The 54,519-nt window shown below is 61.6% G+C and carries 52 protein-coding genes, 4 tRNA genes, 8 rRNA genes and 2 riboswitches (1 of these 66 only partly in view); of the genes, 44 read left to right on the forward strand and 20 right to left on the reverse strand.

Annotated elements, in window-relative coordinates:
• The 12 genes from C1O66_RS00005 to rrf (C1O66_RS00060) form a co-directional block, all read left to right on the forward strand.
• Window positions 1-1,046: ribosomal RNA gene (locus C1O66_RS00005) — 23S ribosomal RNA — on the forward strand; the annotation flags it as partial.
• Window positions 1,047-1,281: 235 nt separating this feature from the next.
• A 5S ribosomal RNA gene (rrf, locus tag C1O66_RS00010) occupies window positions 1,282-1,395 on the forward strand.
• Between the two features lie 480 nt (window positions 1,396-1,875).
• Window positions 1,876-3,396, forward strand: a 16S ribosomal RNA gene (locus C1O66_RS00015).
• Window positions 3,397-3,578: 182 nt separating this feature from the next.
• A tRNA-Ile gene (locus C1O66_RS00020) sits at window positions 3,579-3,655 on the forward strand.
• Window positions 3,656-3,673: 18 nt separating this feature from the next.
• Window positions 3,674-3,749, forward strand: a tRNA-Ala gene (locus C1O66_RS00025).
• Window positions 3,750-4,092: 343 nt separating this feature from the next.
• Window positions 4,093-6,973, forward strand: a 23S ribosomal RNA gene (locus tag C1O66_RS00030).
• A 239-nt stretch (window positions 6,974-7,212) separates the two neighbouring features.
• A 5S ribosomal RNA gene (rrf, locus tag C1O66_RS00035) occupies window positions 7,213-7,325 on the forward strand.
• Between the two features lie 485 nt (window positions 7,326-7,810).
• Window positions 7,811-9,334, forward strand: a 16S ribosomal RNA gene (locus C1O66_RS00040).
• 182 nt (window positions 9,335-9,516) lie between these two features.
• Window positions 9,517-9,593 (forward strand) — tRNA-Ile (locus tag C1O66_RS00045).
• Window positions 9,594-9,611: 18 nt separating this feature from the next.
• Window positions 9,612-9,687: transfer RNA gene (locus tag C1O66_RS00050), tRNA-Ala, on the forward strand.
• A 343-nt stretch (window positions 9,688-10,030) separates the two neighbouring features.
• Window positions 10,031-12,912 (forward strand): 23S ribosomal RNA (locus C1O66_RS00055).
• A 239-nt stretch (window positions 12,913-13,151) separates the two neighbouring features.
• Window positions 13,152-13,264: ribosomal RNA gene (gene rrf, locus C1O66_RS00060) — 5S ribosomal RNA — on the forward strand.
• Between the two features lie 139 nt (window positions 13,265-13,403).
• On the opposite strand, the gene C1O66_RS00065 is transcribed toward rrf (C1O66_RS00060), so the two are convergent.
• On the reverse strand, window positions 13,404-14,150 hold the full coding sequence (locus C1O66_RS00065; protein WP_165794403.1) for an FFLEELY motif protein: 747 nt from the start codon (window positions 14,148-14,150) through the stop codon (window positions 13,404-13,406).
• A gap of 58 nt (window positions 14,151-14,208) precedes the next feature.
• On the opposite strand from C1O66_RS00065, the gene C1O66_RS00070 reads away from it, so the two are divergent.
• On the forward strand, window positions 14,209-15,129 hold the full coding sequence (locus tag C1O66_RS00070) for an esterase/lipase family protein (RefSeq protein ID WP_102765990.1): 921 nt from the start codon (window positions 14,209-14,211) through the stop codon (window positions 15,127-15,129).
• 105 nt (window positions 15,130-15,234) lie between these two features.
• Here the strand turns inward: C1O66_RS00070 and hppD are convergent, their stop codons facing one another.
• Window positions 15,235-16,359 carry a 4-hydroxyphenylpyruvate dioxygenase gene (gene hppD / locus C1O66_RS00075; RefSeq protein ID WP_102765991.1) on the reverse strand — a complete coding sequence of 375 codons (1,125 nt, stop codon included), beginning with the start codon at window positions 16,357-16,359 and terminating at the stop codon, window positions 15,235-15,237.
• 122 nt (window positions 16,360-16,481) lie between these two features.
• Here hppD and C1O66_RS00080 point away from each other — a divergent pair, with 122 nt between their 5' ends.
• On the forward strand, window positions 16,482-16,964 hold the full coding sequence (locus C1O66_RS00080) for an Lrp/AsnC family transcriptional regulator (protein WP_102765992.1): 483 nt from the start codon (window positions 16,482-16,484) through the stop codon (window positions 16,962-16,964).
• Between the two features lie 28 nt (window positions 16,965-16,992).
• Here C1O66_RS00080 and C1O66_RS00085 read toward each other — a convergent pair whose 3' ends face one another.
• The 4 genes from C1O66_RS00085 to C1O66_RS23460 all read right to left on the reverse strand — a co-directional run bounded on the left by C1O66_RS00085 (window position 16,993) and on the right by C1O66_RS23460 (window position 19,190).
• Entirely contained in the window at window positions 16,993-17,631 is a 639-nt protein-coding gene (locus C1O66_RS00085; protein WP_102765993.1) for a methyltransferase domain-containing protein, read from the reverse strand.
• Window positions 17,618-18,460: an HDOD domain-containing protein gene (locus C1O66_RS00090; protein WP_102765994.1), complete on the reverse strand. Its 843-nt coding sequence runs from the start codon at window positions 18,458-18,460 to the stop codon at window positions 17,618-17,620. The genes C1O66_RS00085 and C1O66_RS00090 overlap by 14 nt, the downstream gene beginning before the upstream one ends.
• 232 nt (window positions 18,461-18,692) lie before the next feature.
• A complete protein-coding gene (locus C1O66_RS00095) occupies window positions 18,693-18,959 on the reverse strand; it encodes a hypothetical protein (protein ID WP_243392644.1) in 267 nt (88 codons plus the stop codon).
• A gap of 36 nt (window positions 18,960-18,995) precedes the next feature.
• Window positions 18,996-19,190, reverse strand: a complete 195-nt coding sequence (locus C1O66_RS23460; RefSeq protein WP_133155050.1) for a hypothetical protein — start codon at window positions 19,188-19,190, stop codon at window positions 18,996-18,998.
• Here C1O66_RS23460 and C1O66_RS23465 point away from each other — a divergent pair.
• Window positions 19,189-19,425 carry a hypothetical protein gene (locus C1O66_RS23465; RefSeq protein ID WP_133155051.1) on the forward strand — a complete coding sequence of 79 codons (237 nt, stop codon included), beginning with the start codon at window positions 19,189-19,191 and terminating at the stop codon, window positions 19,423-19,425. The two genes, C1O66_RS23460 and C1O66_RS23465, sit on opposite strands and share 2 nt — an antisense overlap.
• Before the next feature lie 494 nt (window positions 19,426-19,919).
• On the opposite strand, the gene C1O66_RS00105 is transcribed toward C1O66_RS23465, so the two are convergent.
• From C1O66_RS00105 to C1O66_RS00140, 8 genes are all read right to left on the reverse strand, one after another.
• Window positions 19,920-20,534 (reverse strand): hypothetical protein, encoded by a 615-nt coding sequence (locus C1O66_RS00105; RefSeq protein WP_102765996.1) that lies wholly within the window; start codon window positions 20,532-20,534, stop codon window positions 19,920-19,922.
• A gap of 130 nt (window positions 20,535-20,664) precedes the next feature.
• Window positions 20,665-22,770, reverse strand: coding sequence for an elongation factor G (fusA, locus tag C1O66_RS00110; protein ID WP_102765997.1), 2,106 nt, complete (start codon window positions 22,768-22,770; stop codon window positions 20,665-20,667).
• A 169-nt stretch (window positions 22,771-22,939) separates the two neighbouring features.
• Entirely contained in the window at window positions 22,940-24,247 is a 1,308-nt protein-coding gene (locus tag C1O66_RS00115; RefSeq protein WP_102765998.1) for a D-amino acid dehydrogenase, read from the reverse strand.
• A gap of 172 nt (window positions 24,248-24,419) precedes the next feature.
• Window positions 24,420-24,538, reverse strand: a riboswitch (glycine riboswitch).
• 1 nt (window position 24,539) lies between these two features.
• Window positions 24,540-24,633, reverse strand: a riboswitch (glycine riboswitch).
• 59 nt (window positions 24,634-24,692) lie between these two features.
• The gene (locus C1O66_RS00120; RefSeq protein WP_102765999.1) at window positions 24,693-26,471 is read right to left on the reverse strand and encodes a diguanylate cyclase; all 1,779 of its coding nucleotides are present in this window, start codon (window positions 26,469-26,471) and stop codon (window positions 24,693-24,695) included.
• Window positions 26,472-26,514: 43 nt separating this feature from the next.
• A complete protein-coding gene (locus C1O66_RS00125) occupies window positions 26,515-26,979 on the reverse strand; it encodes a CreA family protein (protein WP_207795888.1) in 465 nt (154 codons plus the stop codon).
• A gap of 100 nt (window positions 26,980-27,079) precedes the next feature.
• On the reverse strand, window positions 27,080-27,535 hold the full coding sequence (locus C1O66_RS00130) for a bleomycin resistance protein (RefSeq protein WP_243392645.1): 456 nt from the start codon (window positions 27,533-27,535) through the stop codon (window positions 27,080-27,082).
• Window positions 27,532-27,963 carry an antibiotic biosynthesis monooxygenase family protein gene (locus tag C1O66_RS00135; protein ID WP_102766001.1) on the reverse strand — a complete coding sequence of 144 codons (432 nt, stop codon included), beginning with the start codon at window positions 27,961-27,963 and terminating at the stop codon, window positions 27,532-27,534. The genes C1O66_RS00130 and C1O66_RS00135 overlap by 4 nt, the downstream gene beginning before the upstream one ends.
• The gene (locus tag C1O66_RS00140) at window positions 27,960-29,027 is read right to left on the reverse strand and encodes a cytochrome P450 family protein (protein ID WP_102766002.1); all 1,068 of its coding nucleotides are present in this window, start codon (window positions 29,025-29,027) and stop codon (window positions 27,960-27,962) included. The genes C1O66_RS00135 and C1O66_RS00140 overlap by 4 nt, the downstream gene beginning before the upstream one ends.
• Before the next feature lie 149 nt (window positions 29,028-29,176).
• Between C1O66_RS00140 and C1O66_RS00145 the strand changes: the two genes are divergently transcribed.
• Entirely contained in the window at window positions 29,177-29,908 is a 732-nt protein-coding gene (locus tag C1O66_RS00145; RefSeq protein WP_102766003.1) for a helix-turn-helix domain-containing protein, read from the forward strand.
• 33 nt (window positions 29,909-29,941) lie between these two features.
• Here the strand turns inward: C1O66_RS00145 and C1O66_RS24155 are convergent, their stop codons facing one another.
• The 4 genes from C1O66_RS24155 to C1O66_RS00165 form a co-directional block, all read right to left on the reverse strand.
• Window positions 29,942-32,695 (reverse strand): HD domain-containing phosphohydrolase, encoded by a 2,754-nt coding sequence (locus tag C1O66_RS24155; protein WP_243392646.1) that lies wholly within the window; start codon window positions 32,693-32,695, stop codon window positions 29,942-29,944.
• 152 nt (window positions 32,696-32,847) lie between these two features.
• The gene (locus C1O66_RS00155) at window positions 32,848-33,597 is read right to left on the reverse strand and encodes an ABC transporter ATP-binding protein (protein WP_102766004.1); all 750 of its coding nucleotides are present in this window, start codon (window positions 33,595-33,597) and stop codon (window positions 32,848-32,850) included.
• Window positions 33,598-33,622: 25 nt separating this feature from the next.
• Window positions 33,623-35,407, reverse strand: coding sequence for a branched-chain amino acid ABC transporter ATP-binding protein/permease (locus tag C1O66_RS00160; protein WP_102766005.1), 1,785 nt, complete (start codon window positions 35,405-35,407; stop codon window positions 33,623-33,625).
• Between the two features lie 9 nt (window positions 35,408-35,416).
• The gene (locus tag C1O66_RS00165; RefSeq protein ID WP_102766006.1) at window positions 35,417-36,454 is read right to left on the reverse strand and encodes a branched-chain amino acid ABC transporter permease; all 1,038 of its coding nucleotides are present in this window, start codon (window positions 36,452-36,454) and stop codon (window positions 35,417-35,419) included.
• Between the two features lie 144 nt (window positions 36,455-36,598).
• Between C1O66_RS00165 and C1O66_RS00170 the strand changes: the two genes are divergently transcribed.
• The gene (locus tag C1O66_RS00170; RefSeq protein ID WP_102766007.1) at window positions 36,599-37,357 is read left to right on the forward strand and encodes an enoyl-CoA hydratase/isomerase family protein; all 759 of its coding nucleotides are present in this window, start codon (window positions 36,599-36,601) and stop codon (window positions 37,355-37,357) included.
• Window positions 37,358-37,590: 233 nt separating this feature from the next.
• On the forward strand, window positions 37,591-37,827 hold the full coding sequence (locus C1O66_RS00175; RefSeq protein WP_102766008.1) for a hypothetical protein: 237 nt from the start codon (window positions 37,591-37,593) through the stop codon (window positions 37,825-37,827).
• 69 nt (window positions 37,828-37,896) lie between these two features.
• Here C1O66_RS00175 and C1O66_RS00180 read toward each other — a convergent pair whose 3' ends face one another.
• Complete coding sequence (locus C1O66_RS00180; RefSeq protein ID WP_102766560.1) at window positions 37,897-38,460, reverse strand: thymidine kinase; 564 nt, start codon at window positions 38,458-38,460, stop codon at window positions 37,897-37,899.
• 250 nt (window positions 38,461-38,710) lie between these two features.
• Here C1O66_RS00180 and C1O66_RS00185 point away from each other — a divergent pair, with 250 nt between their 5' ends.
• Window positions 38,711-38,923, forward strand: a complete 213-nt coding sequence (locus C1O66_RS00185) for a hypothetical protein (protein WP_102766009.1) — start codon at window positions 38,711-38,713, stop codon at window positions 38,921-38,923.
• A gap of 34 nt (window positions 38,924-38,957) precedes the next feature.
• On the opposite strand, the gene C1O66_RS00190 is transcribed toward C1O66_RS00185, so the two are convergent.
• Complete coding sequence (locus tag C1O66_RS00190) at window positions 38,958-39,431, reverse strand: putative toxin-antitoxin system toxin component, PIN family (RefSeq protein ID WP_102766010.1); 474 nt, start codon at window positions 39,429-39,431, stop codon at window positions 38,958-38,960.
• Window positions 39,432-39,835: 404 nt separating this feature from the next.
• Here C1O66_RS00190 and rpsL point away from each other — a divergent pair, with 404 nt between their 5' ends.
• The 25 genes from rpsL to rpmD all read left to right on the forward strand — a co-directional run.
• On the forward strand, window positions 39,836-40,210 hold the full coding sequence (rpsL, locus tag C1O66_RS00195; RefSeq protein ID WP_102766011.1) for a 30S ribosomal protein S12: 375 nt from the start codon (window positions 39,836-39,838) through the stop codon (window positions 40,208-40,210).
• Between the two features lie 166 nt (window positions 40,211-40,376).
• A complete protein-coding gene (rpsG, locus tag C1O66_RS00200; protein WP_102766012.1) occupies window positions 40,377-40,847 on the forward strand; it encodes a 30S ribosomal protein S7 in 471 nt (156 codons plus the stop codon).
• 70 nt (window positions 40,848-40,917) lie between these two features.
• Window positions 40,918-43,020, forward strand: coding sequence for an elongation factor G (fusA, locus tag C1O66_RS00205; RefSeq protein WP_102766013.1), 2,103 nt, complete (start codon window positions 40,918-40,920; stop codon window positions 43,018-43,020).
• Window positions 43,021-43,182: 162 nt separating this feature from the next.
• A complete protein-coding gene (gene tuf / locus C1O66_RS00210; RefSeq protein WP_102766014.1) occupies window positions 43,183-44,373 on the forward strand; it encodes an elongation factor Tu in 1,191 nt (396 codons plus the stop codon).
• 107 nt (window positions 44,374-44,480) lie between these two features.
• Window positions 44,481-44,792 carry a 30S ribosomal protein S10 gene (gene rpsJ / locus C1O66_RS00215; RefSeq protein WP_102766015.1) on the forward strand — a complete coding sequence of 104 codons (312 nt, stop codon included), beginning with the start codon at window positions 44,481-44,483 and terminating at the stop codon, window positions 44,790-44,792.
• A gap of 317 nt (window positions 44,793-45,109) precedes the next feature.
• A complete protein-coding gene (gene rplC / locus C1O66_RS00220; protein WP_102766016.1) occupies window positions 45,110-45,781 on the forward strand; it encodes a 50S ribosomal protein L3 in 672 nt (223 codons plus the stop codon).
• The gene (rplD, locus tag C1O66_RS00225; RefSeq protein ID WP_102766017.1) at window positions 45,781-46,401 is read left to right on the forward strand and encodes a 50S ribosomal protein L4; all 621 of its coding nucleotides are present in this window, start codon (window positions 45,781-45,783) and stop codon (window positions 46,399-46,401) included. Before rplC ends, rplD begins: the two co-directional genes overlap by 1 nt.
• Window positions 46,398-46,712, forward strand: coding sequence for a 50S ribosomal protein L23 (gene rplW / locus C1O66_RS00230; protein ID WP_102766018.1), 315 nt, complete (start codon window positions 46,398-46,400; stop codon window positions 46,710-46,712). Before rplD ends, rplW begins: the two co-directional genes overlap by 4 nt.
• A complete protein-coding gene (gene rplB, locus C1O66_RS00235) occupies window positions 46,712-47,536 on the forward strand; it encodes a 50S ribosomal protein L2 (RefSeq protein WP_102766019.1) in 825 nt (274 codons plus the stop codon). The genes rplW and rplB overlap by 1 nt, the downstream gene beginning before the upstream one ends.
• 10 nt (window positions 47,537-47,546) lie before the next feature.
• Complete coding sequence (gene rpsS / locus C1O66_RS00240; RefSeq protein WP_102766020.1) at window positions 47,547-47,825, forward strand: 30S ribosomal protein S19; 279 nt, start codon at window positions 47,547-47,549, stop codon at window positions 47,823-47,825.
• Between the two features lie 11 nt (window positions 47,826-47,836).
• Window positions 47,837-48,166 carry a 50S ribosomal protein L22 gene (rplV, locus tag C1O66_RS00245; protein WP_102766021.1) on the forward strand — a complete coding sequence of 110 codons (330 nt, stop codon included), beginning with the start codon at window positions 47,837-47,839 and terminating at the stop codon, window positions 48,164-48,166.
• A gap of 16 nt (window positions 48,167-48,182) precedes the next feature.
• Window positions 48,183-49,037, forward strand: coding sequence for a 30S ribosomal protein S3 (rpsC, locus tag C1O66_RS00250; RefSeq protein WP_102766022.1), 855 nt, complete (start codon window positions 48,183-48,185; stop codon window positions 49,035-49,037).
• A 2-nt stretch (window positions 49,038-49,039) separates the two neighbouring features.
• A complete protein-coding gene (rplP, locus tag C1O66_RS00255; RefSeq protein ID WP_058721910.1) occupies window positions 49,040-49,456 on the forward strand; it encodes a 50S ribosomal protein L16 in 417 nt (138 codons plus the stop codon).
• 13 nt (window positions 49,457-49,469) lie between these two features.
• Complete coding sequence (gene rpmC, locus C1O66_RS00260) at window positions 49,470-49,670, forward strand: 50S ribosomal protein L29 (RefSeq protein ID WP_102766023.1); 201 nt, start codon at window positions 49,470-49,472, stop codon at window positions 49,668-49,670.
• Entirely contained in the window at window positions 49,667-49,936 is a 270-nt protein-coding gene (gene rpsQ, locus C1O66_RS00265; protein ID WP_102766024.1) for a 30S ribosomal protein S17, read from the forward strand. The genes rpmC and rpsQ overlap by 4 nt, the downstream gene beginning before the upstream one ends.
• 180 nt (window positions 49,937-50,116) lie before the next feature.
• Window positions 50,117-50,626 (forward strand): peroxiredoxin, encoded by a 510-nt coding sequence (locus C1O66_RS00270; RefSeq protein ID WP_102766025.1) that lies wholly within the window; start codon window positions 50,117-50,119, stop codon window positions 50,624-50,626.
• A 322-nt stretch (window positions 50,627-50,948) separates the two neighbouring features.
• Window positions 50,949-51,317: a 50S ribosomal protein L14 gene (gene rplN, locus C1O66_RS00275; RefSeq protein WP_058721914.1), complete on the forward strand. Its 369-nt coding sequence runs from the start codon at window positions 50,949-50,951 to the stop codon at window positions 51,315-51,317.
• A gap of 26 nt (window positions 51,318-51,343) precedes the next feature.
• On the forward strand, window positions 51,344-51,661 hold the full coding sequence (gene rplX, locus C1O66_RS00280; RefSeq protein WP_102766026.1) for a 50S ribosomal protein L24: 318 nt from the start codon (window positions 51,344-51,346) through the stop codon (window positions 51,659-51,661).
• Window positions 51,662-51,671: 10 nt separating this feature from the next.
• Window positions 51,672-52,211, forward strand: a complete 540-nt coding sequence (gene rplE, locus C1O66_RS00285) for a 50S ribosomal protein L5 (RefSeq protein ID WP_102766027.1) — start codon at window positions 51,672-51,674, stop codon at window positions 52,209-52,211.
• Window positions 52,212-52,219: 8 nt separating this feature from the next.
• The gene (gene rpsN, locus C1O66_RS00290; RefSeq protein WP_102766028.1) at window positions 52,220-52,525 is read left to right on the forward strand and encodes a 30S ribosomal protein S14; all 306 of its coding nucleotides are present in this window, start codon (window positions 52,220-52,222) and stop codon (window positions 52,523-52,525) included.
• A gap of 25 nt (window positions 52,526-52,550) precedes the next feature.
• On the forward strand, window positions 52,551-52,946 hold the full coding sequence (gene rpsH / locus C1O66_RS00295; protein ID WP_102766029.1) for a 30S ribosomal protein S8: 396 nt from the start codon (window positions 52,551-52,553) through the stop codon (window positions 52,944-52,946).
• 19 nt (window positions 52,947-52,965) lie between these two features.
• Entirely contained in the window at window positions 52,966-53,499 is a 534-nt protein-coding gene (rplF, locus tag C1O66_RS00300) for a 50S ribosomal protein L6 (RefSeq protein WP_102766030.1), read from the forward strand.
• An 11-nt stretch (window positions 53,500-53,510) separates the two neighbouring features.
• Complete coding sequence (gene rplR, locus C1O66_RS00305) at window positions 53,511-53,876, forward strand: 50S ribosomal protein L18 (RefSeq protein ID WP_102766031.1); 366 nt, start codon at window positions 53,511-53,513, stop codon at window positions 53,874-53,876.
• An 18-nt stretch (window positions 53,877-53,894) separates the two neighbouring features.
• The gene (gene rpsE, locus C1O66_RS00310) at window positions 53,895-54,413 is read left to right on the forward strand and encodes a 30S ribosomal protein S5 (protein ID WP_102766032.1); all 519 of its coding nucleotides are present in this window, start codon (window positions 53,895-53,897) and stop codon (window positions 54,411-54,413) included.
• 23 nt (window positions 54,414-54,436) lie between these two features.
• Window positions 54,437-54,519 carry the start of a 50S ribosomal protein L30 gene (gene rpmD, locus C1O66_RS00315; RefSeq protein ID WP_102766033.1) on the forward strand. The gene runs 100 nt beyond the window's last position, so the window shows 83 of its 183 coding nt (coding positions 1-83); the start codon lies at window positions 54,437-54,439; its stop codon lies off the right edge, out of view.

Raw genomic sequence — 54,519 nt, forward strand, 5'->3', positions numbered from 1 at the left:
CTGGAAGATTAAATGATGGGGTGCAAGCTCTTGACTGAAGTCCCAGTAAACGGCGGCCGTAACTATAACGGTCCTAAGGTAGCGAAATTCCTTGTCGGGTAAGTTCCGACCTGCACGAATGGAGTAATGATGGCCACACTGTCTCCTCCAGAGACTCAGCGAAGTTGAAATGTTTGTGATGATGCAATCTCCCCGCGGAAAGACGGAAGACCCCATGAACCTTTACTGTAGCTTTACATTGGACTTTGAACAGATCTGTGTAGGATAGGTGGGAGGCTTTGAAGTGAGGACGCTAGTTCTCATGGAGCCAACGTTGAAATACCACCCTGGTGTGTTTGAGGTTCTAACCTTGGTCCCTTATCGGATTGGGGACAGTGTATGGTGGGCAGTTTGACTGGGGCGGTCTCCTCCCAAAGTGTAACGGAGGAGTTCGAAGGTACGCTAAATACGGTCGGAAATCGTGTTGATAGTGCATTGGCATAAGCGTGCTTGACTGCGAGACTGACAAGTCGAGCAGGTACGAAAGTAGGACAAAGTGATCCGGTGGTTCTGTATGGAAGGGCCATCGCTCAACGGATAAAAGGTACTCTGGGGATAACAGGCTGATACCGCCCAAGAGTTCATATCGACGGCGGTGTTTGGCACCTCGATGTCGGCTCATCTCATCCTGGGGCTGTAGCCGGTCCCAAGGGTATGGCTGTTCGCCATTTAAAGAGGTACGTGAGCTGGGTTTAAAACGTCGTGAGACAGTTTGGTCCCTATCTTCCGTGGGCGCTGCAAGATTGAGAGAGCCTGCTCCTAGTACGAGAGGACCGGAGTGGACGCACCTCTGGTGTATCGGTTGTCACGCCAGTGGCATCGCCGAGTAGCTAAGTGCGGAAGAGTAACCGCTGAAAGCATCTAAGCGGGAAACTCGTCTCAAGATGAGTCTTGCCGGGGCTTGAGCCCCCTGAAGGGGTCGTTCGAGACCAGGACGTTGATAGCTGGGTGTGGAAGCGCAGTATGCGTTAAGCTAACCAGTATAATTGCCCGTGAGGCTTGACCCTATAACTTTGACAGTTCAGCGATGGAACATCAGCCGATCTGATCAAGGATTATTGAGGACCAAGTTATACCGTTCTTCAGAAGTCAGATCATTCAACGAATGATCCAACGTGTGAACGCAATCAAAACCAGCTGATTCGAAGTGCAATACATGACGAACTCATGTATACTGCGCAGCTCTACAAATTGGGCCTGTTGAAAATCTCTGACGAGACTTCAGCAAGCCAACCAGTTAAGCCTGATGACCATAGCGAGGCGGTCCCACTCCTTCCCATCCCGAACAGGACAGTGAAATGCCTCAGCGCCGATGATAGTGCGGGTTCCCGTGTGAAAGTAGGTCCATCGTCAGGCTAATATCTAAGCAAACGCCCGGTCACATGCCGGCGTTTCTGTCTCTGAGTGTGGGTCTGCTAAGGCAGGTCGGCACTCGGTCCCTAGATGCAAGAAGTCTGCCTGGTGTGTGGCAGCGTTTGCCTCTGTGGATCCAGCTGGGCTTGGCCTGGTTGTAAGCAGAGCAGAAGTTGCAAGCTGATGAAAATCGCATGCAATAGGTGTTGACGATAGTGAAAACATCAGTCATAATCTCGCTTCTGTGCTGTTGACGAGCTGCAAGCAGTCGACAGGCGCAAGATTCGATGCAAGTCGGTCTTGTCAAGATGAGCTTGGCTCTCTTGGTTCTTTAAAAATTAACAGCCGATAAGCGTGGGCGTTTGAAGGTGAGTTTTGATGCTCGGTGACGAGTATCAAGTCTCTTAGACTTTAAACGCTCACGGGAAATTAGATGGAATCATGTAAATGGTTTCGTCGATTCCGTTGAGTAAATCAAGATCGAACTGGTAGAGTTTGATCCTGGCTCAATTGAACGCTGGCGGCATGCCTTACACATGCAAGTCGAACGGTAACAGGTTAAGCTGACGAGTGGCGAACGGGTGAGTAATGTATCGGAACGTGCCCAGTCGTGGGGGATAACTACTCGAAAGAGTGGCTAATACCGCATACGACCTGAGGGTGAAAGCGGGGGACCGTAAGGCCTCGCGCGATTGGAGCGGCCGATATCAGATTAGCTAGTTGGTGGGGTAAAGCCCACCAAGGCGACGATCTGTAGCTGGTCTGAGAGGACGACCAGCCACACTGGGACTGAGACACGGCCCAGACTCCTACGGGAGGCAGCAGTGGGGAATTTTGGACAATGGACGCAAGTCTGATCCAGCCATGCCGCGTGCGGGAAGAAGGCCTTCGGGTTGTAAACCGCTTTTGTCAGGGAAGAAACGAGTTTCTCTAATACAGAGACTTAATGACGGTACCTGAAGAATAAGCACCGGCTAACTACGTGCCAGCAGCCGCGGTAATACGTAGGGTGCAAGCGTTAATCGGAATTACTGGGCGTAAAGCGTGCGCAGGCGGTTATGCAAGACAGAGGTGAAATCCCCGGGCTCAACCTGGGAACTGCCTTTGTGACTGCATAGCTAGAGTACGGCAGAGGGGGATGGAATTCCGCGTGTAGCAGTGAAATGCGTAGATATGCGGAGGAACACCGATGGCGAAGGCAATCCCCTGGGCCTGTACTGACGCTCATGCACGAAAGCGTGGGGAGCAAACAGGATTAGATACCCTGGTAGTCCACGCCCTAAACGATGTCAACTGGTTGTTGGGAGGGTTTCTTCTCAGTAACGTAGCTAACGCGTGAAGTTGACCGCCTGGGGAGTACGGCCGCAAGGTTGAAACTCAAAGGAATTGACGGGGACCCGCACAAGCGGTGGATGATGTGGTTTAATTCGATGCAACGCGAAAAACCTTACCTACCCTTGACATGCCAGGAATCCTGCAGAGATGTGGGAGTGCTCGAAAGAGAACCTGGACACAGGTGCTGCATGGCCGTCGTCAGCTCGTGTCGTGAGATGTTGGGTTAAGTCCCGCAACGAGCGCAACCCTTGTCATTAGTTGCTACGAAAGGGCACTCTAATGAGACTGCCGGTGACAAACCGGAGGAAGGTGGGGATGACGTCAGGTCATCATGGCCCTTATGGGTAGGGCTACACACGTCATACAATGGCCGGTACAGAGGGCTGCCAACCCGCGAGGGGGAGCTAATCCCAGAAAACCGGTCGTAGTCCGGATCGTAGTCTGCAACTCGACTGCGTGAAGTCGGAATCGCTAGTAATCGCGGATCAGCTTGCCGCGGTGAATACGTTCCCGGGTCTTGTACACACCGCCCGTCACACCATGGGAGCGGGTTCTGCCAGAAGTAGTTAGCCTAACCGCAAGGGGGCGATTACCACGGCAGGGTTCGTGACTGGGGTGAAGTCGTAACAAGGTAGCCGTATCGGAAGGTGCGGCTGGATCACCTCCTTTCTAGAAAATGGTCGAGCAGTTGTTTGCTGCATGCAGCAGATGACCAGCGAGATCCACATGACTCATTTTTAAGCGCCCACACTTATCGGCTGTGAATACAACATCAGAGTAATAGCGTGAGCCTGCCGAGCTGGCCTCAACAGGCGAGCGTTACTGAGAGGCAGTGCACGCAAGAAACGCGTGGGTCTGTAGCTCAGTCGGTTAGAGCACCGTCTTGATAAGGCGGGGGTCGCTGGTTCGAATCCAGCCAGACCCACCACGGATTTGAAGAGATCCCGGGGGATTAGCTCAGCTGGGAGAGCACCTGCTTTGCAAGCAGGGGGTCGTCGGTTCGATCCCGTCATCCTCCACCAATTACTCTGTGCCATGGTTGACAAACCAAAGCATCCGTTGCGCGAAGGCGTGAGCGGTTGTTCTGGTTTGTCAGTCATAAGGCTCGAAAGAGTCGGCTGTTGTTCTTTAACAATTTGTAGAGTCGAATCAGCGCTGCTAGCGGAAAGCGCCATCTCGTAAAGGGGGTGAGCGTACCGTGCCGCTAGTAGCTTTTGATTGCGTCAAACACAAGACTTCAACTGAGCAAGAAATTGTTTAGGTATGAAGAACGGCGTAACGCGTGAATACTCAATAAACGTATGGAGCTGAGAGGCTCTGTACGAGTCCTTGACGACAGTGCAGTCAGCGCTGTCAAAGTTATAGGGTCAAGTGACTAAGTGCATGTGGTGGATGCCTTGGCGATTACAGGCGACGAAGGACGTGATAGCCTGCGATAAGCTTCGGGGAGCTGGCAAATTAGCTTTGATCCGGAGATTTCCGAATGGGGAAACCCACCCCGCGAGGGGTAACTCTGACTGAATACATAGGTCATTGTGGCGAACCGGGTGAACTGAAACATCTCAGTAGCTCGAGGAAAAGACATCAACCGAGATTCCGAAAGTAGCGGCGAGCGAAATTGGAGTAGCCTTTACGTTTTAGCATCGTGTATATCAGAACGGAATGGAAAGTCCGGCCATAGCGGGTGATAGCCCCGTATGAGAAATGCTGCGGTGTGGAACTAAGCGTAAGACAAGTAGGGCGGGACACGAGAAATCCTGTCTGAATATGGGGGGACCATCCTCCAAGGCTAAATACTCGTAATCGACCGATAGTGAACTAGTACCGTGAGGGAAAGGCGAAAAGAACCCCGGGAGGGGAGTGAAATAGATCCTGAAACCGCATGCATACAAAAAGTAGGAGCCCGCAAGGGTGACTGCGTACCTTTTGTATAATGGGTCAGCGACTTACATTCAGTGGCGAGGTTAACCGAATAGGGAAGCCGTAGAGAAATCGAGTCCGAATAGGGCGAATTAGTCGCTGGGTGTAGACCCGAAACCAAGTGATCTATCCATGGCCAGGATGAAGGTACCGTAACAGGTGCTGGAGGTCCGAACCGACTAATGTTGCAAAATTAGCGGATGAGCTGTGGATAGGGGTGAAAGGCTAAACAAACTTGGAAATAGCTGGTTCTCTCCGAAAACTATTTAGGTAGTGCCTCAAGTATTACCATCGGGGGTAGAGCACTGTTATGGCTAGGGGGTCATGGCGACTTACCAAACCATTGCAAACTCCGAATACCGATGAGTACAGCTTGGGAGACAGAGCACCGGGTGCTAACGTCCGGACTCAAGAGGGAAACAACCCAGACCGCCAGCTAAGGTCCCCAAAATTGGCTAAGTGGGAAACGAAGTGGGAAGGCTAAAACAGTCAGGATGTTGGCTTAGAAGCAGCCATCATTTAAAGAAAGCGTAATAGCTCACTGATCGAGTCGTCCTGCGCGGAAGATGTAACGGGGCTAAGCCAGTTACCGAAGCTGCGGATGTGCAATTTATTGCACGTGGTAGGAGAGCGTTCTGTAAGCCTGTGAAGGTGGGTTGTGAAGCCTGCTGGAGGTATCAGAAGTGCGAATGCTGACATGAGTAGCGTTAAAGGGGGTGAAAAGCCCCCTCGCCGAAAGCGCAAGGTTTCCTACGCAACGTTCATCGGCGTAGGGTGAGTCGGCCCCTAAGGCGAGGCAGAGATGCGTAGCTGATGGGAAACAGGTAAATATTCCTGTACCGATCAATAGTGCGATGTGGGGACGGAGAAGGTTAGCTCAGCCAACTGTTGGAATAGTTGGTTCAAGCGTGTAGTCGTGCTCTTTAGGCAAATCCGGAGAGCTTAGATGAGGCGTGATAACGAGTCTGCTTGCAGACGAAGTGAGTGATACCCTGCTTCCAGGAAAAGCCACTAAGCTTCAGCTATTGACGACCGTACCGCAAACCGACACTGGTGCGCGAGATGAGTATTCTAAGGCGCTTGAGAGAACTCTGGAGAAGGAACTCGGCAAATTGACACCGTAACTTCGGAAGAAGGTGTGCCTCTAGTATGTGTAGAGATTTACTCTCGAAGCAGAATGGGGCCGCAGAGAATCGGTGGCTGCAACTGTTTATTAAAAACACAGCACTCTGCAAAGACGAAAGTCGACGTATAGGGTGTGACTCCTGCCCGGTGCTGGGAAGATTAAATGATGGGGTGCAAGCTCTTGACTGAAGTCCCAGTAAACGGCGGCCGTAACTATAACGGTCCTAAGGTAGCGAAATTCCTTGTCGGGTAAGTTCCGACCTGCACGAATGGAGTAATGATGGCCACACTGTCTCCTCCAGAGACTCAGCGAAGTTGAAATGTTTGTGATGATGCAATCTCCCCGCGGAAAGACGGAAAGACCCCATGAACCTTTACTGTAGCTTTACATTGGACTTTGAACAGATCTGTGTAGGATAGGTGGGAGGCTTTGAAGTGAGGACGCTAGTTCTCATGGAGCCAACGTTGAAATACCACCCTGGTGTGTTTGAGGTTCTAACCTTGGTCCCTTATCGGGATTGGGGACAGTGTATGGTGGGCAGTTTGACTGGGCGGTCTCCTCCCAAAGTGTAACGGAGGAGTTCGAAGGTACGCTAAATACGGTCGGAAATCGTGTTGATAGTGCATTGGCATAAGCGTGCTTGACTGCGAGACTGACAAGTCGAGCAGGTACGAAAGTAGGACAAAGTGATCCGGTGGTTCTGTATGGAAGGGCCATCGCTCAACGGATAAAAGGTACTCTGGGGATAACAGGCTGATACCGCCCAAGAGTTCATATCGACGGCGGTGTTTGGCACCTCGATGTCGGCTCATCTCATCCTGGGGCTGTAGCCGGTCCCAAGGTATGGCTGTTCGCCATTTAAAGAGGTACGTGAGCTGGGTTTAAAACGTCGTGAGACAGTTTGGTCCCTATCTTCCGTGGGCGCTGCAAGATTGAGAGAGCCTGCTCCTAGTACGAGAGGACCGGAGTGGACGCACCTCTGGTGTATCGGTTGTCACGCCAGTGGCATCGCCGAGTAGCTAAGTGCGGAAGAGATAACCGCTGAAAGCATCTAAGCGGGAAACTCGTCTCAAGATGAGTCTTGCCGGGGCCTTGAGCCCCCTGAAGGGTCGTTCGAGACCAGGACGTTGATAGGCTGGGTGTGGAAGCGCAGTAATGCGTTAAGCTAACCAGTACTAATTGCCCGTGAGGCTTGACCCTATAACTTTGACAGTTCAGGCGATGGAAACATCAGCCGATCTGATCAAGGATTATTGAGGACACAAGTTATACCGTTCTTCAGAAGTCAGATCATTCAACGAAATGATCCAACGTGTGAACGCAATCAAAACCAGCTGATTCGAAGTGCAATACATGACGAACTCATGTATACTGCGCAGCTCTACAAATTGGGCCTGTTGAAAATCTCTGACGAGACTTCAGCAAGCCAACCAGTTAAGCCTGATGACCATAGCGAGGCGGTCCCACTCCTTCCCATCCCGAACAGGACAGTGAAATGCCTCAGCGCCGATGATAGTGCGGGTTCCCGTGTGAAAGTAGGTCATCGTCAGGCTAATATCTAAGCAAAACGCCCGGTCACATGGCCGGGCGTTTCTGTCTCTGAGTGTGGGTCTGCTAAGGCAGGTCGGGCACTCGGTCCCTAGATGCAAGCGAAGTCTGCCTGGTGTGTGGCAGCGTTTGCCTCTGTGGATCCAGCTGGGCTTGGCCTGGTTGTAAGCAGAGCAGAAGTTGCAAGCTGATGAAAATCGCATGCAATAGGTGTTGACGATAGTGAAAACATCAGTCATAATCTCGCTTCTGTGCTGTTGACGAGCTGCAAAGCAGTCGACAGGCGCAAGATTCGATGCAAGTCGGTCTTGTCAAGATGAGCTTGGCTCTCTTGGTTCTTTAAAAATTAACAGCCGATAAGCGTGGGCGTTTGAAGGTGAGTTTTGATGCTCGGTGACGAGTATCAAGTCTCTTAGACTTTAAACGCTCACGGAAATTAGATGGAATCATGTAAATGGTTTCGTCGATTCCGTTGAGTAAATCAAGATCGAACTGTAGAGTTTGATCCTGGCTCAGATTGAACGCTGGCGGCATGCCTTACACATGCAAGTCGAACGGTAACAGGTTAAGCTGACGAGTGGCGAACGGGTGAGTAATGTATCGGAACGTGCCCAGTCGTGGGGGATAACTACTCGAAAGAGTGGCTAATACCGCATACGACCTGAGGGTGAAAGCGGGGGACCGTAAGGCCTCGCGCGATTGGAGCGGCCGATATCAGATTAGCTAGTTGGTGGGGTAAAAGCCCACCAAGGCGACGATCTGTAGCTGGTCTGAGAGGACGACCAGCCACACTGGGACTGAGACACGGCCCAGACTCCTACGGGAGGCAGCAGTGGGGAATTTTGGACAATGGACGCAAGTCTGATCCAGCCATGCCGCGTGCGGGAAGAAGGCCTTCGGGTTGTAAACCGCTTTTGTCAGGGAAGAAACGAGTTTCTCTAATACAGAGACTTAATGACGGTACCTGAAGAATAAGCACCGGCTAACTACGTGCCAGCAGCCGCGGTAATACGTAGGGTGCAAGCGTTAATCGGAATTACTGGGCGTAAAGCGTGCGCAGGCGGTTATGCAAGACAGAGGTGAAATCCCCGGGCTCAACCTGGGAACTGCCTTTGTGACTGCATAGCTAGAGTACGGCAGAGGGGGATGGAATTCCGCGTGTAGCAGTGAAATGCGTAGATATGCGGAGGAACACCGATGGCGAAGGCAATCCCCTGGGCCTGTACTGACGCTCATGCACGAAAGCGTGGGGAGCAAACAGGATTAGATACCCTGGTAGTCCACGCCCTAAACGATGTCAACTGGTTGTTGGGAGGGTTTCTTCTCAGTAACGTAGCTAACGCGTGAAGTTGACCGCCTGGGGAGTACGGCCGCAAGGTTGAAACTCAAAGGAATTGACGGGGACCCGCACAAGCGGTGGATGATGTGGTTTAATTCGATGCAACGCGAAAAACCTTACCTACCCTTGACATGCCAGGAATCCTGCAGAGATGTGGGAGTGCTCGAAAGAGAACCTGGACACAGGTGCTGCATGGCCGTCGTCAGCTCGTGTCGTGAGATGTTGGGTTAAGTCCCGCAACGAGCGCAACCCTTGTCATTAGTTGCTACGAAAGGGCACTCTAATGAGACTGCCGGTGACAAACCGGAGGAAGGTGGGGATGACGTCAGGTCATCATGGCCCTTATGGGTAGGGCTACACACGTCATACAATGGCCGGTACAGAGGGCTGCCAACCCGCGAGGGGGAGCTAATCCCAGAAAACCGGTCGTAGTCCGGATCGTAGTCTGCAACTCGACTGCGTGAAGTCGGAATCGCTAGTAATCGCGGATCAGCTTGCCGCGGTGAATACGTTCCCGGGTCTTGTACACACCGCCCGTCACACCATGGGAGCGGGTTCTGCCAGAAGTAGTTAGCCTAACCGCAAGGGGGGCGATTACCACGGCAGGGTTCGTGACTGGGGTGAAGTCGTAACAAGGTAGCCGTATCGGAAGGTGCGGCTGGATCACCTCCTTTCTAGAAAATGGTCGAGCAGTTGTTTGCTGCATGCAGCAGATGACCAGCGAGATCCACATGACTCATTTTTAAGCGCCCACACTTATCGGCTGTGAATACAACATCAGAGTAATAGCGTGAGCCTGCCGAGCTGGCCTCAACAGGCGAGCGTTACTGAGAGGCAGTGCACGCAAGAAACGCGTGGGTCTGTAGCTCAGTCGGTTAGAGCACCGTCTTGATAAGGCGGGGGTCGCTGGTTCGAATCCAGCCAGACCCACCACGGATTTGAAGAGATCCCGGGGGATTAGCTCAGCTGGGAGAGCACCTGCTTTGCAAGCAGGGGGTCGTCGGTTCGATCCCGTCATCCTCCACCAATTACTCTGTGCCATGGTTGACAAACCAAAGCATCCGTTGCGCGAAGGCGTGAGCGGTTGTTCTGGTTTGTCAGTCATAAGGCTCGAAAGAGTCGGCTGTTGTTCTTTAACAATTTGTAGAGTCGAATCAGCGCTGCTAGCGGAAAGCGCCATCTCGTAAAGGGGGTGAGCGTACCGTGCCGCTAGTAGCTTTTGATTGCGTCAAACACAAGACTTCAACTGAGCAAGAAATTGTTTAGGTATGAAGAACGGCGTAACGCGTGAATACTCAATAAACGTATGGAGCTGAGAGGCTCTGTACGAGTCCTTGACGACAGTGCAGTCAGCGCTGTCAAAGTTATAGGGTCAAGTGACTAAGTGCATGTGGTGGATGCCTTGGCGATTACAGGCGACGAAGGACGTGATAGCCTGCGATAAGCTTCGGGGAGCTGGCAAATTAGCTTTGATCCGGAGATTTCCGAATGGGGAAACCCACCCCGCGAGGGGTAACTCTGACTGAATACATAGGTCATTGTGGCGAACCGGGTGAACTGAAACATCTCAGTAGCTCGAGGAAAAGACATCAACCGAGATTCCGAAAGTAGCGGCGAGCGAAATTGGAGTAGCCTTTACGTTTTAGCATCGTGTATATCAGAACGGAATGGAAAGTCCGGCCATAGCGGGTGATAGCCCCGTATGAGAAATGCTGCGGTGTGGAACTAAGCGTAAGACAAGTAGGGCGGGACACGAGAAATCCTGTCTGAATATGGGGGGACCATCCTCCAAGGCTAAATACTCGTAATCGACCGATAGTGAACTAGTACCGTGAGGGAAAGGCGAAAAGAACCCCGGGAGGGGAGTGAAATAGATCCTGAAACCGCATGCATACAAAAAGTAGGAGCCCGCAAGGGTGACTGCGTACCTTTTGTATAATGGGTCAGCGACTTACATTCAGTGGCGAGGTTAACCGAATAGGGAAGCCGTAGAGAAATCGAGTCCGAATAGGGCGAATTAGTCGCTGGGTGTAGACCCGAAACCAAGTGATCTATCCATGGCCAGGATGAAGGTACCGTAACAGGTGCTGGAGGTCCGAACCGACTAATGTTGCAAAATTAGCGGATGAGCTGTGGATAGGGGTGAAAGGCTAAACAAACTTGGAAATAGCTGGTTCTCTCCGAAAACTATTTAGGTAGTGCCTCAAGTATTACCATCGGGGGTAGAGCACTGTTATGGCTAGGGGGTCATGGCGACTTACCAAACCATTGCAAACTCCGAATACCGATGAGTACAGCTTGGGAGACAGAGCACCGGGTGCTAACGTCCGGACTCAAGAGGGAAACAACCCAGACCGCCAGCTAAGGTCCCCAAAATTGGCTAAGTGGGAAACGAAGTGGGAAGGCTAAAACAGTCAGGATGTTGGCTTAGAAGCAGCCATCATTTAAAGAAAGCGTAATAGCTCACTGATCGAGTCGTCCTGCGCGGAAGATGTAACGGGGCTAAGCCAGTTACCGAAGCTGCGGATGTGCAATTTATTGCACGTGGTAGGAGAGCGTTCTGTAAGCCTGTGAAGGTGGGTTGTGAAGCCTGCTGGAGGTATCAGAAGTGCGAATGCTGACATGAGTAGCGTTAAAGGGGGTGAAAAGCCCCCTCGCCGAAAGCGCAAGGTTTCCTACGCAACGTTCATCGGCGTAGGGTGAGTCGGCCCCTAAGGCGAGGCAGAGATGCGTAGCTGATGGGAAACAGGTAAATATTCCTGTACCGATCAATAGTGCGATGTGGGGACGGAGAAGGTTAGCTCAGCCAACTGTTGGAATAGTTGGTTCAAGCGTGTAGTCGTGCTCTTTAGGCAAATCCGGAGAGCTTAGATGAGGCGTGATAACGAGTCTGCTTGCAGACGAAGTGAGTGATACCCTGCTTCCAGGAAAAGCCACTAAGCTTCAGCTATTGACGACCGTACCGCAAACCGACACTGGTGCGCGAGATGAGTATTCTAAGGCGCTTGAGAGAACTCTGGAGAAGGAACTCGGCAAATTGACACCGTAACTTCGGAAGAAGGTGTGCCTCTAGTATGTGTAGAGATTTACTCTCGAAGCAGAATGGGGCCGCAGAGAATCGGTGGCTGCAACTGTTTATTAAAAACACAGCACTCTGCAAAGACGAAAGTCGACGTATAGGGTGTGACTCCTGCCCGGTGCTGGAAGATTAAATGATGGGGTGCAAGCTCTTGACTGAAGTCCCAGTAAACGGCGGCCGTAACTATAACGGTCCTAAGGTAGCGAAATTCCTTGTCGGGTAAGTTCCGACCTGCACGAATGGAGTAATGATGGCCACACTGTCTCCTCCAGAGACTCAGCGAAGTTGAAATGTTTGTGATGATGCAATCTCCCCGCGGAAAGACGGAAAGACCCCATGAACCTTTACTGTAGCTTTACATTGGACTTTGAACAGATCTGTGTAGGATAGGTGGGAGGCTTTGAAGTGAGGACGCTAGTTCTCATGGAGCCAACGTTGAAATACCACCCTGGTGTGTTTGAGGTTCTAACCTTGGTCCCTTATCGGGATTGGGGACAGTGTATGGTGGGCAGTTTGACTGGGGCGGTCTCCTCCCAAAGTGTAACGGAGGAGTTCGAAGGTACGCTAAATACGGTCGGAAATCGTGTTGATAGTGCATTGGCATAAGCGTGCTTGACTGCGAGACTGACAAGTCGAGCAGGTACGAAAGTAGGACAAAGTGATCCGGTGGTTCTGTATGGAAGGGCCATCGCTCAACGGATAAAAGGTACTCTGGGGATAACAGGCTGATACCGCCCAAGAGTTCATATCGACGGCGGTGTTTGGCACCTCGATGTCGGCTCATCTCATCCTGGGGCTGTAGCCGGTCCCAAGGGTATGGCTGTTCGCCATTTAAAGAGGTACGTGAGCTGGGTTTAAAACGTCGTGAGACAGTTTGGTCCCTATCTTCCGTGGGCGCTGCAAGATTGAGAGAGCCTGCTCCTAGTACGAGAGGACCGGAGTGGACGCACCTCTGGTGTATCGGTTGTCACGCCAGTGGCATCGCCGAGTAGCTAAGTGCGGAAGAGATAACCGCTGAAAGCATCTAAGCGGGAAACTCGTCTCAAGATGAGTCTTGCCGGGGCCTTGAGCCCCCTGAAGGGTCGTTCGAGACCAGGACGTTGATAGGCTGGGTGTGGAAGCGCAGTAATGCGTTAAGCTAACCAGTACTAATTGCCCGTGAGGCTTGACCCTATAACTTTGACAGTTCAGGCGATGGAAACATCAGCCGATCTGATCAAGGATTATTGAGGACACAAGTTATACCGTTCTTCAGAAGTCAGATCATTCAACGAAATGATCCAACGTGTGAACGCAATCAAAACCAGCTGATTCGAAGTGCAATACATGACGAACTCATGTATACTGCGCAGCTCTACAAATTGGGCCTGTTGAAAATCTCTGACGAGACTTCAGCAAGCCAACCAGTTAAGCCTGATGACCATAGCGAGGCGGTCCCACTCCTTCCCATCCCGAACAGGACAGTGAAATGCCTCAGCGCCGATGATAGTGCGGGTTCCCGTGTGAAAGTAGGTCATCGTCAGGCTAATATCTAAGCAGCGCCCCCGGTTCGAAAGAATCGGGGGCGTTTTGCTTTGTGGAGCCGACGTTGCGTGGTTCAACGTTGCATCGTTGTGGATCTCCGACGCTGGCGAATCGGTGTTCGTTGTCCATGCCCAGAAGGGTCACGCCGAAAAGTACCGCCTGATTTGGGCAAGGTCGGAGTTCTCTTTCGCGCTCCGTCCCAGAATTGACGTCTCGAACAATGCGTCGCACAAGGTCCGTTCTCGACGATCCACGGTGCTCAGGAACTCATCTGCGCCTTTCATGGCTCTGAAGGTGTCGAAACCGACTTCAAGGAAACTCTGCAGTTCGGTCAGCCCCGCTGCGCCGGCCGGGCCTCGCATCATGCGCAATGCTTGGCGGAGTAAAGGCTTGCGGGTCAATCGCTCGAGTTCGGCGCCGATCTGGATGGTCAATTCAATCTGCATCTCTCGTTGTTCGCGCATGCCGGTCTTTTGCCAAGCCTGAAGGTAGGCCTCTGGGGAGATCGGACACCCGTCGGCAAATAGTTCTTCAGCCATCCGAGTGTCCAGGTCTTCCGACAGGGCGTGCAGTTCGGCAAGCTTCGCCACTGTGCTCACCACGTCATTCGGGAAGAGTCGAACCACGGTTGGCACCACGCGTGCGAACTGTGCGTCTCTACGACTGAAGTCGCCCGGGCCATAGAGATGGTCAAGAAAGAACTGTGCCGCGCCTGTGTAGCGCGGATGCGCGAGCAGATCGGCATAGCTGCGGCGAAAGCGCATTTGTTGAAACTGCTTCAGTTGTTCGGTCATTTGCGGCAGACCTGGGATGCTCAGTCGATATTCGCGCTGCCGTTCAACCTCATGCAGATGGGAAAGAATCGTCTCGGAATGTGGGCGGGACATCGTCCTTGGACTCGTGGAAGCCGGAAGTTTGCCATTTTCTCCCGCCTACACTGGGGCCATGAACGCGAAACTGCAACGTTTGCAATTCTTCTTGCGTCTGTTGGCCACTGCGGCTGTGATGACCCTGATCTGGCGGGCCTATGGTTGGGGTCTAGAGTTTGGTCTTTCGGTCCTGGTCTTCTGGGCTCACGCGCCCATCATGGCCTTGTCGTTCGCCGCACTACGATGGGTGAATCGCAAGGAGCCGCCTAGCTGGAGGGCTCTGATTCGCGCGTGGTGGATCGAGTTGTTGGCCCTTGATATGGTGTTTGCATGGCAGCAGCCGTTCGCTCATGCCCGGTGGCCCGATACCAGCCCACCGGACTCTGGACGCTTTCGACCGCTGTTGCTTCTGCACGGCTACACCTGCAATCGGGGCCTTTGGAACTCTTGGTTGCGCGGCTTGTCGGCGTCGGGGGTGCCTGTCCGGGCGTTGACGATGGAGCCAGCCTTTGGGTCGATCGATGAGTATGCGCAGAGCATTGAGCACGCTGTTTCAGAGTTCGAACAGCGCTATCCCGGTGTGGAACCGCTGGTGGTCGCCCACAGCATGGGCGGGCTGGCAGTGCGCGCTTGGTACCGAAAGCAGGGGCGCGAAGGCCGGGTGGCGCGCATTCTGACGCTTGGCACGCCGCACGCGGGCACCTTGCTCGCCCGCTTGGGCCGAGGGCGCAACGGGCAAGAAATGCGCCGTCACAGCAAATGGCTGGCGGAGCTGGCAGCTCAAGAAGGTCCTGCTGTAGCAGGAGAAATGGATTGCTACTACTCGCGCTGTGACCAGATCGTCTGCCCGGTGGAGAGCGCTCGTTTGCCGGGCGCGCGCTCCATCGAGATTGAGTCCACGGGACACTTAGGCTTGGTTTTCCATCCGCAGATCCAACAGGATGTGTGGCGTCTGCTGCAGTTGGAGCCCGAGTCGGGTGCGGCTTTGGCCGCATGAACAGAAAAAAGCCCCAGGCAGCGCAATGCTGCTCGGGGCTCAAGTCCGCGGGTAAGGCTGTGTGACTTCACCCGGGACAGACGGAATCGATCCGCAGGCTGAAGATCAGTCCTCTGCCTTGAGGACGCCGCGGCGGATCTGGTCGAGCTCGATGCTTTCGAACAAGGCCTTGAAATTGCCTTCGCCGAAACCTTCATTGCCCTTGCGCTGGATGATCTCGAAGAAGATCGGGCCGATCACTTCCTTGGTGAAGATCTGCAGCAGCAACTCGTTTGGCGCGTCCAGGTGGGCGGCGCCGTCGATCAGGATGCGCAGGCGGCGCAGCTCTTCCACGTTTTCGCCATGGCCTGGCAGGCGTTTGTCGATCAGGTCGAAGTAGGTGTTGATGGTGTCCTGGAACACCACGCCCGTGCCCTTCATCTTCTCGACGGTCGAGTAGATGTGGTCAGTGCCCAGAGCCACGTGCTGGATGCCCTCGCCGTGGTAGAGGTCCAGGTATTCGGCGATCTGGCTCTTGTCGTCGCTGCTTTCGTTGATCGGGATGCGGATCTTGCCGCAGGGGCTGGTCATGGCCTTGGACTTGAGGCCGGTCAGCTTGCCCTCGATGTCGAAGTAGCGCACTTCGCGGAAGTTGAACAGGCGCTCGTAGAAATCGGCCCACTCCTTCATCCGGCCACGGAAGACGTTGTGGGTCAGGTGGTCGATGTAGGTCAGGCCATGGCCGACCGGTTTGGACTCGACCGGCTTGCCCTCGGCATCCAGCAAGGGCACGAAGTCGACGTCGTAGATGCTGATGTTGCCGATGGCGCCGTCCGGGGCGCCATCCTTGCCTTGCCAGCGGTCGACGAAATAAATCAGCGAATCCCCAATGCCCTTGATGGCTGGGATGTTCAGCTCCATCGGGCCGGCCTTGTTGTCAAAGCCCCAGGCGCCCAGCTCCAGCGCGCGCTGGTAGGCGTAGGCCGCGTCATTGACGCGGAAGGCAATGGCGCAGATGGACGGGCCGTGCAGGCGCGCAAAGCGCTGGGCAAAAGAGTCGGTCTCGGCGTTGATGATGAAGTTCACATCGCCCTGACGGTACAGGGTGACGTTCTTCTGGCGATGGCGAGCCACGGCGGTGAAGCCCATGGTTTCGAACAGCTTGCCCAGGGCAGCGGGTTCCGGCGCAGCGAATTCAATGAACTCGAAGCCATTGGTGCCCATCGGGTTGTCCCATGGTGTGAAGGCCATGATGTCTCTTTCTGAAAAGTCTTACGATGGGTCAAGACTGTAGGCTGGAGTGGGCGCAGGATTCATGCTAAAACTCGCGGCGCCGTCGCGATGCGCGCAGCAATACTGCGGAGAACCTGAAGATGGAAAACGAGATCCAGCTCGACACGATTGATCGACGCATTTTGAGGGCGTTGCAAGTTGACGGGCGCGTCACATACGATGCCCTGGCTGCCCAGGTCAATCTCTCCGCCTCGGCCGTGCTGCGCCGGGTGCGCCGCCTGGAGGAATCCGGCGCCATCTCAGCCTATGTGGCCTTGGTGCCGCCCGAGCGGGTCGGCCTGGGGCTGACGGCCTACATCAATGTGCGGCTCGAAAAGCACACCGAGAGCCACAAGCGCAACCCCATGGACCTGTTCCGCGCCGCCGTTCAGACCTGGCCGGAAGTGGTGGAATGCGCGGCCTTGACCGGCGATATGGACTACTTGCTGCGTGTGGTGGTGCAGGACATGGCGCATTACGCCCGCTTCATCACCGAGACCCTGCTCAAACATCCCAGCGTGCAGGACTGCAAAACCAGCTTTGTGCTGGACCGGGTCAAGAACACCACCGCCGTGCCGGTGTGAGCCCCGGGCTGCGGCCACGCGCTGAGTTTCAGCGCCGGCGCAGCGCCACGCCCAGCTCGGCCCAGCCTTGGCCATGTGGCGTGATCGGGTAAGGGGGCGCCGGCCAGTCCCAACGAGAAGCGGGGAACAAGGCGCGCATGGCGTTGATGTCGCCATGGTAGGGCGGCCCTTCGAGCACGCCACTGCCGGCGCTGTCACGGCGCGCCTGCATGAACAAGGAGAGCAACAGCCCGCCGGGCTTGAGCCAACGGTGCAGCTGTTCCGCGTAGCGCAGCCAGTGATCCGGATGCAGGGCGCACAAGCAGGTTTGTTCGTACACGCGGTCCAGCGCCTCGGGCGGCTGCCAGGCCAGCACATCGGCCAGCTCCACGCGGCCCGGAAGGCAGCCCAGTTGCGCTCGTGCCAATTCGACGGCGGCAGGTGTGTAGTCCAGGCCCACGGCGGCAATGCCAGCTTCGCCCAGCAGGCGCAGCTCATGCCCCCGGCCGCAGCCTGGGATGGCGATGGCGTGCCCGTCTTGCAGCAAGCCCTGCGCCAGCCAGGCCCGCAGCTGCGGGTGGGCCTCGCCTCGGTCCCAGGGCGTCTGGCCCTGCTCAAAGCGCTCCTGCCAGAAGGCTTGGGAAGGGCCGGCGGGTTTGGCGGTGGGCGGCGTGTCAGTCGAACTCATGCAGCAACTTCAGCGTGGCTTCCAGACTCAGGTTCAGCAGGGCGGCGATTTCGCTCAGATCGTCCGGGACCGCCTCATCGTCCCAGCCATCGGCCGTGTGGCGAGCCAGGCGCACGGCCAGCTTGACGCACAGCACCTGCGGGTCGTTGGCGCGCTTGTCATTGGTGATGTGGCGCAGCAGTTCGGGCAGGCGCCAGGCCTGCATCAAGGCCTGCTCGAGATCGGCCAGCTCGATGTGCAGCACTTCCTTTTGGACCGCCACGCTGCGCAGATGTCGGTCGGCTTGCTGGCGCAGCCGGATGTGCTGGGCCAGTTCCGGCGCGTGGATCCACAGCAGCATCTCGGCGAAATCATGCAGCAAGGCCGCGCTGTGGATGACCGCGGCATCCGGGTCCAGGCGGTGCACGGCAAAGCCGAGTGCAAAGCGCGCGGCCCGGTCGGCGCGGCGCAACACGCGTTGCAAACCGTCCAGGGCATAGGGTGTGCTGGCCAGCTGATCCTCGACCGTGGGCTGGGGCCCGAAGTCACGGAAAAAGGGCGTGATGCCCATCAGCACCAGGGCCGCGGTCACCGTTTCCGCATCGGTCTGCAGGCGGCTGGAGCGGTGCGCGGCGGCATGGGCCAAGACCTTGAGCGTCATCAGCGGATCGGTGGCGATCATCTCGCCGAGGCTGTTGGCGTCCACCGCGTCTTCATTGGCGCGCAGCAGTTCCAGCGCATCGGCGGTCTCGGCCAGCACCGGGATTTCGGCGTCACGGAACAGCGCCACCCAACTGGGCAAATCGGGCGGCGCTTGGCGCAGCGGAGGCATCGGGACTGGCGCAGACATGGCGGGCTTGGGCAAAAGGTGTTGGATCGTATATCGGCGGCCGGAGCTTCATCTTGAAACCCGCGGCCGCCGCCCGCACACCCGCCGTCGCATCTGCCGTGCACTTGTGCGCGCCCGCGCCCATCGGTTTCGTCCGGCCGAGCATCAACGGATGCCGCGCAGCGGATCCCGCGGCTGCTTGCTTGGCTGCGCCGGTGCCGGCGCTGGGCTCACTTGGGGTAGGTGAGCGCCGCTAAAGCCGCCTCACTCCGGGCAAGGTGCCCACCCGCATCCCATCGGCGTAGAGCGCACCTTCCGGCGCGCCCGCCTCCGCATAGAACTCCAGTTCGGGCCGGCGCCGGCGCACGGCGCGCACCTGATGCACCAGCAGGGCCAGGCGGGTCAGCCCGGCACTGGCACTCAGCAGCACGCGGGCGGCGCGCCAGCGCCAGGCTTCATGGGTGATCTCGTAGTCTTCGGCCGTCACGTCCGGGCCGTTCAGTTCTCGCAAACGCATCATGATGGGTCTCCACTTCGGCCTCGCAAGGCCTTGGATTCAGGGGCTGGCGTCGGGCCTGCCGACGCGCAAGATTTCTTGTCGCAGCTCGCGTTGCGCGGCTTGGCGCAGGCGAACCTCGTGTTGCTGGTGGCCGTGTTTGCCTGCCTGTCGCATCAGCGCCGGCGCCACCAGCGGATTGCAGGGCTTCTGCAGGCGCAGGTTCAGCGGGCGGGGTGAGGTGAACTGGGTCATGTGGCAATCTCCTGGGCGCCGTACAGCGCGCCCGGTTGGGGGCAAGGTCAAGAAAAAGACCGAAACATTGGTTTTGGCCATGCGGCGGCTCGACTGGGTGCAGCCAACAAGAAACCAAACCATCTGGGGCATGGCGCTGCCCTCCAGGGCAGGCACCGGCCGGAACTCCATGCAGCGGCTCGGCCTGGTGGCGCTGAATCGCTTCAGTGCCGAGCAAGGCGCAGAGAACGCTTGAACTGACTCGCGAAAGACTCGGTGCGGACCGAGCGACGGTGGGCACTGGGCCGGCGCATCGCAGGGCGCTGGGTGGAGACGCCGGGGTGCATCCCTTGGCGGGGATGTGCCTGGCTGGACTCCAGCGCTAGCGGGGGCGGGCAGCTCCCGGTTAAGACAGGGGGAGGGGGACCTTCACGAGCGGCGCCTTGCTTGGGGTGCGCCGCGAGCCGCTCGCTTGAGCAAATGATAAACGACTGTTTATCTTGTGCATATACTTTTTATCAAAAGAGATAAAGAAATGTGCGCAAGCCGCCACGGCACGAGTTCCGCCCGGCCACGAGGCGGGGGCTGGATTCAGGCCGATGTGTGGGGTGGATGGACCCGCCAAGCGGCGTTGATGGCGGCTCGGCTGCGGGGCGGAGACGTGCACCTCGGTGCGATCGATCGCGACGCCGGCGCAGGCACTGGCACGGGCACTTGTGCCAAGTCCGCTGCGTGGCTCGAGTGCTGCGTTCAGCGCTTCTTCGGTTTCAGTGGCGCAATGCCTTGTTGCAGGCGGCGCCACTCATCGAGCTCGGCCGCACCGCCGGTGGCCGGCGCCGGGCCACGCGAGGGTGGGCTGGCGGGCAAGACCGGCAAGGGTGCCGACTTGCCGGGCCCGGTGGCCGCCAGTTTGCCGGCTGGTGGCGCTTCTTGCGGCGGCGTCAGCACCTCGCCGAGCAGGTCCAGCAGGCGCGTGCGGGCGCGCTGCGGGTGGCGGCGGTAGTAGGTCAGCACCAGGCCGACGATGAAGCGCTCGTCATCGTCCTGCGGCACGCTGGGCGTGGCCTCACGCTCTAGGCTGGCTGGCTCGGGCTCGCCGGCGGCGTGGCTCTGATCCATCCAGCCCAGGGGCTTGTGGAAGAGCTGCTCGAACTGGCGCGCCAGGCGCTCGCCGATCTGGCGCGAGCGACTCTTGATCTGGCTCCAGTAACTGGGCTGGATCTGCAAACGCTCGGCAAAGCGCCGCTCCAGCCCACGCAAGGTGGCGGGATCGGGGTGCTTGACGGAGACGGCGACGAATTCTTCGAACAGGAGCATCGCGTTGTCCAAGCGGATCTGGGCGACGTCCCGGGGGGCGGATGACATCCCTCTATGATAAAGCCTCGTTCATCCGGCTTGCCGGGGCGGGGCTCAGCGTCTGCCTGCCCCGCGCGGAGTGTGTCGCGGCTATTTTGACTTTTTGATAAAGAGTCGATGCCTTCGGTTCGGCCAGGCTTCAGTCTTCTTCCTGTGCCTGGTAGGCCGCGATCAGCTGGCTTTGCGTGTGGGGCGGCACCGCTTCGTAGTGAGAGAGCCGCACGCTGTAGCGACCCTGGCCGCTGCTCAGGGCATTGAGCCGGCTCTGGTACTGGCTCAGTTCGGCCAGCGGCGCCAGGCCGCGCACGATGCTGCGGCCTGGCCAAGGGCTGTCGGTGCCGTTGACCTGGCCGCGCCGGGCGGCCAGATCGCCGGTGATGTCGCCGATCGCGGCTTCCGGTGCCTGGACTTCCAGATGCACCACGGGTTCCAGCACCAGGGGCCGAGCTTCCTGGACCGCGGCGATCAGGGCGCGCCGGCCGGCGGTGACAAAGGCCACCTCCTTGCTGTCCACCGAATGGTGCTTGCCGTCGAACACCGTCACCCGCAGGTCCACCAGCGGGTAGCCCGCCACCACACCGGTGTCCAGGGCCGAGCGCACGCCTTTCTCCACGGCCGGCATGAACTGCCCCGGGATGGTGCCGCCCTTGACCGCGTCGACGAACTCAAAGCCCGCGCCGCGCGCCAGCGGCTCCACGCGCAGATAGACCTCGCCGAACTGGCCGGCGCCGCCGCTCTGCTTCTTGTGGCGGTAGTGCCCTTCGGCCGCGGCCGAGATGGTCTCGCGGTAGGCCACGCGGGGCGGTTGGGTGTGCAGCTCGAATTTGTAGCTCTCACGCAGGCGCTCCAGCAGCAGGCGCAGGTGCAGCTCACCCAGACCATAGATCACCGTCTCCTGGGTTTGGCCGGCCTGGTCCAGGCGCAGGCAGGGGTCTTCCTCGACCAGGCGGCTCAACTGCTCCCAGAGCTTTTGCTCGTCGCCATGGCGCACCGGGCGGATGGCCATGCCATGCACGGGCACGGGGAAGTCCAGCGGGCGCAGATGGATGTGGGCATCCTCGGGCGCGTCGTGCAACACAGCGTCGTAGTGCAGGTCGTCGACCTTGGCGATGGCGCAGAGCTCGCCCGGTAGGGCCTGCTCCACCTCGACATGCCGGCCGCCCTGCAGCAGGAAGAGGTGGCCGACGCGGAATGGCTTGCGTGCCGAGCCGATGAAGAGCTGGCTGTGGCGGCGCAGCGTGCCCTGGTGCACGCGCATCACGCCCATCTTGCCGAGGTAGGGGTCGGAGATGATCTTGAACACATGGGCCAGCACATGGGCGCTGGGCTCGGGCAAGGCTTGCAGGGGCAGGGCCTCGGGGCCCTCGCCGCGCAGGAACAGGGGCGGGTTGCCTTCGGCCGGGTTCGGCAGCAGGCGCTCGATCACATCGAGCAGCTCGGCCACGCCGGCGCCGCTGCGCGCCGAGGTGAAGCAGACCGGGATCAGGTGCCCCTCACGCAAGGCCTGCTCCAGCGGCACGTGAAGCTCGCGCGGGTCGACATCGCCTTCGCTGAGATAACGATCCACAAACGCGGCATCCACCTCCACCACCTGCTCGACCAGGGCCTGGTGCGCCAGGCCCACCGAGGAAAAATCGGCCTGGCCGATGATGTTGTAAAAGCAGTCCAGCACGCGCCGCCCGCCTTCGGCCGGCAGGTTCAGGGGCAGGCATTCGCGCCCGAACACCGTGCGGATCTGCGCCAGCAGGCCTGGCAGGTCGAGCTCGGCCAGATCGATCTTGTTGATCACGATCAGCCGGCACAGGCCGCGCTGAGCGGCGGTCTCCATCATCTTGCTGGCCATGGGCTCCAGCCCGCTTTGCGCGTTGAGCACCAGCACCGCCGTGTCCACCGCCTCCAGCGCTGGCAGAGACTGGCCGATGAAATCGGCCGCCCCGGGCGTGTCGATGGCGTGGATGCGCACGCCGCCATGCTCCAGATGCACCACGCTGCTGTGCAGGGAATGCTGGTAGCGGCGCTCCAGCGGGTCGAAATCGCTGACGGTGTTGCCGCGCTCCACCGTGCCGGCCTGGGTGATGGCGCCGGCCTGCAGCAGCAAGGCCTCCAGCAAGCTGGTCTTGCCCGCCGCCGCGGGGCCGACCAGGGCCAGGCTGCGCAGGGCCGCGACCGCTGGCGAAAGGTGCGACTGGGGCGCACCGGTGGCGGATGGGGCGCGGCTGGCGTCGCCGTTCGGGCTCGGGCTCATGGCAGTCTCCTTGGCTCTCCGGCGCCCCGGCTTTTGTGGGGCGCGGTGATGGATGCGTGCGCGGTGCCGGGCTTTGACGCAGGGGAGGGGTCCGCTCGGCTCTGGCCTCAGGGTAGAGGAAGCCCGGCCGGCTTACAAGGCCCGCGCCGGCGGGCTTGGGCCGGTTCGCTCAAGTGGCCGCTTGCGCCCGGCCGGCCCAGGCGCCGAGCTCAGGCCCGCAGAAGGCGTAATCCAGCTCGGGCCGGCGGCCGCAGATCAGGTCCGCCAGGGCCGCGGCCGAGCCGCAGCTGTGCGTCCAGCCTAGGGTGCCGTGCCCGGTGTTGAGGAAGAGGCGGCCAACGCGGCTGGCGCCGATGTAAGGCAGGTTGGAGGGCGTGGCCGGGCGCAGGCCGGTCCAGTACTGGGCGCCGCTGGGCTGGCCCTCGGGCGCCACCATCTGCGGGAACAGCTCGCGCGTGCGCCGCAGCAAGGCCTCGCAGCGGCGCAGATTGAGCGTGCTGTCATAGCCATTGAGCTCGGCCGTGCCGGCCACGCGCAGGCGATCACCCAGGCGCGAGAACACCAGCTTGTACTCGTCGTCGGTCAGCGAGACCTGGTAGCTGTGCGCGGGCGAGATCACCGGCAGCGTCATCGAGTAGCCCTTGGCCGGGTAGATGTTGAGCGACACGCCCAGCTCGCGCGCCAGGCCGCGGCTGAAGGAGCCCAGGCAAAGCACAAAGCGGTCGGCGGTCAGGCGCTCGATTTCACCGTTCGCATCGGCCACGATCACCCGCGCCAGATCCTGGCCCTCGCGCTCGCAGCCCAGCACACGCGTCTGATAGCGGAACTTCACCCCGGCCTGCTCGGCCAGGGCGGCCAGTGCCTGGGTGAAGCGATGGGCGTCGCCCGACTCGTCGCTGGGCGTCATGCTGCCGCCGACGATCTGCGCGCGGCATTGCGCCAGCGCCGGCTCGATGGCCACGCATTCCTCGGGCGTTTTCATGTCCAGCTCGCAGCCTTGCTCGCGCATGATGCGGGCCGGCTCCTGCGCAGCGGCGTACTCCTGCTCGCTGGTGTAGAAGTGCAGGATGCCTTGCTGGCGCTGGTCGTAGGCGATGCCGGTGGCGGCGCGCAGGCGCTGCAGCTGCTCGCGGCTGTAGAGGCCCAGATTGACGATGTTGCGGATGTTGTGGGCGGTGCGGCCCGGCGTGCATTCGCGCAGGAACTGCAGGCCCCAGCGCCACTGGGCCGGGTCGGCGCGCAGGCGGAAGAGCAGGGGCGCATCCTCCTTCATCAGCCATTTCAAGACCTTGAGCGGCGCGCCCGGGTTGGCCCAGGGCTCGGCATGCGAGACGGAAATCTGGCCGCCGTTGGCATAGCTGGTTTCCAGGCCGGCCGCGGGCTGGCGGTCGATCACGGTGACTTCAAAACCCGCTTGGCGCAGATACCAGGCGGTGGTGACGCCGGTGACCCCGGCGCCCAGGACGATTGCGTGCATGTGTGCACTCCTGAAACAAGACAAACAGACCGTTGAGTGAGACGCGCAGGCGTACGCCCAGGCCCAGCGCGGGCTGTGTTTCGTTCCAGGCAGGTGAGGCACCCCAGGGTGGGGCGCGAGCCGGGCAGAGCACAGATCGGGCAATGGCAGCAAGAGCGTGCGCTTGACGCGCGCCGCTCCCGCTGTCCCTGTTACCTGAGAGATTCAGCCGCGCCCCGGGGGCATGGCCTTGCTCCTTCGGTGGCGGCTTGCGCATCGTCTGCGCGGGCCGCTCTCTCCAGCATTCGGCTTGTTGACGGATCCAGTACGGGGCCTGAGCGAGTATGGGAGCTTGCGCCTTCGGCGGCAGGGTCCAAAGCGGGCCTGCACTCTCCTGAATCCGGTGTGCAGTGTAGACGGGCTTGCCTGTATGCGAAGTCAGGGCAAATGCGGGGCAGCCCTGGGATCAGCGAGAGTCGGCCAGGAGTCCGGTCGGACGGACACAGTTTCGGCCCTCGCCCTTGGCTTGGTAGAGGCGCTCATCGGCCAGGGCGCACAAGGCTTCGGGCGTGTGGGCTTCGGCGTTGCCGGCCAGGCCCATGCTGACGGTGATGCCATGCAGATCGGGGTGCAGGCTGCGCCAGTCAAAGCGCTCGATCTGCTGGCGCAGCTTGTCGCAGAGCTGGCTGGCCAGGGGCAGGGGGGCCTCCACCAGGATCAGGGTGAACTCCTCGCCGCCATAACGCGCCACCACATCGGCGCGCCGGCAGTGGTCACGCAGCAGGCGAGCAAGCTGGCGCAGCACGGCATCGCCCACCGCATGGCCGAAGCGGTCGTTGACGGCCTTGAAGTGATCGAGGTCCAGCATGGCCAGGCTGAGCGGGTGGCGAAAGCGCGCCGCGCGCTCGCACTCCTGTTCAAGCAGCAGGTCCAGCCAGCGGCGATTGGCCAGGCCGGTCAGGGCGTCCTCATGGCTGAGCTGGCGCAGCAAGTCGGCTTGCGCCGAGAGTTGCGTCAGCAAGGCCTGCTTTTCCTGATCCGCCTGTCGGGCTGCCTGCAATTCCTGGCTCAGGGCCTGGGCCTGCTGGCGCACGAACAGGCCGCGCAGGCGCTGCTGCGAGTGCTCGCCCAGCAGGCGTTGTTCGCAGGCATGGTGGGCCTTGTAGTGCTGCAGGGCCAGGGCGTGATCGGCTCGCCGCTCGGCCAGCTCGGACAGGGCCCGATGAGCCTGGCTTGCCAGGGCGGTGAGCCGGCCTTTCGTGGCATGAGCCAGTGCGCGTTCCAGGGCGCCCTGGGCTTGCGGCAGATCGTTTCGGGCTTGCCACACGTCGGCCAGGCCCATCTCGATGCTGCACAGCGAAGGGCTGTCGCCCACGCTCAGGGCCAGCGGCCGGGCTTCTTCGAAGGCGGCCAGGGCCGCGTCCACTGCCCCTCGCGCCAGGCAGGACTGGCCCAGGCCCAGCAGTGCCTGGCCGAGATCGTTGACATTGCCGGTGCGCCGCGACAGGGTCAGCGCTTCGTCCAGAAGAAGGCAAGCCTCGGCATGCTGGCCGAGTTTGCTCAGCAGTGTGCCCAGGTCCAGCGCGCTGGTGGCCTGGCGCGCCAGGTCCTGGGTCTGGCGTGCGCAGTGCAGGCTGCGCTGAAGATGCTCCGCGGCCAAGTCCATCTCACCAATGCCTTGCAGCACCTGGCCCATCTGACCCAGGGCATAGGCCTGATCGACGATGGAGCCGTTGTGCTCGGCCAGTGCGAGGCTGAGCTGAAGCAACTCGAGGGCCTCCGGGAATTGGCCCTGCGTGAGGCGGGTCACCGCCATATTGTTCAGGGCGCGAGATTCGGCATGACTGGCCTGGTGGAGGCGGGCGAGTTCCAGGGCTCGCTGGTCCAAATGCAGGGCCTGTTCATAGTCGCCTTGGCGGGCCTGTATCAGGGCCTGCAAGTTCAAGGCATCCAGATGGCCATCGATCTCGCCCAGCGCCTCCAGCAGGCTGTGGGCCCGATCCAGTCGGGCTTGCAGTGGCGCCACCGGCTGGCCCAGGATGAACTCGCACAGGCTCCAGCGCAGCAAGGCATAGGCCAGGCCGCGCGGGTGGTCGATGGCCAGGGCCTGCTCATGGGCCTGCTGCGCCAGACGCAAGGCCCGCGGCGTGTCCGACATGCGCAGCGCGTAGGCTTCGGCATTCAGCGCGTCCACCTGCTCCGGCGTGAGCCGGGGGCGGCAGGGAGGCTGTGCTCGGGCTTTCATCGGCCGGCGTTCAAGGTCTCGGGCTTGCCGCCTGGCACTGCGCTCACTTGAGCGGAATCGGCGTGGCGCGATCCACCGGCACGGCGGTCACGCTGTTCTGCGGCGAGCCGTCGACCAGGCGGTCCGAATAGGTCAGGTAGACCAGGGTGTTGCGCCGGCTGTCGACCATGCGCACGATGCGCAGTTTCTTGAACACCAGGGACATGCGCTCGTTGAACACCTCTTCCTGCCGTGCCAGGGGCTTGGCGAAACCGATCGGCCCGGTCTGACGGCAGGCGATGGAGGCCTCGGCTTTGTCTTCGGCCAAGCCCAGGCCGCCCTTGATGCCGCCGGTCTTGGCGCGCGAGACGTAGCAGGTCACGCCCGTGACCTTGGGGTCTTCGTAGGCCTCCACCACCACCTTGTGATCGGGGCCGATCAGCTTGAACGCAGTGTCGACCTCGCCCACGGCCTCGCCGCTCGCCCGGGCCGGCAGGCCCAAGAAAAGAGCTGCGATTCCCAGCCCCATCAGGCCGGCACGGCGCCAGAACGAGGAGATCTTCGAGGCGAGCGGGGTGTGCGTCTTGGGCATGGTGGCGGCGTGTGCGGTGGCGTCGAGTGGTGGGGCGTCAGTGCTCGCCAGGGCTCGGGCGTTCGCGTGAGCCCAGGACTTGGCAAAAGCGCAGCAGATAGCCATCCAGGTCTTGTACCAGAAACTCCAGTTGCCCTTCTTCTTCCCGCTCGGACACCGGGTACCAGCTTTCTTCCAGCGCGCGGAAGAGGGGGCAGCCGAACTGGCGCAGCTGCGCCTGGAGCTGCTCGACATCCTCGACCTCGATCTGCAGATTCATGCCGCGGCCACGCGGCGTTTCGGTCGGCGCGGTCAGCCAGCTGTGCGCGTGGTCTTGCTCCAGCATCAGCTGCGCGCGGCCGAGCTCCAGATAGGCAAACGGGGGATCATCGCGGCGAAAGCGGACCTCAAATCCGCAGGCCCGGTAGAAGTGCAGCGATGCAGCCAGATCGCTGACGGCGAGCTCGGGCACCATGGGGTTCCAGAAGGGTTCGGTGGGCGCGCAGCGGTTCACGGTGGATGGGGAGCGTGGCGAAGCGCCGATTGTGTGCGGCATCCGTGGCTTGGCTGGGCGAGTTGCGCGCCGCCGGCGAGGGGCGCTTCCAGGGCCTGCCGGCTGTCCGCCGGTGCCTGCACGCGATCGTGCAAGCCGTAGTCGCGCAGCACGGCGGCCACGCGCAGGCGATAGTCGGCAAACACTGTCGCCCGACCCTGAGCCTGGCCCTCGCGGTGGGCGGCTTGCGAACGCCAGGCCTGGACGGCGGCTTCGTCACGGAAGCAGGACAGCGAGAGCAGCGTGTCGGGATCGCTCAGGCTTTGGAAACGCTCGATGCTGATGAAGCCGTCGATCTGCGCCAACTCCGCCCGCAAGGCCGCCGCCAGCGCCAGGTAATGCTCGCGCTGGCCGGCTGCGAGCTTCACTTCAAACACCACGAGGATCATGGGCGCGACTCCTGGGCTGTGGTCGAGGGTGTTGGCGCTCGCTCGGTGGGCAGCTTGGCGTCAGCAAGCACGAGGCTCTCGGCTCGGTCGGCCCTGTCGGCAAGGCGCGGCACGCGGGCATGGGCCAGTGCATGGTGGCCCTGCCAGGACGGGGGCGCGATGCCCTGCGCCAAGGCCTGGCGGGCGACGCCCAGGGTGGCCTGCGCCATGAGCAAGGCCAGTTCCTGGCCCGGGCATTGATGGCGGCCGTGTCCGAAGCTCAGGCCGGCGCCCGGCTCCGCGGGCTCGCAAGCCAGGCGCAGAAGCAGGGCCGTGCCCCGCGGTAGGTAGCTGTCACCCAAGCGGCAGTCGTGCAAGGCCCAGCGCCGCGTATGCTGGATGACGCCCGGGCTCTGCGCCAGCCGCAGCAGCTCTGCCTCATGCCCCGCGCCGGCCAGCAGGGCCTGGCCCAGCAATCCGGCGCCAGCCTCATGGCTTTGCCACAGCAAACCGATTGCCTGGGCTGCTGCATCCCAGTTCGGCAGGCTCAAGCCTCGCCACAGCGGCGCAGGGCCCTGGCGGCCCAGGCCCTGCGTCAAGGCTTCGCAAGCCTGGTCGGCCGCGTCCAGCTCGCGCGGCCCGGCTTCCGGTCGTAGCGCCTGGGCCAGGGCCTGGAGCTGCTGCCGAAGCGAGGCTTGATCCGCTGCACTGGACATGGGTACGCCCAGCATGGCGGCCAGGCTGGCCGGCAGGCTGGACCATTGCCAGGCCTCCCAGCTCTGGCTCAAGGCCAGGCGGGCTTGATGCTGGGCCTCGGCCTGCAGCACGCGGCGGTCGAGCGCGGTCAGGGCCTGCTCCAGCGCCTGTCGTTCTGCGTTGCGTGCGGGGTCTTCGCGCATGCGCAGCCATTGGCCGTAAATGGCGCCGAAGCGGCGGCCTTGCAAGGCTGGCGGCAGGGGCTGATCGGGCGGCCGCACGCCGAGGTCCGGATGCCTCAGCGCCTGACGCAGCAGATCAGGCCCCGCGATCACATGGGCTTGCAAGATGGGGTCGAAATCAAACCGCTTGCAGTCCTGCGCGGCCATGGGGGTGTCGGCCGCTGGGCTGGATGGGGCGTCGGGTGGAAGTGGGGAGGTGAAGGGGCAGGGCATGGAGGTGGAGAGAGGGGCTCAGTGAGTTCAGAGGCGTCAGTGTCTGGTGCTGGCCGCGCACATGCTTCGCTTACCATCGAAGCATGGATGACACACCCTTGCCGCCCCGCGGCGCTGGCTTTGCCGATCAAGCCCTGGCCGCATTGGCTCAGGCCATGGGCGAGCCGGCGCGTGCGCGCATCTTGTGCTGCCTGCTCGATGGCCATGCCCGCACTGCGACCGAGCTGGCGGCGGCGGCCGAGATCGCGGCCTCCACGGCCAGTGCCCATCTGAGCCGCCTGGTCGCGGCCGGCCTGCTGTGCTGCGAGGTCCAGGGGCGTCATCGCTACCACAGCCTGGCCGGGGGCGAAGTGGGCGCTGCGCTCGAGGCCCTGCTGGTGCTGGCGGGCCGCCAACACAGCGAGGCCTTGCCGCGCTTTGAGCCAAGCACGCCGCCCGAGCTGCGCGAGGCCCGGCGCTGCTATGACCACATGGCCGGCGAGTGGGCCGTGCGCTGGCACGAGCACCTGCTTCAGCAGGGCTGGTTGATCGTACAAGCCGAGGACGCTCGCAGTTATCAGCTGAGCCTGGCGGGCCAGGATGCGTTGGCGGCTTTGGGTCTGGACCTGGGGGCGGCGCTGCGCCAACGGCGCCGCTTCGCCTGCCCCTGCATGGACTGGAGCGTGCGCCGGCCGCATCTGGGCGGCGCCTTGGGCGCAGCCTGGCTGGCGCTGCTGGAACGCAAGGCCTGGGTGGAGGGCGCGCTGGACAGCCGCGCCCTGCGCATCACGCCGCGCGGTCGGGCGGGCTTGCGCCGCCTGCTCGGCGAGGCCTGAGCCTCGCCCGCGCCCGCGCCCGCGCCCGGCGCATCAATCCTCGTCCTGGAAGCGCTGGCGGATGTCCAGCACCTCGTCCCAGTGCTCGAAGAAGACGCGCACACAGTCCGGGTCGAAGTGGCTGCCCGCATGGGCCTTGATGTGGGCGGCGGCGGCCTCCAAGGTCCAGGCTTTTTTGTAGGGGCGCTCGGACGTCAGGGCATCGAAGACATCGGCCACGGCGACGATGCGGCTGAAGATGGGAATGGCCTCGCCCTGGAGGCCTTGCGGATAGCCGGTGCCATCGTATTTTTCGTGGTGGCCCAGAGCGATGGCGGCGCCGGCCTGCAGCACCAGGGAGGAGCTGTCCTTGAGGATTTCGTAGCCGTAGCTGGCGTGCAGCTTCATGATCTCGAACTCTTCCGGCGTCAGCCGGCCGGGCTTGAGCAGGATGCTGTCGGTGATGCCGACCTTGCCGATGTCGTGCATGGGTGCGGCTTCCAGCAGCAGCTCCTGGTCGGCCACGGGCAGGCCCAGGCCGCGCGCGATCAGCTCGGAGTAATGCGCCATGCGCAGGATGTGGGCGCCGGTCTCGGGGTCGCGGTACTCGGCCGCCTTGGACAGGCGGATCACGGTCTCGCGCTCGCGCTGAACGATCTGGTTGGTGGCCTTGCGCACCTCCTCGGCCAGCCATTCGGCGCGGTCGGCCAGCTTGGCGCGGGCTTCGTTCAGGGCCTCCAGCGCGGCGTTCGCTTGCTGGCGCGCGGTCTCGGCGGCGGCGTAGGCCCCGGCGTTGTCCAGGGCGATGGCGGCGTAAGCCGACAGGGTGCGGAAGATCGATTGCTCGCGTTCGCCGTAGGCATGGCTGTCCACCGACTGCACCGACATCACGCCCAGCAGCCGGTCGCCGATCAGCAGAGGCGAGAACATCATGCTCTGCGTTTCCAGTGGCCCCATCAGATGCCCGGGCGGATGGCTGCGGGGCGCGGACGGGAAGAACAGCTCGCAGCGTTCGCGGGCACAGCGTGCGGTCAGCGATTCGGGATCTTGCAGCGAAATCAGCGGCGAGGGGAAGCGGTGGCGCGCCTCGTTGATGAAGGCGGCCTTGAGCGCATGGCCGCCTGGCTCCAGCAGGTAGACGAAGAAGGAGGTCGTGTCCAGCAGCTGACCGAGGTGGCGATACAGCGCGGCGAAAACGGCGTCGGTGTTGAGGCTGCCGGTGATCTCGCGGCCGATGCGGCCCAGGGTCTCCAGCGTGGCACTGGCCTCCTGCAGCTGGGCGGCGCGTTCGCTCTCGGCCTGCGCCAGGCGGTGGTGGTACTCGGCCTCGGCACGGGCCAAGGCGCTCTCCTGCCGCACCTGCATGGCCATGGCGCGGTTGCGCGCATCGTCCAGGCGCTTGTTGTCACGCGCGGCTGCGGCGGCCTGGCCGTAATGGCGAGCCTGCGCGGCATCACCGGTGGCAGCGTAGGCATTGGCCAGCTCGTCGAGCAGGTCGCTGGGCAGGATGTAGCCCTTGATGCTGCTGGCCATTTGCAAGGCCTGCAGCAGGTAGTGCAGGGTGGGGCTGGCGGCCGTCATGCCCTCGGGGGCGGGCAGGGCGTATTGCTGGTAGAGCTCGGCGAAGACGCGCAGCACCTTGATCTGCTCATCGGCGCTGCCCAGCTCGCGGGCATTGAGCAAGGCGGCCGAGATCTTGCTCAATGCCTGCTCGGGCTCGCCGAGCCGGCCCAGGGCACTGGCCTGGCCGCGCCAGCAGCGCAGCAGATAGAAAGGCTCGCCCAGATTGACCGCAATGGTCTCGGCTTGCAGAAAACAATCCAGCGCTGCCGCCGGCTCGCCCATGTCCAGGGCCACATCGCCCTGGTACTGCAGGGCCAGGCTGTAGCGGCTGGCGTGATGCAGGGCCTGCATGGATTCCAGCGCCTCGTTCAGGATGGCGTGGGCCTCGGGCAGGCGGCCCAGCAGGCGCAGCACATTGCCGGTCTGCATCTGCGCGCCGCCCAGGGTGCCGGGCCAGCCGCAGGCCTGGGCCTGAGCCAGGGCCAGCTCGTCCCATTCCAGGGCGGCATCCAGGTCGCCGAGCGACGCGAAATTGTCGGCGCCATTGCTGGCTGAAAACACGGCGTGGCGGATCTGGCCGCTTTCCATGGCCGCGTGGTGGGCCTGCAGAAAATGCTTGATCGCCATGCCCAGCTCGCCGGTGAAGGCGGCCACCAGGGCATTGGCGCTGCTGACCCAGGCTTGCAGGGCCGGGGGCAGGGGCTGGGGCAGACCGGCGAATTCGCTGTGCAGCCGTGCCGCCGTGCCGGTGGTGTCGCGCCAGGCCGCATGGTTCAGGCGCATGGCGCGCACGATCTGCTGGCGCTCGGCGTCCCCGGCGGCGCGGTAGTCGTCTTGCGCCTGTTGCAGGCAGGCGTCGCGGGTGGCGCTGTCGCCATGCTCGGTGCACAGGGCGGCGCGCAGCAGTTGGCCGTCACCGCAGCCGACGCGGTCGCCCAGCTGGGCGAAGTTCTCGACCGCGGCCTCGGCGTATTGCTCGGCCGCATCGAGCTGGGCGAACAACCAGGCCACTTCGCCCAGCACCAGCAAGAGTCGTGCATGGCAGGCCTGGCTGCGGGCTTCATCCCAGCTCACCTGGGCCAGCCATTCCTCGGCCTCGTTGACCAGCAGAAGGGCGCGCTTGCAGTCGCGCTGACGCAGATGCCAGGCCAGGGGCAGCAGCACGCTCAGGCGCGCTTCACCCTGAAGCTCGGTCAGGGCCGATTCCAGGACAGTGACTTCGTGGTTGAGTGCAAACAGATCCATGGCTGACAAAGATTCCTCCCCGGTCCGTCGTCGCGGCCTTCAGGTCATCGGCCAGTATCAGCGTGAACCCAAGGACGGATTTCAAGCCCGCGGGGAATTCGTCAAGTATTTCAGGCCCGGCGGCGCTTTGCGCACCGCGGTTCTTCAAGCCGTCACATGGCGGCCGGCTTGTGCCGGGCGCTGCCGAGATAGGTCTCGACCACACGACCGTCGCCGGCCAGCGTGGCGGCCGGGCCTTGCAAGGCGATGGCGCCGGTCTCCAGCACATAGCCGTAGTCGGCCACCTCCAGCGCCGCGCGGGCGTTCTGCTCCACCAGCAGCACGCTGACGCCGCGCTCGCGCAAGGTGGTCACGATGCGGAAGATCTCTTTCACCACCAGCGGTGCGAGGCCCAGGCTGGGCTCGTCCAGCATCAGCACCTTGGGCCGGGCCATCAGGGCGCGGCCGACGGCCAGCATCTGGCGCTCGCCGCCGGACAAGGTGCCGGCCAGCTGCTCGCGCCGCTCCAGCAGGCGTGGGAACAGCTCGAAGACCTGGGCCAGCTGCTCGCGCCAGTCGCGCTGGCCCAGGCGCAGCGGACGGTAGCCGCCGAGCAGCAGGTTGTCCTCCACGCTCATGGTGGTGAAGAGCTCGCGCTTTTCCGGCACCAGGGCCAGGCCGCGCATCACGCGTTCTTCCAGGCTCAGGCCGGCAATGTCCTCGCCGTCCAGCAGGATGCGGCCGCGTGCCGGCAGCACGCCCATCAAGGCGTTCAAGGTGGTGCTCTTGCCGGCGCCGTTGGGGCCGATGACCGTGACCACCTGTCCGGCCGGCAGGTCCAGATCGAGGCCGCTGAGCACCTCGGCGCGGCCATAGCCGGCGTGCAGTCCGCGCACGCTCAGCAAGGGTGTGGGGGAGCTCATGGGTTCAGCGTCCTGGCAGAGGCATTCAATGTTCGGTGCCGAGGTAGGCGGCGCGCACCTCGGGGCTGGCCTGCACCTCGGCCGGCGTGCCTTCGATCAGCTTGGTGCCGAACTCCATCACCACCAGGCGGTCGGTCAAGCCCATCACGAATTCCATGTCGTGCTCGACCAGCAGCACGCTCAGGCCTTCGCGCTGCAGCTGGCGCAGCACCTCGGCCAGGGCTTGCTTTTCCTTGTGGCGCAGGCCGGCGGCAGGCTCGTCCAGAAGCAGCAGGGCAGGGTCGCTGCACAGGGCGCGGGCGATCTCCATCAGGCGCTGCGGACCCAGGGCCAGATTGCCGGCCAGCTCATGCGCTTGCTCGGCCATGCCGATGCGGCGCAGCTGCAGCTCGGCCTCGCGGAACAGACGCGCCTCCTCGGCACGGTCCAGGCGCAAGAGGGCGCGCAGCGTGCCGCTATGGCCGCGCAGATAGGCGCCCAGGGCCACGTTCTCCAGCACCGTCATCTCGGCCATCATCTTGACGTGCTGGAAAGTGCGCGACACGCCGCGCCGGGCGATCTCGCGCGAGGGTAGGCCTGACACATCTTCGCCGCGGAAATGCACGGAGCCGCCGCTGGCCGGCAGCACGCCGGTGATGAGGTTGAAGGTGGTGGACTTGCCGGCGCCGTTGGGGCCGATCAGGCCGATGATCTCGCCGGCCCGGATGCCGAAGCTGACATCGTTCACGGCCACCAGACCGCCGAACTGCTTGCGCAGGCGCTCGACCTGCAAGAGCGGCTCGCCCGCCTGCGGCTTGGCGCGCTGGGGCAGGGGCTCCGCATTGCTCCAATCCCGCGCTCGACCCGGGCTGGTCCACCAGCGCTGCAGCAGCTGTTGGGCATAGGGCCAGAGCCCGCGCGGCGCATGCTGCAGCACCAGCACCAGCACGATGCCCAGCACGATGATCTCGAAATTGCCATTGCTGCCGAGCAGGGCGGGCAGCAGCTCTTTCAGCTGGTCTTCCACCAGCTTGAATACCCCGGCGCCGACAAAGGCGCCCCAGACGCTGGACACGCCGCCGACCACGGCCATGAACAGGTACTCGATGCCCATCTTCAGGCCGAAGGGGCTGGGGTTGACCGTTCGCTGCACATGGGCGAACAGCCAGCCCGAGGTGGAGGCCAGCAGGGCCGCCAGCACGAAGATGATGACCTTGTAGCGGAAGGTGGACACGCCCATGGCCTCGGCCATGGTGACGCCGCCGTTCAGCGCACGGATGGCGCGGCCCGGTCGCGAGTCCAGCAGATTGCGCACCGCCAGCGCCGCCAGCAGGGCGATGCCCCAGATCAGGCCGTAGATGGCGCGGCCGTCCTGCAGGCTGAGGCCGAAGAGTTGCAGCGCCGGCAGGCCGAGGATGCCGTCGTACTTGCCCAGCACTTCCAGATTGGCCATGCTGAAGTTGAGGCTCAGCGCCCAGGCGATGGTTGCCAGCGGCAGGTAGTGGCCCGACATGCGCAGCGTCAACAGGGCCAGCAGCCAGGCCACGCCGCCAGTCAGCAGCCAGCCCGCGAGCAGGCCCAGCCAGGGCGAGAGTCCGAACTGCGTGCTCAGCAGCGCCGTGCTGTAGGCGCCCAGGCCCACAAAGGCGGCTTGCCCGAAAGAGGTCAGGCCGCCCACGCCGGTCAGCAGCACCAGGCCCAGGCTGACCAGGGCGAACATGCCGATGTAGTTGAGCTGGGTGATCCAGAACTCGGGCACCGGCAGCAAGGGCAGGGCGAAGAGCAGGGCCAGGCCCAGGGCGGGCAGCAGGAGGCTGCGGTTCAGTCGCATGTTCACGGCTCAATGCTCGTCAGAGTGCGGGTTGCGCAGCGAGCGCCACAGCAGCACCGGCAGGATGGAGGTGAAGACGATCACCTCCTTGAAGGCGCTGGCCCAGAAGGAGCTGAAGGACTCCAGCAGCCCCACCAGCACCGCGCCCAGTGCCGCGCCGGGATAGCTGGCCAGGCCGGCGAACACCGCGGCGACGAAACCTTTCAAGCCGATCAAAAAACCGCTGTCGTAAAAAATCGTCGTGGTCGGGCTGATCAGCACGCCCGAGAGCGCGCCGATGAAGGCCGCCATGGCCAGGGACAGGCGGCCCGCAGCCGTGCTGGAAATGCCCATCAGCCGCGCACCCAGCCGGTTCACCGCTGTGGCCCGCAAGGCCTTGCCGTAGAGGCTGCGCTCGAAGAACAGCCAGAGCAGCACGATCAGGGCCAGCGAGGCGAGCAGGATGATCACCGTCTGCCCGGCCATGAACAGCGGGCCCAGGGTGAAGCTGCTGTCCCAGAAACTGGGGTTGCGCGAGCCCTCGGCGCCAAAGAACACCAGGCCCAGGCCGGTCAGGCTGAAATGCACGCCGACCGAGACGATCAGCAGCACCAACACCGAGGCGTCGGCCAGCGGCTGGTAGGCCAGGCGGTACAGCAAGGGGCCCATGGGCGTGACAATGGCCAGGGTCAGCAGCACCTGCAGCAGCAAGGGCAGCTGCAGCGGCGCCGCCCACCAGGCCAGGGCGCTCAGACCCAGGGGCAGGGCGGCGGCCTGGACCACCCGCCGCAGCAGGGGCGTGGCCGCCTCGCCCGCCCGCCACCCGGCCCAGAGGTCGAGCAGGGCGACCAGGCCGGTCAGACTCAGCAAAAACACCACAGTGCCCGGCCTTTGGCCTTGCTGCAGGGCGGCCAGGGTGAGCGCGCCGAAAGCCACGAACTCACCCTGCGGGATGAAGATCACCCGGGTCACGGTGAACACCAGCACGGTGGACAGGGCCAGCAGGGCGTAGATGGCGCCGTTGCTCAGGCCGTCGAGCAGCAGGATGCTGGCGATTGATAAATCCATGGAGAGGCAGTGGCAGCGAGAGCGTGGCGGATGCGTCCGACTCTAAACAAGTGAGGGCCGGGCGCCGCTCGGGACAGGGCCGCATTGACAAACCGGCCTGCCGCTAGACTGCCTGCTTCGCCCTTGTTTGCATTCTTGCCCGCCATGCCTGGCCACGCCCCTTTGCTCGAAGTTGATGGCCATCTGGCCCGCATCACCCTGCGCCGGCCTCGCCTGGCCAACCGCCTGGAGCCCAGCGACTTGCTGGACTTGCAGGCGCAGCTGCAAGAGGTGAATGCGCGCGAGGAGCTGCGCGTGCTGCTGCTGCGCGGCGAGGGCCGGCATTTCTGCAGTGGATTCAATATCGACGCGGTGCCGGGCCTCGACGCCGGCGCCCTGTTTGCCGAGCTCAGTGATGCCTGGGAGAACGCCCGCCCGGTGACCGTGGCCCAGATCCAGGGCGGCGTCTACGGCGGCGCGACCGACCTGGCCCTGGCCTGCGATTTCCGCCTTGGGCAGCCGGCCTGCGAGATGTTTGTGCCGGCGGCCAAGCTGGGCCTGCATTTCTACCGCGGCGGCATGGAGCGCTATGTCAGCCGCCTTGGCCTGCCCTGGGCCAAGAAGGTCTTGCTGGCGGGTGCCACGCTGGACGCGCAGGAGATGCTGCGCAGCGGCTTTCTCGACCAGTTGCTGCCCGATGCGGCGGCGCTGGAGACCGCCACGCAGGAACTTGTGACCCAGCTGCTGGCCATGGCGCCGCTGGCGCTGCTGGGCATGAAGAAGCACTTGAATGCGATCGCGCGCGGTCAGCTGGACCCGGCTGCGCTGCAGGCCGACATCGCCCGGGCCAATGCGTCCAGCGATTTGGCCGAGGGCGTTGCGGCCTGGCAGGCGCGTCGCACGCCGCGTTTTGAGGGGCGTTGAAGCGCCCAGCGGCCGCATGTTTGCTGGGGTCGGACAGGGTCTGCAAGGCCCGTGTTTGGGGCGCTCTAGGGGAATCCCCTCCCTCTGTGTCTGGGGCCGGCGGGCGGCGCCGGCGCCGGATCGGCCTCCAGATGGTGGAAAATAGCGGGGTTCGCCCATTCGGGCGGCGGCTTCGGCAACGGAGTCACCGGCCCGGCATGGCTAGCTCCCACTAACTCACTATCAGGACCGACGTGGCCAAGGACAGTACTAAAACGACCATCGAAGCCGATGGTCTGCGTTACCGCTCTAAAGCACCGGGTTCGCCGTTCGCGGCGACCTCTTCCTTTGGTGCCGCAACCATGTCGTGCTTTTTGTGCGGCAAGCACCGCCCGCGCGCGATGCTGAAATCCAAGAAGCTCTTGGGCAAGTCGCAGCCCGTCTGCGCACCGTCGTGCAAGGAACTCGACGAACAACTCAGCAAGGGCTGAGCGGACACGCCAGCGCGCCCCGAGTGGCGCGCGGCGTTCCCGACTTCAACGCCGGCCAGCCTGGCTCTCTCAGGCCTGCTGCCGGAAGCAGCGCCCGCACACCGCCCGGTAGCGGGCGTTGCCACCAATTTCCACTTGATTGCCTTCGGTGACCTTGCGGTTGTTGGCGTCGACACGCATATTCATCGTGGCCTTGCGGCCGCAGTCGCAGATGGTCTTCATCTCGTCCATCTCGTCCGCCAGAGCCAGCAAGGTGGCGGACCCGGGGAACAACTCACCCTGGAAGTCGGTGCGCAAGCCGTAGCAGATCACCGGCACATTGCGCACATGCGCCAGCTCATGCAGCGCCCAGACCTGGGGTTTGAGTAGAAACTGCGCCTCATCAATCAAGACGCAGGACACCTCCGGCAGTTGCAGCGGCAGGGCCAGAAAATCCGTCTCGGGCCCAAACACCTCCGCCTCGCGCTGCGGCCCCAAGCGTGAGGTGATGGTGCCGCGCCCGTAGCGATCGTCGATCTGCGCGGTGAACAGTCGCACGCGGTGGCCGCGCTCCTCGTAGTTGTGCGCCACCTGCAGTAGGGCGGTGGATTTGCCGGCATTCATGGCCGCGTAGCGAAAAAACAGTTTGGCCATGTCGAGGGGCTTGGGCTGCAAAAAGGTTGGAAAGCCAGCCCGGTAGGGCGAATTGGCGCGCCCAGCGCCCGCATCTGAGGGGGAGGGGCCGGCCGGCGTGCGCGATTGTGACAAAACCTGGGGCAAGCGAGGTAGTCAAAGCCACGCCCGGCCGCCTACTATGGTTCAGAGGGCAGAGGAAAGCAGTCCAGCACATTCAGGCCTAGGCGCCCCTCGCGCTGATGGTCGGCACCGTGAACCCGCGACAACAATGAGCAAAGACACCTACACCAGCGTCAGTGACAACGGTCTGCGTTATGAGTCCAAACTGGGCGGTTCGCCCTTTCTGGGCAGCGGTCATACCCGCTCTTGCTTCAAATGCGGCAAACACCGCACCCCCAACAACCTGATGTCCAAGCGCGTGCTGGGCCGCACCGAGGTGGTGTGCAAGCCGGCCTGCGTGAAGCCGGAAAAGCAGGCCTGAACGAAACTGCTCTGGCGGCTTGCTCGCCGAGCGCTCAGGCAGCGAGGCAGGCCGGGGGCGGGGGCGTCCATTTATCTGGATTCAAGATCAGCAAGCCTTGAGCCCGCGCACGTTTGGCCAGGGCCAGCACGGCGCGGTCGCGCGACAGCAGCCAGTGCGCCCGCTGAGCCAGGGCCAGGTCGATGAACTTCTGATCGTCTGGGTCGCGGCAGACCAGGCGCACGGCCGGAGGGCTGGCGCTGGCGATCATCTGGCAATGCTGCTCGAACTGGCTTTCGATCCAGGCGAGATCGGGTTTGAACTGGGCGGCGACCCCGCGGCCCAGCACATGGCGAAGCTCGTCGAGCATGGCCGTCTCGCCGATCCATTGCACCTGCCGGCCGACCACGGCCTGTGCCAGAGCCTGCGCACGAGGATCGCGAAACACCAGCCAGTCCATGATCACCTGGGTGTCGATGACGATGCGCGGGGCGGTGTGGGCGGAATCGGTCGCTGGGAAATCGGGCATGAGCAGCCGCGGCCAGGCCGCGTGGAATCGGATCGTGTGGCGGGTTGCGGTCGTGTGCGGCAGGGCCTGCGGCCTCGGGTCCGCAAGCGGGCTGAGCGGCCCGGAACTTCGGCAAAGCGAGGCAGCATAGCGCCTTCCGAAGCCTTGGCTTGTGTGTTCTCGTTGATCTGATCTACAATCGCGGGCTCTTCAGCAGGCCTTGCTGAGAATTTTCCATGGATTCACGGAATGCCGCCGGCGGTGAATAAACCCGCTGGCGATTTGTCACTGGATCTTTGTGAAGATTTCAGGCGTGTGTCGCATCCCGCGTTGGTGCCGGGTGTGCCGCGTCAGCCGGTCAAGGTTTGCGCTCATCCTGAGTGATGCTGCTGAAGTGTGTGACTTCAAACGGGAACAAGTTACTTATGCCAACCATCAATCAGCTCGTGCGCCACGGCCGTCAGGCCGAGGTCACGAAATCCAAGTCGCCGGCAATGCAGAATTGCCCGCAACGCCGCGGCGTTTGCACCCGCGTCTACACCACGACTCCGAAGAAGCCGAACTCGGCTCTGCGTAAGGTTGCCAAGGTGCGCCTGACCAACGGTTTCGAGGTCATCTCCTACATCGGCGGTGAAGGCCACAACCTGCAAGAGCACAGCGTGGTGCTGGTGCGCGGCGGTCGTGTCAAGGACTTGCCGGGTGTGCGTTACCACATCGTGCGCGGTTCGCTGGACTTGCAAGGCGTGAAAGACCGCAAGCAGTCGCGTTCCAAGTACGGCGCGAAGCGTCCGAAGAAGTAATCAAAGAGTCATGTCGGCCCGGCATTCTGCTGGCGCCAGGCGTTTTTGCGGTTTCAGCCATTCCCAAGATTGGCCGCTACCGAGTAAGTGGATGCCCCAGAAGTCGGTGGTCATCCAAAGGTGCAGGGCAGTTGCCCGTACCCACTGAAGCAAGAGGAAGAATCCCATGCCACGTCGTCGCGAAGTACCCAAGCGCGAGATCCTGCCTGATCCCAAGTTCGGCAATGTTGATCTGTCCAAGTTCATGAACGTCATCATGGAGTCGGGCAAGAAGGCGGTTGCAGAGCGCATCATTTACGGTGCTCTGGAACAAGTCGAAAAGAAGGTTGGCAAGGACCCGCTGGAAGTGTTCCTGGTTGCCTTGAACAACGTCAAGCCGATGGTCGAAGTGAAGTCCCGCCGCGTTGGCGGTGCGAACTACCAAGTTCCCGTGGAAGTTCGTCCCGTCCGCCGGATGGCTCTGGCCATGCGTTGGTTGAAGGAATCGGCCCGCAAGCGTGGTGAAAAATCCATGTCGCAGCGTCTGGCCAACGAGCTGCTGGAAGCAGCTGAAGGCCGCGGCGGCGCCATGAAGAAGCGTGACGAAGTTCACCGCATGGCCGAAGCCAACAAGGCCTTCTCGCACTTCCGCTTCTAATTTACTTCGATTCAGCCGCCTCGGGTTTCTACTGACCCGCTGGCGGCTCCTGCCTTTCTGGAGTGACATCATGGCACGCAAGACCCCCATCGAGCGCTACCGCAATATCGGTATCTCGGCGCACATCGACGCTGGCAAGACCACGACGACCGAGCGTATCCTTTTCTACACCGGTGTGAACCACAAGATCGGTGAAGTGCATGATGGCGCGGCCACCATGGACTGGATGGAGCAAGAGCAAGAGCGTGGTATCACCATCACCTCGGCTGCGACCACCTGCTTCTGGAAGGGCATGGACATGTCCTACCCCGAGCACCGCTTCAACATCATCGACACCCCCGGACACGTGGACTTCACCATTGAAGTCGAGCGTTCGATGCGCGTGCTCGACGGTGCTTGCATGGTTTACTGCGCTGTGGGTGGCGTGCAGCCCCAGTCGGAAACCGTCTGGCGCCAAGCCAACAAGTACAAGGTGCCTCGTCTGGCCTTTGTGAACAAGATGGACCGTACCGGCGCCAACTTCTTCAAGGTCTACGATCAGATGCGTCTGCGTCTGAAGGCCAACCCTGTGCCCGTGGTCATCCCCATCGGCGCTGAAGAAAACTTCAAGGGCGTGGTCGACCTGATCAAGATGAAGGCCATCTTCTGGGACGAAGCCTCCCAGGGCATGAAGTTCGACTATCGCGACATCCCTGCCGAGCTGCAGGCCGATGCGCAAAAGTGGCGCGACAACCTGGTTGAAGCCGCTGCCGAGTCGAACGAAGACATGATGAACAAGTACCTGGAGTCCGGCGAGCTGAGCGAAGCCGAAATCCTGGAAGGCATCCGTGCCCGTACGCTGGCTGCTGAAATCCAGCCGATGTTCTGCGGTACCGCGTTCAAGAACAAGGGCGTGCAGCGCATGCTGGACGGCGTGATCGACTTCCTGCCCTCGCCGGTGGACGTTCCTCCCGTGCCGGGCACGGACGAGAACGACCAGCCGTCGTCGCGCGATGCGTCCGACGATGCCAAGTTCTCGGCTCTGGCCTTCAAGCTGATGACCGACCCCTACGTCGGTCAACTGACCTTCGTGCGCGTCTATTCGGGCGTGCTGAAGTCGGGCGATTCGGTGTTCAACCCGATCCGCGGCAAGAAGGAACGTATCGGTCGTATTCTGCAGATGCACGCCAACCAGCGTGAAGAAATCTCGGAAATTCTGGCCGGCGACATCGCAGCTTGCGTGGGCCTGAAGGACGTCACCACCGGTGAAACCCTGTGCGATCCGGAAGCAGTGATCACCTTGGAAAAGATGGTCTTCCCTGAGCCCGTGATCTCGCAGGCCGTGGAACCCAAGACCAAGGCCGACCAGGAAAAGATGGGTATCGCCCTGGGCCGTCTGGCCAAGGAAGATCCGTCCTTCCGCCTGCGTACCGATGAAGAATCGGGCCAGACCATCATTTCCGGCATGGGCGAGCTCCACCTGGAAATCATTGTCGACCGCATGAAGCGCGAGTTCGGCGTGGAAGCCAATGTCGGCAAGCCGCAAGTGGCCTACCGCGAAACCATCCGCAAGTCGGCCACCGACGTGGAAGGCAAGTTCGTACGTCAGTCGGGCGGTAAGGGCCAGTACGGTCACGTCGTGCTGACCGTTGAGCCGCAAGAGCCGGGCAAGGGCTTCGAGTTCGTGGACGCCATCAAGGGCGGTGTGGTTCCTCGCGAATTCATCCCGGCCGTGGAAAAGGGCATCATCGACAGCCTGCCGAATGGCGTGCTGGCCGGCTACCCCGTGGTGGACGTGAAGGTCACGCTGACCTTCGGTTCGTACCACGAAGTGGACTCGAACGAAAACGCCTTCAAGATGGCCGCTTCGATGGGCTTCAAGGACGGCTGCCGCAAGGCTTCGCCGGTGATCCTGGAGCCGATGATGGCCGTGGAAGTCGAAACGCCGGAAGACTACGCCGGTACGGTGATGGGCGATCTGTCCAGCCGTCGCGGCATGGTCCAAGGTATGGACGACATGGTCGGCGGTGGCAAGATCATCAAGGCCGAAGTTCCGCTGTCGGAAATGTTCGGTTACTCGACGACCCTGCGTTCCGCCACCCAAGGCCGCGCCACCTACACGATGGAGTTCAAGCACTACGCTGAAGCTCCGAAGAACGTGGCTGACGCCATCATCACCGCCCGCGGCAAGTGATGACTCCGAAGCGCTGAATCCTCCAACCGAGGCTTCCGCGCTTCTTCTCATTCGAGATCGTCTTTCTCAGGTTCTGCCCGGTTGCCAGTCGCCGGGAGCCGCAGGCCTGAGGGAAACGCTAAACCCTGAGACTGGCGACCTGTTCTTTTTGGAGCAATTGCAATGGCAAAGAGTAAATTTGAACGCACCAAGCCGCACGTCAACGTCGGCACCATCGGTCACGTGGACCATGGCAAGACGACCCTGACGGCTGCGATCGCGACCGTGCTGTCGAAGAAGTTCGGCGGCGAGGCCAAGGCCTACGACCAGATCGACGCTGCGCCTGAAGAAAAGGCTCGCGGCATCACCATCAACACCGCTCACGTCGAGTACGAAACCGCTGGCCGTCACTACGCCCACGTGGACTGCCCCGGCCACGCTGACTATGTGAAGAACATGATCACCGGCGCCGCACAGATGGACGGCGCGATCCTGGTGTGCTCGGCCGCTGACGGCCCGATGCCCCAGACCCGCGAGCACATCCTGCTGGCTCGCCAAGTGGGTGTGAAGTACATCATCGTGTTCCTGAACAAGTGCGACATGGTGGATGACGCCGAGCTGCTGGAACTGGTGGAAATGGAAGTGCGCGAGCTGCTGAGCAAGTACGACTTCCCCGGCGACGACACCCCCATCATCAAGGGTTCGGCCAAGCTGGCTCTGGAAGGCGACACCGGCGATCTGGGCGAGCAAGCCATCATGCGCCTGGCTGACGCTCTGGACAGCTACATCCCCACGCCTGAGCGCGCTGTGGACGGTGCTTTCCTGCTGCCGGTCGAAGACGTGTTCTCGATCTCGGGTCGTGGCACCGTGGTGACCGGTCGCGTTGAGCGCGGCATCATCAAGGTCGGCGAAGAAATCGAAATCGTCGGTATCCGCGACGTGCAGAAGACCACCGTCACCGGCGTGGAAATGTTCCGCAAGCTGCTGGACCAAGGTCAAGCCGGCGACAACGTCGGTATCCTGCTGCGCGGCACCAAGCGCGAAGACGTGGAGCGCGGCCAAGTGCTGGCCAAGCCCGGCACCATCAAGCCGCACACCCACTTCACCGCTGAGGTGTATGTGCTGAGCAAGGAAGAAGGCGGCCGTCACACCCCGTTCTTCAACAACTACCGTCCCCAGTTCTACTTCCGTACGACGGACGTGACCGGTGCTGTGGAGCTGCCGGCCGACAAGGAAATGGTCATGCCCGGCGACAACGTCGGCATCACCGTGAAGCTGATCGCTCCGATCGCCATGGAAACCGGTCTGCGCTTCGCGATCCGCGAAGGTGGCCGTACCGTGGGTTCGGGTGTGGTTGCCACCATCCTGGCCTAACACTTTTGCGTGACCAGTCCGCGCCGCTGCCGATGTGGCGGCGCGGGCTTCACCTACTTCGCGGCACTCAAGGCATTTGAGCCCGCACGTTCTTTGAAGGAATCGTCATGCAAAAGCAAAAGATCCGCATCCGCCTGAAGGCGTTTGACTACAAGCTGATCGACCAATCGGCTGCCGAGATCGTGGAAACCGCCAAGCGCACTGGCGCGATCGTCAAGGGTCCCGTGCCCCTGCCGACCCGCTTCGAGCGTTTTGACATCCTGCGTTCGCCGCACGTGAACAAGTCTTCGCGCGACCAGTTCGAAATCCGTACCCACCAACGTCTGATGGACATCGTGGACCCGACGGACAAGACCGTTGACGCGCTGATGAAGCTCGACCTGCCGGCTGGCGTCGACGTCGAAATCAAGCTGCAGTGATGCTTGACATGCTGGCGCCGACGCAAGACGGTGCTGAGCATGTGAACTGACCTCGGTCAGATTCAGAGAAGGGCGACTCGAAAGAGTCGCCCTTTTTCTTGGTAGGGTGTCGTGACCCTTGCGTATTCATCAGGGTTCACGCTATACTCGCCAGCTTTTCCGCGGTGGAATTTTCCGGCGCGGAATTTGGCGCATCGTGTCCGGCAGGGCTTCCCCAGGGAGGGCTTGTGCGTACGGTGCACTGGTCAGCCCGGCCAATCGATGTCGGGTGTATGTAAATGGCTTCCAGGGTCAACCTGTGGGGCTGGAGAAAAACCATGAGTCTAAGCAATCGTCTCGGATTGCTGGGCCGCAAGGTGGGCATGATGCGCATCTTCACGGACGACGGCGATGCCGTGCCTGTGACGGTGCTGGATGTGTCCAACAACCGCGTGTCCCAGATCAAGACCGTAGAGACCGACGGCTACACCGCCATTCAAGTGGTGTACGGTGAGCGCAAAGCATCGCGCGTTACCAAGCCGGAAGCCGGCCACCTTGCCAAGGCAGGTGTGGAAGCCGGTCGTGTCATGAGCGAATTCCGTGTTGCCGCTGAAGTGGCCGCCGAGTACAAGCCTGGCGCGCAAGTGCCGGTCTCGCTGTTCGCAGTGGGTCAGCTGGTGGACGTGCAAGGCACCTCCATCGGTAAGGGCTTCGAAGGCACCATCAAGCGTCACAACTTCAGCTCGCAGCGTGCTTCGCACGGTAACAGCCGCTCGCACAATGTTCCTGGTTCCATCTCGATGGCACAGGATCCGGGCCGCGTGTTCCCGGGCAAGAAGATGTCGGGTCACCTGGGTGACGTGACGGTGAGCGTGCAGAACCTGGACATCGTGCGCGTTGACGAAGTTCGTCAACTGCTGCTGGTCCGCGGTGCTGTGCCGGGTTCGAAGAACGGCCACGTTGTCGTTCGTCCCGCCGTCAAGGTCAAGCTCAAGAAGGGAGCCATCTGATGCAGCTCGAGCTCCTGAATGAGCAAGGTCAGGCCACCGCCAAGGTGGACGCTCCTGATACGCTGTTTGCTCGCGATTACAACGAAGCCCTGGTGCACCAGGTGGTCGTGGCCTTCCAGGCCAACGCTCGCCAAGGCACTCGCGCCCAGAAGGACCGCGAACAAGTCAAGCACTCGACCAAGAAGCCGTTCCGTCAAAAGGGAACGGGTCGTGCACGTGCTGGTATGACGTCCTCGCCGCTGTGGCGTGGGGGCGGTCGGATTTTCCCGAACATGCCCGACGAAAACTTCACCCACAAGCTGAATAAGAAGATGTACCGCGCCGGTATGGCCGCCATCCTCTCGCAGCTGGCACGTGAAGGCCGTCTGGCCGTGATCGATTCGATCACGCTGGAAGCTCCCAAGACCAAGCTGTTGGCCGCCAAGTTCAAGGCCATGGGCCTGGAATCGGTGATGCTGATCGCTGATCAGATGGACGACAACCTGCTGCTCGCTTCGCGCAACCTGGCCAATGTGCTGGTGTGCGAGCCGCGCTACGCGGATCCCCTGTCGCTGGTCTTCTACAAGAAGGTGCTGGTGACCAAGGCCGCTATGGAGCAACTCCAGGAGATGCTGGCATGAGCGCCCAAAAGTATTCTGAAGGCCGTCTGGCCTCGGTGCTGCTGGCTCCCATCGTGTCCGAAAAGGCCACGGCGGTTGCTGAAAAGCACAACCAAGTGTTGTTCAAGGTGCTGCGCGACGCCACCAAGCCCGAAATCAAGGCCGCTGTTGAACTGATGTTCAAGGTCGAGGTTGAGGCTGTGAACGTCGTCAACGTCAAGGGCAAGGTCAAGCGCTTCGGCCGTTCCATCGGTCGCCGCGACCACGTCAAGAAGGCGTACGTGTCGCTGAAGGCGGGCCAAGAGCTCAACTTCTCCGGGGAGGCTGCGTAATGGCCGTCGTTAAAGTCAAGCCGACTTCACCTGGCCGCCGTGCCGTCGTGAAGGTGGTGCACTCGCACCTGCACAAGGGCGCTCCGGAAGCTTCGCTGCTGGAACCGCAAAAGCAAAATGCTGGCCGTAACAACAACGGTCACATCACGATTCGCCACAAGGGCGGTGGTCACAAGCACCACTACCGTGTGGTCGACTTCAAGCGCAACAAGGACGGCATCCCCGCCAAGGTTGAGCGCATTGAATACGACCCGAACCGTACGGCGCACATCGCTCTGGTGTGCTATGCCGACGGCGAGCGTCGTTACATCATCGCTCCCCGTGGCCTGGAAGTGGGTTCGACCATCGTGAGCGGCGCGGAAGCCCCGATCAAGGCTGGTAACACCCTGCCCATCCGCAACATCCCCGTGGGCTCCACCATCCACTGCGTCGAAATGCTGCCTGGCAAGGGCGCGCAAATCGCCCGCTCGGCTGGCGTGTCCGTGGTGCTGATGGCTCGCGAAGGCGTCTACGCCCAGCTGCGTCTGCGCTCGGGTGAAGTCCGTCGCATCCACATCGACTGCCGCGCCACGATTGGCGAAGTGTCGAACGAAGAGCACCAGCTGCGCCAGTACGGCAAGGCCGGCGCAATCCGTTGGAAGGGCATCCGTCCGACCGTTCGTGGTACCGCCATGAACCCGGTGGATCACCCGCACGGTGGTGGTGAAGGTCGTACCGGTGAAGGCCAGGCGCCTGTGTCGCCGTGGAACACCCTCACGAAGGGCTTCCGCACTCGTAACAACAAGCGCACGCAGACGTTCATCGTTTCGCGTCGCAAGAAGTAAAGGGTAGGCCATGACTCGTTCACTGAAGAAGGGCCCGTTCATTGACCACCACCTCTTGGCCAAGGTCGAGAAGGCGGTTGCTGCCAAGGACAAGAAGCCTATCAAGACCTGGTCGCGTCGTTCGACGATCCTGCCCGAGTTCATCGGTCTGACGATCGCCGTCCACAACGGCAAGCAACACGTGCCGGTTTATGTGTCGGACCAGATGGTCGGCCACAAGCTGGGTGAATTCGCACTGACCCGCACCTTCAAGGGCCACCCGGCCGACAAGAAGGCCGGGAAGAAGTAAGGATGCCAACGATGGAAACCAAAGCAATCGTTCGCGGCGTTCGCCTCTCGTGTGACAAGGGCCGCCTGGTGGCGGACCTGATCCGCGGCAAGAAGGTGGACCAAGCGCTCAACATCCTGGAATTCACCCAGAAGAAGGCGGCCCTGATCATCAAGAAGGCGCTGGAAAGCGCCATCGCCAACGCCGAGCACAACGACGGCGCTGACATTGATGAGCTCAAGGTCACCACGATCTATGTGGAGCAAGGTGCAACTCTGAAGCGTTTCTCTGCCCGCGCCAAGGGCCGTGGCAACCGCATCAGCAAGCCCACCTGCCACATCTTCGTGTCGGTCGGCAACTGAAGGCTGAAGGAAGACTATGGGACAGAAAATTCATCCGACCGGTTTTCGCCTGCCTGTCACGCGTAACTGGGCTTCGCGTTGGTACGCGAACAACCAGAACTTCGCGTCCATGCTGGCCGAAGATCTGCAGGTCCGCGACTTCCTGAAGGCACGCCTGAAGAACGCCGCTGTGTCGCGCGTTCTGATTGAGCGCCCCGCGAAGAACGCCCGCATCACCATTTTCTCGGCTCGTCCGGGCGTGGTGATCGGCAAGAAGGGCGAGGACATCGAAAGCCTGAAGGCCGAGCTGACCAAGCGTCTGGGCGTGCCGGTGGCAGTGAACATCGAAGAAGTGCGCAAGCCTGAAATCGATGCTCAGCTGATCGCCGACTCGATCACCCAGCAGCTGGAAAAGCGCATCATGTTCCGCCGCGCCATGAAGCGTGCGATGCAGAATGCGATGCGTCTGGGTGCTCAAGGCATCAAGATCATGTCGTCGGGCCGTCTGAACGGCATCGAAATCGCTCGTTGCGAGTGGTACCGTGAAGGCCGTGTGCCTCTTCACACCCTGAAGGCTGACATCGACTACGGCTTCTCCGAAGCCAGCACGACGTACGGCATCATCGGCGTGAAGGTGTGGGTCTACCGCGGCGACCGCCTGGCCAACGGCGAAGCGCCGGTGATCAAGAGCGAAGCTGGTGAAGACGATCGTCGTCCGCGTCGCAACGCCCGTCCTGGCGCCCCGGCTGGCCGTGGCCGCCCGGGTGGTGACCGTGGTCCGCGTGGTGAAGGCGGCGACAAGCCGGCTTCCACCGGTGACGCAGCCCAGCCCGCTGCCAAGCGTGTCGTCCGCAAGGCCGCACCCGCTGGCGGTGAGGCCAAAGGAGAATAAACATGCTGCAACCAGCTCGTCGCAAATACCGCAAGGAGCAAAAGGGTCGTAACACTGGTGTTGCTACCCGCGGTGCTGCCGTTTCTTTCGGTGACTTCGGTCTGAAGGCTACCGAACGCGGCCGCCTGACGGCTCGTCAAATCGAAGCTGCACGTCGTGCAATCTCGCGCCACATCAAGCGCGGTGGTCGTATCTTCATCCGCATCTTCCCCGACAAGCCGATCTCCCAGAAGCCCGCCGAAGTCCGTATGGGTAACGGTAAGGGCAACCCGGAGTACTACGTCGCTGAAATTCAGCCTGGCAAGGTGCTCTACGAGATCAACGGTGTGCCGGAAGCCCTGGCTCGCGAAGCGTTCACTCTGGCTGCTGCAAAGCTGCCGCTGAGCTGCACCTTCGTGACCCGCCAGGTCGGCACCTGAAGCGGAGAACACCATGAAAGCATCTGAACTGCGTGGCAAGGATGTCGCTGCCTTGGAAAAGGAAGTGACCGACCTGCTGAAGGCCCATTTCGGCCTTCGCATGCAAAAGGCGACTCAACAGTTGACCAACCACACCGTGTTGGGCAACACGCGCCGCGACATCGCTCGTGTCAAGACCATCTTGAACGAGAAGAAGAAGGGAGCCGCGAAATGACGCAAGCTCAAGAAAAGAACACGCGCACCCTGGTCGGTCGCGTGGTCAGCGACAAGCGCGCCAAGACCATCACGGTCCTGGTTGAGCGTCGGGCCAAGCACGAGCTCTACGGCAAGATCGTGGCCCGTTCTCGCAAGTACCACGCCCACGATGAAAAGGGCGAGTACAAGATGGGTGATGTGGTTGAGATCGCTGAAAGCCGTCCGCTGTCCAAGACCAAGAGCTGGGTCGTGACCCGCCTGGTCGAGAAGGCACAAGTGGTTTAATCACCGCAAAACATGTCTTTCGCGGGGTCTTCGGGCTCCGCATGACAGGAATGACCGGAACGCTGGAATACTGGCGCCCGGTCATTTTTCATTTCCGGCCTTGGATCCTTTATTCGTCGCACGCTGCTGTGGCGAAGCAGGGTCGGTTCCCCTTTCACATCTATCTACAAAGGACACCTCATGCTGAAGATCGGCGATCGCCTGCCCGCGGCCACCCTGCAAGAATTCATCGAAGTTGAAGGCGAGGGCTGCTCCCTCGGCCCGAACAAGTTCGCCGTCGACGCCCTGGTGGCTGGCAAAAAGATTGCCATCTTTGCGCTGCCTGGTGCGTTCACGCCGACCTGCTCGGCTCAGCATGTGCCGGGCTATGTGCAGCAGGCCGAGGCTCTGCGCGCCGCCGGTGTCGATGAAATCTGGTGCCTGTCGGTCAATGACGCCTTTGTGATGGGTGCCTGGGGACGTGAGCAGAAGACGGCCGGCAAGGTTCGCATGATGGCGGATGGCAGTGCCGAGTTCACCAGGGCCACGGGCTTGACGCTGGATCTGACTGCGGGCGGCTTGGGCCTGCGTTCGCAGCGCTATTCCATGCTGGTGGTCGATGGCGTGGTCAAGACGCTCAATATCGAAGCACCCGGCAAGTTCGAAGTGAGCGATGCAGCGACCATGCTCGCTCAAGCTCAGCAAGTCTGAGTTCAAGCGGCGCATCGAGCGCCGCTTCTCGTCGAGCGCGAGGTTTGCCAAGCCCGCAGCCACCGGCCCGGTGGGCTGTCTGGGCTTTGGAATGTTTTTCAATTCGCACTTGACGGCATCAGGACTTCTGGTGCACAATCTAAAGCTTCGCCGAACGCACGGCGCATCTTGTGATGCGTTATGGCCTCGGATCCGCCCTCAACTGCTGGGCGCGAAACTCACACATGAGTGCTGAGAATCGCGTTTGGTCAACGGGCCCAAGACTGACCGATGAATTTGCCGCGCGATGCAGCAGAGGATTTGGGAAAAGTTGGGGATAGACATGATTCAAATGCAATCGCGACTCGATGTCGCGGACAACACTGGCGCCAAGTCCGTCATGTGCATCAAGGTGCTTGGTGGTTCCAAGCGTCGTTATGCCGGTATTGGTGACATCATCAAGGTCAGCATCAAAGAAGCTGCGCCTCGCGCCCGCGTCAAAAAGGGTGAGGTTTACAGCGCTGTGGTGGTTCGCACCGCCAAGGGCGTGCGTCGTCAAGACGGCTCTTTGGTCAAGTTCGACGGCAATGCCGCCGTGCTGCTGAACGCCAAGCTCGAGCCGATCGGCACTCGTATCTTCGGCCCGGTGACGCGTGAACTGCGTACCGAGCGTTTCATGAAGATCGTGTCGCTGGCGCCTGAGGTTCTCTGAGCTCAGCCACAGACAAAGGTATTGCCATGAACAAGATTCGCACAGGCGACGAGGTCATCGTTCTGACCGGCCGTGACAAAGGTAAGCGTGGTGCGGTGACGCAGCGCGTGGATGCTGATCACATCGTCGTCGACGGCATCAATGTCGTCAAAAAGCACGTCAAGCCCAACCCGATGAAGGGTACCACCGGTGGTGTGGTGGACAAGACGATGCCTATCCATCAATCCAACGTGGCGATTTTCAACGCTGCATCCGGCAAGGCCGATCGCGTGGGCATCAAGCTGCTCGCCGATGGCAAGAAGGTGCGCGTTTACAAGTCGACCGGCGAAGAGATCAAGGCTTAAGGGGTTCGACATGGCTCGTTTGCAAGCGTTTTATCGCGAAAAAGTTGTGCCCGACCTCTCGGCGAAGTTTGGTTACAAGTCGGTCATGGAAGTGCCGCGCATCACCAAGATCACCCTGAACATGGGTGTCAGTGAAGCGGTCGCCGACAAGAAGGTCATGGACCACGCCGTGGGCGACCTGACCAAGATCGCTGGCCAGAAGCCTGTGGTCACCAAGTCGAAGAAGGCCATTGCAGGTTTCAAGATTCGTGACAACGTGCCGATCGGCTGCATGGTCACCCTGCGCGGCGTTCAGATGTATGAATTCCTGGATCGTTTCGTGACGATCGCGCTGCCGCGCGTTCGTGACTTCCGTGGTATCTCGGGTCGCTCGTTCGACGGCCGCGGCAACTACAACATCGGCGTCAAAGAACAGATCATCTTCCCTGAGATCGACTATGACAAGGTGGATGCGCTGCGTGGTCTGAACATCAGCATCACCACTACCGCCAAAACGGACGACGAAGCCAAGGCACTCCTGGCTGCGTTCAAGTTTCCGTTCAAGAACTGAGGTGACTCGTGGCTAAAACTTCACTTATTCAACGTGAACTGAAGCGCGATGCGTTGGTGGCCAAGTACGCGAAGAAATACGCGGAACTGAAGGCAATCATCAACGACGCGAAGAAGTCGGACGAAGAGCGCTACATCGCTCGCCTGGAGCTGCAGAAGCTGCCTCGCAACGCCTACCCGACCCGTCAGCGTAACCGCTGCGCGTTGACCGGCCGTCCCCGCGGTACCTTCCGCAAGTTCGGCTTGGCCCGTAACAAGATTCGTGAGCTGGCCTTCAAGGGCGACATCCCCGGTGTCGTCAAGGCCAGCTGGTAATCGGCACGATTAGGAGATTTCGCAAATGAGCATGAGTGATCCTATCGCCGATATGCTGACCCGCATTCGCAACGCCCAGAGCGTTGAGAAGCCCAGCGTCGTGATGCCTTCCTCCAAGTTGAAGATCGCGATCGCCAAGGTCTTGAAGGACGAGGGTTATATCGACAGTTTCGCAGTGCGCGGTGAAGCCGCTCGCCCCGAGCTGGAGATTGCGCTGAAGTATTACGCCGGTCGCCCGGTGATTGAGCGCATCGAACGCGTGAGCCGTCCCGGCCTGCGCATTTACAAGGGCCGCCACGACATCCCTCAGGTCATGAATGGCCTGGGAGTGGCGATTGTCACTACGCCCCAGGGCGTGATGACCGACCGCAAAGCACGTCAAGCCGGCATCGGCGGCGAAGTGCTCTGCTACGTCGCCTAAGCGCAAGGAGAGACACACAATGTCCCGCGTTGGAAAAATGCCGGTCGCCATTCCCCAGGGAGTGGATGTGACCATCACTGCTGACCAAGTCAGCGTCAAGGGCGCTCTGGGCACGCTGGTGCGTCCCCTGAACGGCCTCGTGACCATCAAGAATGAAGGCGGCCAGCTGTCTTTCGTTCCCCGTGACGACTCCTCCGCCGCTGGCGCGATGAGCGGCACTGTTCGCGCTCTGGTGGCCAATATGGTCAACGGCGTGAGCAAGGGTTTCGAAAAGAAGCTGAACCTGGTTGGCGTGGGCTTCCGTGCCCAGGCTCAAGGTCAAAAGCTGAACCTGCAGATCGGTTTCTCTCACCCCGTGGTGAAGGACATGCCGGCTGGCATCAAGGTTGAGTGCCCGACCCAGACCGAAATTCTGATCAAGGGCGCGGATCGCCAGGTCGTCGGACAACTGGCCGCGGAAGTGCGCGCCTTCCGTCCGCCGGAACCCTACAAGGGCAAGGGCATCCGCTATTCCGACGAGAAGGTCTCTCTCAAAGAGACCAAGAAGAAGTAAGGAGCAGCGCCATGTTGACCAAAAAAGAACAGCGCATCCGTCGCTCGCGTCAGACTCGCGCCCGCATTGCGGTGCAGCGCGTCGTTCGCCTGACGGTGTTCCGCTCCAATCTGCACATCTACGCAAGCGTCATCTCCGACGATGGCACCCGTGTGTTGGCCAGCGCTTCGACCGCCGAGAAGGCAGTCCGCGAGCAACTGGGCGGCGCAGGCAAGGGTGGCAATGTGGCTGCAGCCACATTGATCGGCAAGCGCATCGCCGAAAAGGCGAAGGCTGCTGGTATCGAGAAGGTTGCTTTCGACCGCGCAGGTTTCGCCTATCACGGTCGTGTCAAGGCTTTGGCCGAAGCAGCCCGCGAAGCCGGCCTGCAGTTCTGACGCAAAAAGGATTTCGAAATGGCAAAGTTTCAACCCCGCGTGCAGACCGAAGGCAATGACGACGGCCTGAAGGAAAAGATGATCGCGATCAACCGCGTCACCAAGGTGGTGAAGGGTGGTCGTACTCTGAGCTTCGCCGCGTTGACGGTGGTCGGTGATGGCAATGGCCGCATCGGTATGGGCAAGGGCAAGGCGAAGGAAGTTCCCGTCGCCGTGCAGAAGGCGATGGAATCTGCCCGTCGCAACATGATCAAGGTTGACCTGCGCAACGGCACCATTCACCACAATGTGGTGGGCGGCCATGGCGCAGCCAGCGTGATGATGATCCCCGCACAAGCTGGTACCGGCGTGATCGCCGGCGGCCCGATGCGCGCGGTCTTCGAAGTGATGGGCGTGACCGACATCGTGACCAAGAGCCACGGTTCGACCAACCCGTACAACATGGTTCGCGCCACTCTGGACGCGCTGAAGCGCTCCACGACGGCTGCGGAAGTCGCCGCCAAGCGCGGCAAGTCGGTCGAAGAAATTCTCGGCTGATTCGCCAGCATTGGAGTAGACACATGTCTGACAAGAAAACCGTAACCGTCAAGTTGGTTCGCAGCCCCATCGGCACCCGTGCATCGCACCGTGCCACCGTGGTGGG

This window comes from Paucibacter aquatile (assembly GCF_002885975.1).
GTDB classification, from domain to species: domain Bacteria; phylum Pseudomonadota; class Gammaproteobacteria; order Burkholderiales; family Burkholderiaceae_C; genus Paucibacter_A; species Paucibacter_A aquatilis.

Bases quoted from the DNA above. Each gene is read 5' to 3' on its own strand.
- C1O66_RS00120 (WP_102765999.1), bottom strand. From the start codon at position 26,471: ATGAAAGCCCGAGCACAGCCTCCCTGCCGCCCCCGGCTCACGCCGGAG.
- rpsH (WP_102766029.1), top strand. From the start codon at position 52,551: ATGAGCATGAGTGATCCTATCGCCGATATGCTGACCCGCATTCGCAAC.
- C1O66_RS00145 (WP_102766003.1), top strand. From the start codon at position 29,177: ATGGATGACACACCCTTGCCGCCCCGCGGCGCTGGCTTTGCCGATCAA.
- rplD (WP_102766017.1), top strand. From the start codon at position 45,781: ATGCAGCTCGAGCTCCTGAATGAGCAAGGTCAGGCCACCGCCAAGGTG.
- C1O66_RS00085 (WP_102765993.1), bottom strand. From the start codon at position 17,631: ATGAGTTCGACTGACACGCCGCCCACCGCCAAACCCGCCGGCCCTTCC.
- rpsE (WP_102766032.1), top strand. From the start codon at position 53,895: ATGGCAAAGTTTCAACCCCGCGTGCAGACCGAAGGCAATGACGACGGC.
- rplW (WP_102766018.1), top strand. From the start codon at position 46,398: ATGAGCGCCCAAAAGTATTCTGAAGGCCGTCTGGCCTCGGTGCTGCTG.
- C1O66_RS00180 (WP_102766560.1), bottom strand. From the start codon at position 38,460: ATGGCCAAACTGTTTTTTCGCTACGCGGCCATGAATGCCGGCAAATCC.
- rpsL (WP_102766011.1), top strand. From the start codon at position 39,836: ATGCCAACCATCAATCAGCTCGTGCGCCACGGCCGTCAGGCCGAGGTC.
- rpmC (WP_102766023.1), top strand. From the start codon at position 49,470: ATGAAAGCATCTGAACTGCGTGGCAAGGATGTCGCTGCCTTGGAAAAG.
- C1O66_RS00070 (WP_102765990.1), top strand. From the start codon at position 14,209: ATGAACGCGAAACTGCAACGTTTGCAATTCTTCTTGCGTCTGTTGGCC.
- C1O66_RS00170 (WP_102766007.1), top strand. From the start codon at position 36,599: ATGCCTGGCCACGCCCCTTTGCTCGAAGTTGATGGCCATCTGGCCCGC.
- fusA (WP_102765997.1), bottom strand. From the start codon at position 22,770: ATGAGCCCGAGCCCGAACGGCGACGCCAGCCGCGCCCCATCCGCCACC.
- rpsQ (WP_102766024.1), top strand. From the start codon at position 49,667: ATGACGCAAGCTCAAGAAAAGAACACGCGCACCCTGGTCGGTCGCGTG.
- rpsG (WP_102766012.1), top strand. From the start codon at position 40,377: ATGCCACGTCGTCGCGAAGTACCCAAGCGCGAGATCCTGCCTGATCCC.
- rpsJ (WP_102766015.1), top strand. From the start codon at position 44,481: ATGCAAAAGCAAAAGATCCGCATCCGCCTGAAGGCGTTTGACTACAAG.
- rplE (WP_102766027.1), top strand. From the start codon at position 51,672: ATGGCTCGTTTGCAAGCGTTTTATCGCGAAAAAGTTGTGCCCGACCTC.
- C1O66_RS00115 (WP_102765998.1), bottom strand. From the start codon at position 24,247: ATGCACGCAATCGTCCTGGGCGCCGGGGTCACCGGCGTCACCACCGCC.
- C1O66_RS00095 (WP_243392644.1), bottom strand. From the start codon at position 18,959: ATGATGCGTTTGCGAGAACTGAACGGCCCGGACGTGACGGCCGAAGAC.
- C1O66_RS24155 (WP_243392646.1), bottom strand. From the start codon at position 32,695: ATGGATCTGTTTGCACTCAACCACGAAGTCACTGTCCTGGAATCGGCC.
- rpsC (WP_102766022.1), top strand. From the start codon at position 48,183: ATGGGACAGAAAATTCATCCGACCGGTTTTCGCCTGCCTGTCACGCGT.
- rplF (WP_102766030.1), top strand. From the start codon at position 52,966: ATGTCCCGCGTTGGAAAAATGCCGGTCGCCATTCCCCAGGGAGTGGAT.
- C1O66_RS00140 (WP_102766002.1), bottom strand. From the start codon at position 29,027: ATGGCCGCGCAGGACTGCAAGCGGTTTGATTTCGACCCCATCTTGCAA.
- rplN (WP_058721914.1), top strand. From the start codon at position 50,949: ATGATTCAAATGCAATCGCGACTCGATGTCGCGGACAACACTGGCGCC.
- C1O66_RS00125 (WP_207795888.1), bottom strand. From the start codon at position 26,979: ATGGGGCTGGGAATCGCAGCTCTTTTCTTGGGCCTGCCGGCCCGGGCG.
- C1O66_RS00105 (WP_102765996.1), bottom strand. From the start codon at position 20,534: ATGTCATCCGCCCCCCGGGACGTCGCCCAGATCCGCTTGGACAACGCG.
- fusA (WP_102766013.1), top strand. From the start codon at position 40,918: ATGGCACGCAAGACCCCCATCGAGCGCTACCGCAATATCGGTATCTCG.
- tuf (WP_102766014.1), top strand. From the start codon at position 43,183: ATGGCAAAGAGTAAATTTGAACGCACCAAGCCGCACGTCAACGTCGGC.
- C1O66_RS00090 (WP_102765994.1), bottom strand. From the start codon at position 18,460: ATGTCTGCGCCAGTCCCGATGCCTCCGCTGCGCCAAGCGCCGCCCGAT.
- C1O66_RS23460 (WP_133155050.1), bottom strand. From the start codon at position 19,190: ATGACCCAGTTCACCTCACCCCGCCCGCTGAACCTGCGCCTGCAGAAG.
- C1O66_RS23465 (WP_133155051.1), top strand. From the start codon at position 19,189: ATGTGGCAATCTCCTGGGCGCCGTACAGCGCGCCCGGTTGGGGGCAAG.
- C1O66_RS00155 (WP_102766004.1), bottom strand. From the start codon at position 33,597: ATGAGCTCCCCCACACCCTTGCTGAGCGTGCGCGGACTGCACGCCGGC.
- rpsS (WP_102766020.1), top strand. From the start codon at position 47,547: ATGACTCGTTCACTGAAGAAGGGCCCGTTCATTGACCACCACCTCTTG.
- rplP (WP_058721910.1), top strand. From the start codon at position 49,040: ATGCTGCAACCAGCTCGTCGCAAATACCGCAAGGAGCAAAAGGGTCGT.
- C1O66_RS00185 (WP_102766009.1), top strand. From the start codon at position 38,711: ATGAGCAAAGACACCTACACCAGCGTCAGTGACAACGGTCTGCGTTAT.
- C1O66_RS00190 (WP_102766010.1), bottom strand. From the start codon at position 39,431: ATGCCCGATTTCCCAGCGACCGATTCCGCCCACACCGCCCCGCGCATC.
- rplB (WP_102766019.1), top strand. From the start codon at position 46,712: ATGGCCGTCGTTAAAGTCAAGCCGACTTCACCTGGCCGCCGTGCCGTC.
- rplC (WP_102766016.1), top strand. From the start codon at position 45,110: ATGAGTCTAAGCAATCGTCTCGGATTGCTGGGCCGCAAGGTGGGCATG.
- hppD (WP_102765991.1), bottom strand. From the start codon at position 16,359: ATGGCCTTCACACCATGGGACAACCCGATGGGCACCAATGGCTTCGAG.
- C1O66_RS00080 (WP_102765992.1), top strand. From the start codon at position 16,482: ATGGAAAACGAGATCCAGCTCGACACGATTGATCGACGCATTTTGAGG.
- rplV (WP_102766021.1), top strand. From the start codon at position 47,837: ATGGAAACCAAAGCAATCGTTCGCGGCGTTCGCCTCTCGTGTGACAAG.
- rplX (WP_102766026.1), top strand. From the start codon at position 51,344: ATGAACAAGATTCGCACAGGCGACGAGGTCATCGTTCTGACCGGCCGT.
- C1O66_RS00270 (WP_102766025.1), top strand. From the start codon at position 50,117: ATGCTGAAGATCGGCGATCGCCTGCCCGCGGCCACCCTGCAAGAATTC.
- C1O66_RS00135 (WP_102766001.1), bottom strand. From the start codon at position 27,963: ATGATCCTCGTGGTGTTTGAAGTGAAGCTCGCAGCCGGCCAGCGCGAG.
- rplR (WP_102766031.1), top strand. From the start codon at position 53,511: ATGTTGACCAAAAAAGAACAGCGCATCCGTCGCTCGCGTCAGACTCGC.
- C1O66_RS00165 (WP_102766006.1), bottom strand. From the start codon at position 36,454: ATGGATTTATCAATCGCCAGCATCCTGCTGCTCGACGGCCTGAGCAAC.
- C1O66_RS00160 (WP_102766005.1), bottom strand. From the start codon at position 35,407: ATGCGACTGAACCGCAGCCTCCTGCTGCCCGCCCTGGGCCTGGCCCTG.
- C1O66_RS00065 (WP_165794403.1), bottom strand. From the start codon at position 14,150: ATGTCCCGCCCACATTCCGAGACGATTCTTTCCCATCTGCATGAGGTT.